Consider the following 57,671-nt stretch of genomic DNA (forward strand, 5'->3'; position numbering starts at 1 on the left):
ATGGGCGAGTGCGAGACGTGCTGAATCCCAGGCCGTTGGCCTGGGCTGAGGAGTCACGGGCCCTTGGCCCTCAAGACACAAGATGACAGCCATCCCATATTGCTTGGCGGCATTACGCCTAGAACAGGTCCCGAAAAGAATGTCCTTTTGAATCGGCGAGCGGAGCAAAGTGACAGATTTTTTGAGAACTGTCCTAACCAAAATCACGCTCACATCCCCTGACCCATGCCTCCCCGCCCAACGGGGAGGCATGAGCGCTTTGGCAGGAGCCCCCAATTGGCCAGCGCCTCTCTGCGAGACATCTGGCCAAATTCCTTCAGCGAACACTGCTACGACTTCATGTTCTTGCTGAACTTCATCTTCGGCCGCACATGCAGGGAGGGCGTGACATTGATCACGTTCCCGGCAGGAGCGGCGTCAGCTGCAGCCAGCACCGGAACAGCCAGGGCAGCAGGAGCCGGAGCTGTCTTCAGTCCGTCGAGGTAATTGTAAAGCAGCGCGCGCTTGCCAGCGCTGAGATCACGCGTGACCGGCATGAAGCGGAAGGCCTCAAAATAATCCGGCGCCGTGAGCTTCTTCACCATGGGACCATAGCGCGTGACCATGGCGGAGTCATTCAGCAGCAGCCAGTTGTCCATGCACGGCGCCATCGCATACCAGTTGCTGAGGACATACTTGTAGACGTTGTCCCAGGTGGGCTGCTTTGCGGCGATGTCTGCATCCGCCGGATAGACACGCACGGACATGAAGGTGACCGTGGTCGAGTCCAATGAGGCTGGTGGAGCCGCAGGCGGAAACCCGAAACCATACTGGGTCACACCGTTTTGCTGGCCCGTGAACTGGTAGCTCACATACCCATGATCATCCGTGGTCTGCGGCTGGCCCACCGGCACGGCGATGGGATTTTGCTGCGCATCACTGCTGAAGGCGGAGAGCTGCACAGAGGTGCCTTTCCCCACGGGCACACCGCGCTCATAGACGCGCACCGTGCTCGCTGCGGTGGAACCTTCATCCAGATAAAAGTTCGGATCACTGGCGATGGCGCGCTGGCCGATCTCGGTGGCCAGGATGTTTCCTGAACCATCCAGGATCTGAATGTCCGCCGTCTGCGCGATGGCGATGCTGGCCGCCGGTATGCCACTGAGTGTGACAATGCCCGCCGTGGCATCATAGGAGGCTTTGTCATAACCGCCCGTGTAAGGAATGCTGCCGAGTGTGGCCAGCACGGTCTTGTCATCCTTAGGGTTCACGGCCACCACGGTCAGCGTGCCCACATCATGCTTGTTCGCTTCACGATCCGCGTCTGGCACGAAGGTGCCGAGATCCAGCGTGATGCTGGTGGCGCCCAGGCTCGCAAAGGCCGGGCCAAACTGCGTGCCATCTGGAAGCGCGTAGTTTTCATTCGGCAGCACCGCGCGATCACCCGGCTCATGCACGGGATCATCCTCATGCCAGAGTCCGACACTGCCGACGAGCAAGCTGCGCGCCGGGTTCGGCTGCCAGCCACCGGTCTGAAGCTTGTCATAGAGCTCCTTCTTCTTCGCCTGCGTGGCAGGTGGCGTGACCGGATTGCCATTCGGGCCGATGACGGGCTTGCCATCAGGCCCGATGACCATGTCACTCAGCGTGGAATCATCAAAATACACTGTTCGATAGGCCTGCCAGCGCACCATGAGGCCCAGGACCTTCGGATCCTGCAGCGCGGTGGTGAAGGCCTGGATCACCGGCGAATCATGCGCGGCGAGAGTGAGGTTCTCCTTGGGGAAACAGGTCTGCCAGGTGATGCCCGCACGACCGGCGATCATCGCGTTCGCGGTGTTGCGGCTGAAGTTGATGTAGCGGTCCGTGAAGCGGAAGGCCCGCTGCGCGGCGATGCTGCAGCCGCCCTGGATGCCGAAGCTCATCTGGTCAAAGAAGAGCTGCGAGGTGGTGGCGCCGTAGGGCTCCAGATCCACCAGCATGCCAGTGAAGGCCACCGGCACGCCGATCATTGGATCCTGCACGGCGGGCGCTCCGCTGCCGAGCTCCACCCCCGTGATGTAGGTGTCAAAGAAGGTCGACCGGTGCGTGCCGTGCGGGTTCCAGTTTCCTCCGAGCACCTGCTGGATGGCCGTGGTGCGAAACTGCGCGGCAGGATCATTCTCCGGGAGGATGTCACCCGTCGATTCATCATAATTGGTTGGGTAATTGTTCGTGACGATCGGATCCCAGGAGATCTGTCCGCTGAAGGTGATGCGTGGGGTGCTGAGGACGCTCATGTTAGCTCTGCCGTTGATTTTGGGGGATGTAGAGGAAGCTGGGGCCGGCCACGGAGTGCCCGTCTGCCAGCGGTGTGGTGAGGGCCGCCTGCATGGCCTGCCGCAGCGCAAACATGGAGCGCACACCCACACCGAGCTGCGCAGGCTGGCCGTTGAAGGCCAGCTGCAGCGCATCCACCATGTCACTGAAGGCGCTGTTGCACCGCACCTGCGCGGCCTGCGCGGCGGCAGGCTCATGGGAGAAATCATGAATGCACGGGTCCGTGATGGCGGGATACGCGGCGGCGTAGTCGATGCCCAGCGGAAGGCCCCAGACATAACCCACAGCATTGTTGGCCTTGGTGAGGACCTGATTCCGGTAGATCTCCTGGAAGCGGTAGAAGTGCGAGACCTCGCCTTCGAAGTTCAGCGGGCTGTCGGAGGAGCCTTCACCCTCGGAGACGATGTCACTGATGGCCTTCTGCGCATCCGCGAAGCTGTTCACCGCGAAGAGCTGCCCCTGGAAAAACTGGCTGTCATCTATTTGGTTACGCCCGGGCTGCCAGGCGGAGGCAGGCAGCTGCGAGAGCGCATTTTCCAGATGCCGGTAGTAGTCCGCGATGCTGCCAGTCTCAGAGGCAATGGCCATGGCCATCAGCTTTTCCATCTCCGGCGGATCGATGGGCTCATCCGGCTCCTCGATGTTCATGCCCTGCTTCATCGACTCCGGGGAGAAGGGGTAGAGGTGCACACTGAACTGCGTGCCGTCCGGATTCCGGCCCACATCACCCGGCAGCGGCCCGGGAAACTTGGGCACGGTCATCTGGGGTGAGCCGCCGATGGCGTTCATGATGTTTGAGGCCAGGCAGAGATGGATCATCTCCTCATGGATGATCTCACGCAGACAGGCCACGGCAGGCGCATTGGTGCCGGGCAGGATGGAACTCGCCGCGTAGAGATAAGGCGGGAGCGTGGAAAACTCGATCTCGATGGCTGTTTGCACCGCCGCCTGGATGTCGGCGAGCGAGTCCAGCACGGGTAGTTGTAATCGTATCATTTTCTAGGCTTATGGATCTGGTCTGAGTTCACAATCTAGTCATTAACGAGAAGTAATCTCATCACCTGGGTGGTCACGTGAGTTTCTCAACCATCCATTTACCGGTAAATACTGACTTGGTGACAAATTATTGACGATGATGGGAGAGTATGGGGAACAAATTCACTAACCATCCCCATTCTAACCAATTAGGCAGTCACGGCTGCGATGCTGCTGATTGCAACACGGGGGATCCACCTTCAGCTTGGCCACCTCATGAACATCCAAAGAGCAGGCTCCCAAGCATCCCGCCCCGGCCCGGCGGACTGGTTCACCGGCACCGTCCGGCTGGACCCGCTGTTTCAGGCGGCCTCACCCGCTCGCGTGGCCGGAGCCAGCGTGACCTTTGAGCCCGGCGCGCGCACCGCCTGGCACACCCATCCGCTCGGCCAGACCATCATCATCACCTCCGGTCATGGCTGGGCGCAGCATGAAGGCGGCCCCATCGAGGAGCTGCATCCCGGAGATGTCGTCTGGTTTCCACCCGGTGAAAAACACTGGCACGGCGCCACCCCCACCACCGCCATGACCCACCTCGCCATCCAGGAAGCCCTCGACGGCAAAACCGTCGACTGGCTGGAGCACGTGACCGAGGAGCAGTATCAGAAGTGAGGGAGGGGCACTGAAGACGCCGAAGTCGCGCAGCGTCCTGGATTGCGCCGGTCCTCCGGCGCTCTACGACGAAGCGAGTGATCCGCAAACTTCAAGAGAAGCATTCACCTCAAAAGACCTTCGCATCCAGCCTGCGCGCAGCATCTTGTTAGGCCTTCCAAGGCGCCAGAGGCCGGGCGCACTCGAGGACGCTTCGCGATGATCGCATGTCCCTCAGCCTAACCAAAAAGGCACTCAAATCAATGAGTGCCCTTTGAGTTGTCGAGGCTGGTCTGGTTACGCCAGCTTCGCCTCCATCGTGATCTCCGCATTCAGCACCTTGGAAACCGGGCAGCCCGCCTTGGCCTTGCCAGCCAGCTCCTGAAAGATCGCCTCATCAATGCCGGGGATCGTGGCCGTCACATCCAGATGGCTCGCCGTGATGGCAAAGCCGCCGTCCTTCTGCTCCAGCGTGATCGTGGCCGTGGTGGCGATCTTCTCAGGCGTGAATCCAGCGAGGCCGAGGATCATCGAGAAGGCCATGGAGAAACAGCCCGCATGCGCGGCGCCGATGAGCTCCTCAGGATTCGTGCCTTGCTCGCCTTCAAAGCGTGTCTTGAAGGAGTAGGGCTTGTCCACCAGCGCACCAGAGCCGGTGCTGATCGTGCCATTGCCTTCTTTGAGAGAGCCGTTCCATTGAGCAGATGCTTTTTGTTTCATGCGATTTGGAGATGAGGGATAGGGATGAGAGATGCGCGGCACGTGAAAGCGTGCGCGGGATCACTACGTGCAACATCGTCTAAACGATACTGTCGTTGCGTGATGCCTTCTTCATACCCGGGCAGGTTAGGGTAGAAACATGAAGGGTAGAAAGATTTTCTGAAACCATTCTGTCAGAAGCAGGGCAGAGGAAAAATGTTCTGAAATTTTTCTACCCTTCATCTTTCTACCAAATGTCTCAGGGTCCTCACAGCGTGATCGCCGGCTCCAGCCTCGCATCCAGCGTGATCTGCGCATTCATCAGCTTGGACACCGGACAGCTCCCCTTCGCCTTCTCCGCCAGCTTCAAAAACGTCTCCCGGTCGATGTCAGGAATGGTCGCCGTGAGATCAAGATGACTCGCGGTGATGGAGAAGCCTTCCCCTTTCGGCTCCATCGTGATCGTCGCCACCGTGGAGATGCTTTCCGGCGTGTATCCAGCCAGGCCCAGGGCCATGGACAGCGCCATGGAAAAGCACCCCGCATGCGCCGCGCCGATGATCTCTTCCGGAGTCGTCCCCGGCTCCCCCTCAAAGCGTGACCGGAACGAGTAGGGCCTGTCCGCCAGGGCACCGGAGTGGGTGCTCAGCGTGCCTTTGCCCTCTTTCAGAGTGCCTTTCCACTGAGCGGATGCCTTGTGTTTCATGGGGTGGGGGGGTGGTTGGAACCGAGCCAGACTTATGGATACGGATCAGCCCCCTTCCCCGGCGGTGCGAATCGTGACGGAGGCTGCTCAGCGCAGCTTTTCCGTCATCCAGCCCGCGAAGAGATGCGCATCCCACAGCATGGTGCTCCATCCGTGGCGGCCCCCAGACTCCACCGTCAGCGTGACCTCGCGCCCCTGCTCCACCGCCTTTTCCCGGAAGCGCGTGGACTGCTCCAGCGGCACCAGCGTGTCCGCATCTCCATGCGCGATGTAGACCGGCGGCAGCTTGTTCGAGACGTAGAAGATCGGCGAGAGATCATGGCCGATGCCCTGCCACTCCTTGAGGTCCGTGGCCTTCGGTCCAAAAGCCTTGCGGTAACTCTTCGGCGGGCCGCCATCATGCAGATTCTCCGTGGAGGGACCGAGATTGATCAGATCCGTCACCGGATAAAAAACCGTCGCCGCCTGCACCGCGCTGCTCTCACGATCCACCGGATCCGCTGCCTTCGGATCACCTGGCCCACCACGCGTGGCGAGCATCAGACTGAGATGTCCTCCGGAGCTTCCGCCGAACACACCGATGCGGTTCGGATCAATGCCATACTCCTTCGCATGATGGCGCACAAACCGCGCCGCATGCTGCACATCCTCCACGATCTCCTGCACGGAAGCCTGCGGCTGCGAGAGATGCGAAACCGCCACCAGCGTGTGTCCCTGCCTCAGGAAAGAAGCCCCCATCCAAGGATAAAACTTCTTCGCGTCCGACTTCCATCCGCCACTCACCATCACCAGCACGCAGGAACCGCTGGCATGCGCAGGCCTGACCACATCCAATGTTAGGTCACGACCATTCCTCTGCGCGTAAACAATGCCGGCAGTGCGCGTGAACTCCGGATGAAAATACCACCACCCCGCCCCGAAGAGCAGCACAGCCAGCAGGACAATGCCGAGGATGAATTTGAGCAGCAGACGGACGAAACGACGCATGGGAAACATGAAAGCCACCATTCACCGCATCTTGCAAAACCGATCTGCGAAATCATAGCGCCAAGCCCGCACTCTGAGGTTCGTCCAACATCGCACCTCAACAAGGAACTCTTCGGCTCGGCGAACCACGGAGTGGTTCCCCATGAGTAGCCCGGGGTGATTCCGCGAAGCGGATGAACCCCGGGTAGCCCCCCGATCATACCCCACCCAAAACTCTGCCCCGTAGGGGCAGCCCAATCCTCACTGCGTCAACCTTCCACCCGAACCACCTCACACTTCCTCCAGCATCACCTTCGCATCACCAAACGTCTTGGGCCGCACATCCATCTTGTCCATCATGGACATGAAGAGGCGGCAGAGCTGGCGCTCGGGCTTGCCCTGGTAGTCCAGCACGCGACCACCTTTCAGACGGCCTCCCGCACCACCGAGCACAATCACAGGCAGCTCATCATTATTGTGCTTCGCGCCGACCATCATGCTGGAGCAGTGCATGAGCATGGTGTTGTCCAGCAGCGTGCGCGGGCCTTCCTGGATGGAGTCGAGCTTCCGCGCGATGTAAGCCGTCTGCTCCATGAAGAACTGGTTCACCTTCAGCCAGTCCTCGCCATCGCTGTGGGACAGCAGGTGGTGGATCATGTAGTCGATCCCGTGCCCCGCCTGCTGCACACTCGGCAGGTTCGGAAAACGCAGGGCGCTGTGGTCATTGTTCAGCTTCAGGGTACTGATGCGCGTGCTGTCCGTCTGAAAGCCGAGCACCATGATGTCACCCATCAGCCGCATGTGCTCGCCGATGTCCTGCGGAATCCCATCCGCAGGCCGTTGTTTCATACTTGGTTTGGCCAGCGTGGGCCGCCAGCCCTGCAGCTCGCCGCGCTTGCCCGCGCTCTCGATACGCTTCTCCACGTCGCGCACGGAGTCGAGATACTCGTCCAGCTTGCGCTGGTCATCCCGGCTGATGCCACGGCGCAGGTCCTCCGCATCTTCCAGCACCGCATCGAGCACACTCTTGTCTCCCGGAGCTGCGCCATCTTTAAAGAGACGGTCAAAAGCCAGCGCCGGGTAGAGCTCCAGCGGTGTCGGTGTCGTCGGCGAGCTCCACGAGATGTGGGAGCTGTAGAGCATCGAGTAGTTCTTATGCACGGACGGGTTCGACTTCTCACAAGCCAGCACCAAACTCGGCACCTTCGTCGACCGGCCATAAGACTGCGCCAGCAACTGGTCAAAACTCAGCCCCGAACGGATCTCCCCACCCGAAGCGATCGGCGCCCCTGAAAGCAGATTCCCCGTCTGCGAGCTATGGATGTTCCCCTTCCGCGCCTCCTCATGATACAGCCCGCGAACAAAAAGCATCTTCTCACGGAAATCCGCCAGCGGCTGTAGCACCTGCCCAAGCTCCATCGCCTTGCCCTCCCCCTTCGCCCACCACTCCTTGGAGTGAAACCCATTGCCGGAGAACACCACGCACATACGCACCGGAGCCTCGCTCGCCGGCTTGCTCTTCCCAGGCTCATCCCCCCAGACATTGCGAGACTCCAGCCATGGCAACGCCATGGTGACCCCTGCCCCGCGCAGGAAAGCTCGACGTGAGAAACGGTGTGTGTTCATGGTGATGCAGTGTCAGCAGATTGTGGTTCAGCGATTATTTCGGAACCCGGTGTAAATGAGGATCTCCATCTGACTCGCTTTGCCGTCCAGCTTGGTGGAATCCACGCCAAAAGTGTTTTCGTTATCGCTCGAAATCGAGTGGCTGGATTGATCTCCACTGAAGACAACTGCGCCTGCCGAGTCCAGCCAGCGGACTTCAGAGATCTGCTCTCCTGTAACTTTGATGCTCGAGCCACGGATGACCTCAACCGACAGTCCATCTTCCTGATGGATCACGCCATTGCATCCGGATACCCATGGAACTTTCACTGAACGATAGAGCTGTTCGGCAGCGATCTGGAAATCAATGATGAATGCCACCAACTCATTATCCGCATCAACGACCCAGTAAGAAGGATATCCACCATCTCCATAGCCGCTCCCGCTGACCACGGCTGTATTGCTCTCCGAGGCGCCCAGTTTCAGAAAGGTGATATCCGGTAAGCTCTGCGTGCGAGCGGTGGTGATCTTGACCCAATCTTGATACTCGCGCTCATGATTACGCTTCGAGCGCTGCATGAACGACAGAGCGTCACAAATCGCCACATTGCCTGCATCCACGCCAATGACCGAACTGCCGTTGTCCACAGTTATGGCTTGGCGATAGTGAAATGGCTTCTTGTCGGACTTTCCAAATACAACGCGTATCGCGGCGACCCGCCCCTCTAGCATGCACGCATCAACTTCATATTCACCAGGCTTCACTCTAAGCGAGAGAGGAACGGCATCATCTGGCGCATATCCGAAATCCCGCGCGATGATCATTCCGCTTGGAAGGGAGAGCTTCCCGGCTTTGACCACTTTGATAGGTTCAGCCTTTTGCATCAACGTTCCCTTCACGACCTTGCCCTCCTCGAACAGAACCTCGCAGTTGGGCTCATCACCTTCGTCATGAGGCGGAAGTTTTGGGGCAAAGCTTGTCTTCTCCAGCAGTGAGCGAGTCTTCTTCTCATCGAGAACCTCATCCTCCCGATCAAAGAACATAGCATTGGATTCGATCCGCCAGTCACCATTCACCAGCTTTAGACGGTATTCATAAAAGGTCGGGTAAGACTGCTTTTTGATTTCAGTCTCCACGATCGCCGTGTCACCGCCAATCTGGTGCTTGATGATTCTCTCGGCGTCCGGATCGTGATCTGGCGGATATCCAAAGCTTGAACCACTGCTATCGCCATCCGTTGAGCTCCAGTGTTTCTGTGCCAGTGCCCGAATAGATTTCTCCCACTTCTCCATCCGCCCTATGAACGAGGCGCTGAGACTGGCTGCGCTCATGTCACTCGATCCTCCACAATCCTTCCAGGATTGATGCCAGTCGCGAATGTAGCTTTGCACTCTTTCCTGGGGACTTTTCATGATCTCTGATGATGTGCTGCTTTGAGGTGCACTTTGTGGCGTGACATTCTCCTCGGCATGAAGCTGGCAACCTACCAGCGACAAGATAAAGAAAGCGAAAAGGAGTCGATGCATGAGGAATACTATTGCGAGACCACAAAATCCCTCCCCCGCACCTCGCGGAACTGCGGGCTGAGGAGGATGGTTTCGAGGGCGGTGGTGATTTTGAAGTCGTTGGCTTTGAGCTGGGTGATCATGGTTTCGATCAGAGGCTTGTCGGAGAGCTGGACGCTGCGGCCGAGGGCATAACCGAGGAGTTTTCTACAGAACTGGCGGAGGAAGTCATCGCGACGCGTGGTGAGGAGATAGGTGCGCAGGCCGTCGAGACCTTCGAAGGTGGTGCCGTTTGCCAGGACGGCGTGGGTGTCGGCTTTACGGGAGCGGCCGATGGCATCAAAGCCTTCGAGCGCGAAGCCGAAGGGGTCGATGCGCTGGTGGCATTTCGCGCAGGCGGCATCGCTGCTGTGGCGCTCGATGAGCTGGCGCTCCGTGAGGCCTGCGGGGGCTTCTTCGGGGAGGATGGGGACGTCTTTGGGAGGGCGTGGCAGCTTCTCGCCGAGCACGACCTCGCTGAGCCAGTTGCCGCGCAGGATCGGGCTGGTGCGTGAGGCACCGCTTTGCTTGGCGAGCGTGGCCGCGAAGCCGAGGATGCCCCCGCGACCTTGAGCGCGCAGGGCCTCCACCCGCTGCCAGTCACTTCCCTTCACCTTCAAACCATAGTGCTCGGCCAGCGCGCCATTCACATACGTGTGATCAGCTTCCAGGAGCGAGAGCACGGACTCGTCCTGCTGAAACAGCGCGGTGAAGAAGCGCTCGGCCTCCTCCTGCATGGGGCCGCGCAGCGAACCAAAAGTTGGGAAATGGCGCTCGCTCTTTTCATCCAGCGTGGCGACATCACGCACCTGCAGCCACTGGCAGCCGAACTCCGTGGCGAGACGGCTGACCTTGGCGTTCTTTAACATTCGATGAGCCTGTGAGACCAGCACCTCAGGCTCATGCAGACGACCTGCATCCGCCTGGCTCATGAGTTCCGCATCTGGCGTGGAGGACCAGAGGAAGTAGCTGAGGCGTGTGGCCAGTTCGCGATCACTCACAGGCGCAGACTTGCTGCCCTCCGCAGCCTTTTCTCCGCGATACAAGAACGCAGGCGAGGTGAGCACGCGTGCCAGCAGCATCCGTGTGGCCGCAGGATGCGAAAGGCCCTGCTTCAGCAGCTGCGCATGAAGAGTGCGCAGCGCGGATTGCTCACGGTCTGACAAAGATCGGCGCCAGGCTTTGCCTGCAAAGTCGAGCACCGCCTGCACTTGCACGGGTGCGATCTCGACGAGGCGCTTCTTAAAGGCCTCGGCACCGCGCATGATGGGCTCGCGCATGGGCTCAAAAGCATCAGGCTTCGCGTCCTGCGTGGCGAACTGCCAGAGCTGCTCAAACACGTCCACCTGCTTCAGCGGAGCCTCACTGAGAAAGAGCAACTCATCCCACAAACGATCCAGTTCCTTGCTCTCCTCCGCGCTGAGCATGAGGCGCTGCAACTCGCTGTCATCACGATGAAAGAGCGTGAGCGTCACCACCTCATCCACCGGCACAATTTTGGCATAACAAAGAGCGATGGGAAAAAGGGCGCGAAACTCATCAAAGGCGGCCTCAAACTTCTGACGAGCTGGTGAACCATTCGCGACGAGGATCGGCGCGCTGAGTGAGGTGCGGAGGTTGTTGTCACTCCACTGGCCTTTGGCGATGACCGCGCTGGCCATGCCGGATTGCAGACCAGAAAGCATTGTGGGTTTTTCCTTCAGTACCTGGACCTGCACGCTGCCGGACTTGTGACGAGCGGTCACGACCAGTTCGGTATCCTTCACGATGCTGGCAGCAGGCACAGTGATCTCAATGACCTGCGGTGTCTTCACCGCTTGAGAAGCCAGCACCTGCACATCCGGTTTATCCTTCACCACCACTCGCGCATTCTCCCAGATAGCTTCATCATCCGCGCTGCCATCTCCGGCATCAGTGGAGACAAGATAGAGCTTCGCATCACCACCTTCCTTCGGTGCTTCGAGCTTCACGCGAATCTCATGATGCGTGCCGAGCGGAGTCACAGGTTCTTGCCAGGACTTGGGACCGTTCTTCTTGCCGATGTGCCCCACGCTCGCGAAGCGCCAGAGCACGCGCTGCCAGGCATCGACATCCAAAGCATTCAAACTCTTGGCTTTGTACTTCTCACGCAGCAGGTCCAGCACAGGCGATGGCTGAGTGCTCTCCAGCGCCTTCTTCAACGTTTCGAGATAGCGGGCATTCAACACCGACGCATCTCCCCTGCCCTGCAAGGTTTCGAGATACTTTGCCACCTCCAGCCGGCCTCCAGTGTTGGTGTCAAACTGCACCCCTTGCAGGTTCACGGACTCCGCGCCGCCCTGCCAAGTGTAGCGCGCATAGAAAGCACGGATCTTGGCGAGGGCTTCATCCGTCCAGTCTCGGGGTGAAGAGCTTTCCGAGAAGCGCATGCCACCCGGCAGCAGCACGGCGTGACTGGCGATGTCCTTCCCCGCATCGAGATACTTCGTGAGCAAGGCGGGCGACATCACCAGCGCGGCTCCGGCATTGGTAAAACCTTCACCGGCAGCACCATCCACGGGGAACTCCTTCGCGGGATCCAATGAATCAATCCCTGTTAGGTCACGCACAGTGTAAGTATACTCCATGTTGGACAGGCGGCGCAGCACCACGGGGCCTGGATCACCGGCGCTGGCGAGTGCCAGCTCATCCAGCGTGCCGCGTGCCCATTGCGTGAGCAGCTTCTTCTGCTCCGGCGAGAGCTGCGGCTTGCCTTTCGGCGGCATCTCGTTGTTCGCGAGCTGCTCCAGCGTGTGCTCCCACACGGCGGGATCGGCTTTCACCTGCTTCATGGAGGTGAAGCGCTCGAGATCGAGGTCGCCCTTCTGCTTCTGCGTGGAGTGGCAGGTGTTGCAATACTCCTTCAGCAAGGGCTGGACCGACTGCTGAAACTCATCAGCCCATGCGGAGATGGCGCTGCATGTCATGAGCAGGGTCATGACGGTGTTTGAAAAACGTTGTCTCATGCCAGGATCTCCTTCACCACGTTCCCATAAACATCCGTGAGCCTGAAATCGCGGCCGAGATGACGCCATGTCAGTTTCTCATGATCCAATCCAAGCTGGTGCAGGATGGTGGCATGCAGATCATGCAGGTGCACCTTGCCAGACACAGGGCGGAAGCCGAACTCATCCGTCTCGCCAAAGCTGATGCCGGGCTTGATGCCTCCACCCGCCATCCATGAGCAAAAGCTCTCCGGTTGATGCTCGCGACCATGCTTTTCGATAGGCGAGGTGCCGCTGAGATCCTGGCTCCAGGGTGTGCGGCCAAACTCGCCGGACCAGACGACGAGCGTGTCATCCAGCAGACCGCGTGACTTCAGATCCTTGATCAGTCCCGCGCAGGGCTGGTCCGTGCCAGCACAGCTCTTTGGCAGCGCCGTGCGGATATCACCATGATGATCCCAGCCGCCCATGGTCACCTGCACAAAGCGCACCCCGGCCTCGCTGAGACGGCGTGCAAGCAGGCAGGCACGCGCATTTTTATCGCAATCTTTGTTACCCACACCATACAGCTCCTTCGTGGCCTCGGATTCATTCGAGATGTCCACCAGCTCGGGAGTCGCGGTTTGCATGCGGAAGGCGATCTCCATGCTCTCGATCATGCCTTCCATGCGCCCGTCCACCTCCGCCTGCTGGAGCAGACGACGGTTCATGCGCTGCACGAAGTCGATGCGCTGGCGCTGCGCCGCCGGATTCGCGGAGGTATCCTTCAAATAATCGATCGGCGATTGCTTGTCATCCTGCGGCACGATGACTCGTGTGCCCTGATGCGCAGCCGGCAGGAAGCCGGAGCCGTAGAGGCGCACGTCACTGTCTGGATGAATGCTGATGAAGCTCGGCAGGTTTTGGTTCTCCGTGCCGAGACCATAGCTGATCCACGAGCCCATGGAAGGGCGCACATCCGTGGTCGAGCCGGTGTGAAACTGCAGCGCGGCGGGCGCATGCTGGTTGTTGTCCGCATGCATGGCGCGCAGCAGACAAATCTCATCCGCGATGGAAGCGGTGTGCGGCATGAGATCCGAGATCATCGTGCCGCTTTGACCACGCGGGCGCACCTCGCCATGCGTGGCGAGCGCGAGAAACTTGTCCGTGCCCACACGCAGCTCGTTGGTGTTGATCGGCGCGCTGACCTTCTGGCCGTGCATGCGCTTGATGTAGTCCTTCGGATCAAACAAATCCGGCTGCGAAGGACCGCCTGCCATGAAGAGGAAGATCACGCGCTTCGCCTTCGCCGGAAAGCGCGGCGTCTGCACCGCCAGCGGACTCTGCGCCGCGCGCACAAGATCGTGAAAGGCCAGCGCGCCAAAGCCGCAGGCCGTGTTGCGCAGCCAGTCTCGGCGGGAGGAATGGGTGATCATGCTCATGGTCAGAGGCGCAGGAGAAATTCATTCGAGGACAGCAGCGCATGGCTGAGCTCGATCCAGGCGGATTCGGCGGTGAGTGAATGAATGAACTGGTTCGCTTCATCGCGCTCCGTCGAGGTGATGGGGCGGTTCAAGACACGCAGCCAGAGCGCTTCGAGGCGTGCCCCGGCATTCGGCGTGCTTTCACACAGGTCCTTCGCGAGTTCCGTGGCACGGGAGCGCAACATGTCGCTATTGATCAGGAAGAGCGCCTGCGTGGGCACGGCTGTCTCGGCGCGCTTGCCGGTGAAGTTGGCAGGCTGCGCGAAGTCAAAGACATCTCGCAGCTTCGCGGAACCGGGCTGTCCGGCGGAGCGGATGACCGGGAGATACACCGTGCGCTCATAGTCATGCACGGGCCGGTGTTTCTTGAACAAGATCGCTGGAGGGTTCACGGCCTTCGGAGCGAGGTTCACGGCATTCTCCGGGAACTCGAGCGGCAAGGCCGGGCCGCCCTGAGACAGCGTGAGCTTGCCGCTGATGGCGAGCATGGCATCACGGATGGCCTCGGCATCGAGACGCTGGCGGTTCATGCGCCAGAGCAGGCGGTTGTCAGGATCACGCTGCATGGCCAGCGCATCATGCGCGCTGCTCATGCGATACGCGCGGCTCAGCACCAGACTGCGGATGAGCTGCTTCTGCGACCACCCACCACGCACGAAGCGCATGGCCAGATGATCCAGCAACTCCGGATGCGAAGGTGCCTCGCCCCGCACACCAAAATAGTCCACGGTGCGCACGAGACCTTCGCCAAAGAGCTTCTGCCAGATGCGGTTCACGGTGACACGCGCGGTCAAAGGATGACGAGCATCCGCGATCCAGTCCGCCAGTTGCACGCGGCCGCTTTCCCTCTCGGGAATAGGCGGCAGCTCGCCCCAGGAGGCCACGCGCATGACACCGCGCTTCACCATGTCACCCAGCGCATAAGGATTCCCACGGATGGTGATGCGCATGTCCGTCGGTTGCTCACGATCATGCACCGCAAAAGCCTTGGGAACAGCAGGCGCGAAGAACTCGGAATGCTGGATGTCTTTCTGGAGGACCTTGATGCGCGGGGTGAGCTCCTGCAGGCGCTTCACGATGGGTGGTTTGCTGTGCTTGTTCGCCGTCTTGATCTTCACATCCAGCACGGCCTTCTCTTTCTCAGACGCCTCGAGCTCGGCCTTGAGGTCATTGATCTTAGAATCATTTGTCGTTAGGCGCTTCTCGCGCTCCACCTTCTGCTCCACAGTCTCGGGCAGCTCGGTTTTGTTCACGCAGCTCCACACGCCATTGTCCGTCTTGTGCGTGGAGTCGGTGCTGCGGAACATGCCCGCCATGGCGTAGTAGTCGGTCTGCGCGATGGGATCGAACTTATGATCATGGCAGCGCACGCAGCCAAGGGTCATGCCGAGGAAGGCGGTGCCAACCTTGGTCACCTGCTGATCGACGAGGTCCACCTCCATCTTGAGCTTGTCCACGGCCACGATCTCCACATCTCCCAACACGAGGAAACCCGTGGCGATGAGGTTCGCGGCGCGTTCCTGCGGCGTGGCTGCCGGAAGCAGATCTCCAGCGATCTGCTCGCGGATGAAGCGGTCGAAGGGTTTGTCCGTGTTGAAGGCGGTGATGACGTAGTCGCGATAGCGCCAGGCATGCTCGGCAAAGACATCGTTCGAGGTGCCGATCTGATCCGCATACCCGGTGAGATCCAGCCAGTGCCGCGCCCAGCGCTCGCCAAAGGCTTTGGACTGCAACAAGCGGTCCACGACCTTTTCATAGGCGTTCGGCGAGGTGTCGGCGGTGAAGCGCTCGATGTCCTGCGGACTCGGTGGAAGCCCGGTGAGATCCAGGCTCACGCGGCGTAACCAAGTATGCCGATCTGCCTCCGCCGCAGGTTTCAATCCAACACCCTCCAGTTTGGCGAGGATGAAGCGGTCCACGGGATCCAGCGCCCATGAGGCATCCTTCACCGCCGGTGCCTGCGCATCGTGCACGGGCTGGAAGGCCCAGAACTTTTTCCCGGCTTCGATGTCGATGGTGCGCGCTTGCTTGTCCCCCGTCTTCGCCACGCGCGAATCCGGCGCGCCCATAGCGACCCATTTTTCCAGCAGCTCGATCTCGCCTGCGGGCATCTTGGCCTTCGGCGGCATCTCCATCTCGGGGTCCGTGTAGCGCACGGCCTTGATGAGATGACTTTTCGTTAGGTCACCAGGGATGATGGCAGGGCCGTTGTCGCCTCCCGTCTGCCAGCCGGACTTGAGGTCGAGCGCGAGGCCGCCCTTGATCTTCTTCTCGTGCGAATGGCACTCGTAGCAGCGCTGCTGCAGGAGCGGCAGGACCTTGTCTTCAAAGAACGCCAGCCCGTCCTCCGCCCGTGCCGGTGAAAGCAGGAGCGAGGCTGCGACGAGGCTCTGGAAGGTGCGTTTCATGACACGATCGGCAGCCATTCCCGCCAGCCGAGAATATGCTCCCGGAGAAGACGCTCGCAAGCCGCCGGAGTTTGCGTTTTGAAGCCCTCAATGATCCCGCGATGCGCCTCCACCGTCTGCGCCTGGGTCTCGCGAGTCTGCAGCTGATGCTGCCGGTGCAGCCGCCCCAGCCAGAGCTCCAGCTCCCCGCGCAAAGAGCGCCAGAGTTTGAGCAGCCGCGTGTTCCCCGACATGTGCAGGATCAGCTCATGAAACTCCAGGTCCAGCCGCGTAACCTCATGCACGGACTTCGCCCGCTGCGTCGCCGCCACATTCTCCTCCAGGCTGGAGAGATCCTTTTTAAAGTGGGGTGCCGCGAGCCGAGCCGCCAGCGGCTCCAGGTTCAGTCGCAGGACATACAGCTCCTCAAAATCCGAGGTCGTCAGGTCCTTCACAAAAGCCCGCCCCGTGGCGCTGAATTCCACCAGCCCTTCCCTTTCCAAAGTAAACAGCGCCTCCCGCACCGGCACACGACTCACCCCCAGCCTCTGCGCCACCGCCGCCTCCGCCAGCAGATTCCCCGGCGCCGCCTCACCACTCACGATCTCCTGGCGGAGAAGCGAGGCGGTGGAGTCGGATCGGGAGGATGGTGACGGCGCTTTAGGCATGGAGATAAAACGGTATACCGTTTTACGAGACCTGGTCTTTCATGAGATCTCAAAAACAGGCGATGACTTATATGTTGAGGTGAGCACGAGGAGACGTCGTCGTATCCTCAGAATCGTCATAGTCTGCTCGGGTAGGACTTAATGTTATGCCTTGCCAAATTGCAAAGCATCCGCAAGAATACCTTCGCCTTTAGCCTAAAACATTGAGTTACCTTCGAGCTTTTCCCGAACGCGCGCATGAGTCACAACTTCAGTCTCGAAGACGGTAATACATGGGAAGCTGACGTTAAGCGCTGGTTGAGGATACGCTATCCCAACGACTTTCAGGCGATTCCAGCAAGTGATGGAGGAGATGCGGGAATTGAAGGTTTTTGTCACATTGATCACAATGTTTACCAATGCTACGCGGTTCAAGCTGCTTATGACACCAAGACCACCTATGAGCACCAACGCGACAAGCTAACCGAGGACATTGGCAAGTTTGTAGATAATTCGGTCAAGTTACAGCGCCTCCTACCAAGTGGATTTCAAACTCGCCGATATTGCTTTGTTGTGAAGGACTTCAGAAGTCGCGAATTGGTTGCTCATGCTAAAGCAAAAACCGAAGTGGTTCATACGGCGCGACTGCCATACGTCGCCAACGATTTTGCAATCCTAGTTCAGACCCGTGACGATTATCTGGCCGAGCAGAGATTCGAGGAGAACAGATTAATATCAAAGCTGGACGTGGACCTTTCCGATGTAGCTCCAGATGACATCGATGATTGGGAGACTACCAATAATTCAGGAGTGCAGAACCTAAATCGTAAAATCCCTCTGTTCACGATGCTCACGAAAGAGACGGACATCGCGCGATATAGACGCTACTGGATTGAGCGGAAGATTTGCACCGATAATGCACTTGAGAAACTCCGCCAGCGCTCTGCCGAGGCTTGGGAGAAGCTTCGAAAGGTCAAGTTGGGAAGAGAAAGACTGCTAGGCAGGGAATTTGGTTCACCAAACCCCTCCCAAAGTTCGGTTCAAAAAATCAGTGATATGGTAGCTGCCGCGATGACCGAAAGCGTTCCAAATTTGGAGAAGCAGGGAGCAGAGGCTTTGGCAGAAGGGCTAGTGGGTGAATGGTTACAGAACTGCAATTTGGACTTCCCCAGCGCAACAACGTCATGAAATATGGGAATCGCAATCTCCGCAATAGAATCACTGCGGACTTTACATTCACTGTGCGATCCGAGCCACTGCCGGCAGAGTTGAGGCCTGTTTGGCGCATATCTCTTCTGTTGCTTATGCTGCACCGTGTCGGACGTGCTGGATCCATGCCGCTCAAAAAGGCGCATTTGGTATGCTCGGGTGCGAGCAATCACGAATCGCGAGAACGTCTATTGAGACTCTTGGAAGGGAACAGACATCTCGGTGATGTTCCCTTGCGAATAGACCCTTCACTCAACCGAGCAATAGAATATGCGATCGCTGAAAAACTTATTTCGGCTCACGTGAGGTCTGAAACTTGTGTATTGCAACTTGAGCCGGGAGGGCTTGCTCTCGCATCACAAATCATCGCAGATACAGACTGCATGGTTGAGGAACAAGCCTTTGCCGAAGCTCTGCGCGGACAGAGAGTAACTAACGATCGTGTTGAGCAATTATTGAACTGGGAAGCAACCTTATGAGTTTACGACTTCGACACCTTCGCTTGAGAGCCTCCACCATAAATGGGGAGTATGGAGCAGATCTTCCGTTCACGGATGGACTGGTGCTTATTCACCTCCACAACACCCGAGGGAAATCCACGGCGCTCAAGTCCATCATTTACGCACTCGGATTGGAAAGAATGTTCGGTCAAATAAACGTCGCTCCGTTAACACCGGCGATGACCACAAGACTCACTGATGGAGAGAATGAATGGGATGTCGCTGAATCTTGGGTGTATTTGGAAATCGCAAACCAAAGCGGGCGCGTTGTAACGCTGAGGAGAAAAGTAGCCGGAGAAGGAGGTCAGGATCGTCGAGTGATTGATGTATGGGAGGGTAGCGTATTGAGCCAAGATAGCCTTCCCCAGGCATCAAAATCCTACTTTGCACGAGATCCTGGCTCGGCACAAAGGGAGGCGGGGTTTGGCCACTGGTTAGCAGAATTTGTTGGATGGGATCTGCCGCAGGTGATGCAGCATGACGGCAGTTTGTGCCCACTTTATGCCGAATGCCTAATGCCAACATTCTTCATTGAACAAAGCCAAGGCTGGACGGGAATTCAGGCCGCAACACCCAAGGTTTTCGGAATTCGCCAAGTCGAAAAAAAGGCGATCGAGTTCATTCTCGCAATGGATGTATGCAAAACTGATTCAGAAAAGGAGAAATTGGAGCAGGAGACTGACGAATTGACGAAGCAGTGGTCGACGACAAGAACTCAATTGGAGGTTATTGCTAGAGTCGTGAAAGGTGCTTTGAGAGAAATACCTCACTCACCGCAAGCTCAATGGCCACCAGTTCCAGCACCTTTTGTAGAAACGTTTCAGGAAGGCATTGAGACATCATTAGACGAAGCAATCAGAATTGATCAGGCCGCACTCGAGAGGCTAGATTCAGTTGAGATTCCGACTGCCGATGAAGCTTCGAACGAACTAGCTGATCAGCTATCCGAGGCTACGGAAGAGCTGGCTAAAGCAGAATCAATATGGCGGTCCCTTGAAGATGAGTTGGAAGGAGAGAAAGTGAATTTGGGGGCACTAGAGACCCGGCTCGCCACAGTGGAGGAAGATCTTGTGCGCAACAAAGACACCAAAAAGCTTCGTGATTTCGGTGCGGCAAACACGCTATCGATTACCAACCATGAATGCCCTACCTGCCGCCAACAGATTCAAGACGCATTGTTAAGCCAGACCTTTGAGCAAGAGGTGATGGGAATTGATGAGAACATCGCTTATCTTGCCGCACAACGGCAGACACTAGACAAGATCCATGCACAGACGAATCGAGCTATTGCGGCCCTCCAGCGCCGTATCGATGCAGTCGTGAATCACTCAAATGAACTTCGTGCACGGATTCGATATTTGAAACGCACTTTAGTGAGTTCTGGGATTGCCCCCTCAGAAGCCGCCGTTCGTGAACGGGTCGTGACAGATCAGCGGTTGAGTGAACGAATTAATGCCAAGGAGGAGTTCGAGCGAATAATCCACGCATTTCCGCCATTGGCAAAACGTTGGACAGAGCTTCAAGCCAATCTGAAAAAGCTTAAGTCAAAAGAACGGACAAAGGACGATCTGAATAAACTAGCTGAGCTTTTTAGTAGGTTCATAACCGCACTTAGCGAGTTTGGTTTCGACAGCTTCCCGCTGGAGACGGTCAAAATCGATCATGAGAACTACAGACCGAAGAGGGAAGGTTTTGATTTGGGCTATTCGGTCTCCGCCAGCGATCTGGTCAGAATAATTGCAGCCTATGCGACTGCACTACTTGAAGTAGCCAGAACATATCCAACGAACCATCCAGGGCTGCTTTTGCTCGACGAACCGAGACAACAAAACATGCAGTGGAAAGATTTTGCCGAAATTCTCAAGAGGCTATCCAGGGCAGGAGAATTTGGGCAGCAGGTTATCGTTGCAACGAGCGATCGGCCTGAAGCTATTGAAGAACTCATGCGCGATATTCCTCACAGCCGAATGGAGTTGAACTATGATGACAGGCTTTTGAAACCAGTGGGGATTCGCGAAACGTTCACGGTAAACACTGGCCCTGAAGCATAGCCGAAACACCAATTCCCAGCCGGAACGACTCTGACTCCGCAAGCTTAACAAATAATTGATAGATGACTTATGACAGAAGAAGAATTTCATGATTTCTTCATGGAGGTATTTCAAACTCTGCGTCTTGAGCACCAAGAGAATATTCTGTCTAACTGGAGGTGCGATAAGCCTACCCTCGTCATTTCTGATGAGTTGATTGACACAGCCTTCGACGGCAAATTTTCCGATGTGAGGGTTGCTGCAAATTTGGAAGTCAGTAAGAGCGTCTTTTTGTTCCGATCATTTCTGTTGGAACATGCACCGTTGAATGTCCTTCGTGACGTGGTGAGACATGAGCTTCTGCACGCATCACAACCACCTGTGATCCTACCTGCGCAGCCTAGATCAACGGACCCTCTAATTATTGCGATGCATAAAGTGGAGTCACACCTTGCCCACCAACGAAATGAAGAACTCGTTCAATCACTGAATCGCAGCTATGGTTCCAACGAAGCCGAAGCGTGGGCTTGGGTAGATCAGTTTTTGGTCGAAAAACGATAGGTTTCGTTTCTTCTTCCATATGCCACAACCTTGTCCAAACGGTCCGCTTGGGTCCGTTTTCAGCGGAGTTGGAAAGCGGCAGGGTGGGAGACCATGAAATGCCTTTGTCTTGGGAGCCGTTTGCCGTTGTTTGCTGTCGTTGACGGTAGTTTGCGGTTGTTTTCAGAAGGGTGGCCGATCCGAGTCAATCCGACTGGATCCGACCTGGGGTTGTTTGAGGGTGGATGGAGATGGCGAGGGTCGGTGGCTCATCTTGCGGAGCAAGATGGCTACTCTGCTGGCGCATCTCCTTCGCCAAGGCTTCGAAGATCGCAGGCAGCCGCTCCATGGAGGGGTTCAGGCGAATCCGACCTGGTCCAGGTAGATCCAGGTTGTTTTTTGAAGCTGAGGGGTGGTTCGAGAGTCCTCGGCTCACCTTTCGGAGAAAGGTGGCCACGTTGGGCTGATCCGGCTCAATCCGACCTGATCCGACCTGGGGTTGCTCGGAGGCGCGGAGAGGTGGCGAAGGTGGACGCGCGATTCGCGGGTTCAAAGAACGGCAGGCTTACGTATCTCCTTCGCCAAGGCTTCGAAGATCGCAGGCAGCCGATACATGGCGAGGTTTAGGCGAATCCGACCTGATCCGAGTAGATCCAGGTTGGCGGCGTGATCGAGGGAGACAGGTCCGACGGGACGGATGCGCCCCAGAAGTCTCGCTGCGAGGGTTTTAGCTCGTTTTTTGTTAATGCCGCGGCCTTTTTGATGTTAATCATTTGGAATGCCCAGCTTTATGAAGAAAACCCCGCTTTCCCGGCCTTGCCAGCGCTTGATTGACGGCGCTCTCCGCCGCTCACCCTCTGCTCCTCTCTGGAAATCCATCGCCTTCATGCTCATGGCGCTGACCTCGGTGGCGCAGGCGGGGCATTGGGTGGCGGGTCGTGACATGGTGGCCAATGAAGCCGCCGGGCCGGTGAATCCGAACGGCGCGGTGCCAGAGTGGAGCTACGGAGACCGTGCCACGGCGGCCTCCACGGACTTGGAGCTCTTTGGGCCGACCGAGCGTGCTGCGAATGGCACCGTCAAGTCCTGGAACACGTCTGACCACTCGTTGGTCGGGGTCAATACGGGCAGCGTCCCGGCTGGCTACCTCGGGCCGCGGCCCATCTATCCAGGAGAGATGGTGCTGCATCCGCGCTATGACTTGTGGTTTACGGTGGTGCGCTGGACGGCGCCCCGGGCTGGCACCTATGCGATCGCCGCCTACTGGCAGGACCACGATTGGGGCGGCGGAGATGGCGGCACGGCGCATACCGTGATCAATGGTGAGGAAGTCTTTGCTTACACCTTTGACAATGGCAACGGCGCAGCGGATGCGCGGGTGCTGACGCTGGCTGAGGGTGACACCGTGGACTTTCTGCTCGGAACACGTGCTGGCAACGATTATGACGCGACCCGCTTCAATGCCTTCGTCACCACCGTGGATGACCCTGCGGCCTTGTGGGTGGGCGGGCGTGACCTGGCCACCAATGAAAAGCCGGATGGCAATGCCAATGAGCTGCTCAATCCCAATGGCACGGTGCCACAATGGACCTACGGCTACCGCACCACCATCGCGGACACGGCCCTGGGAGTCTTCACCAACGCTTCAGCCCAGCACACCAACGGCGGTGCGTCTGACGATGTGATGGAGGGCTGGAAGGCCGGTGACGCGGCCGTGACTTGCAATACCCACGCGACGACCGGGCACATCTATGACTTTGGCTTCGGCCCCAATCTTCCCATCGGCCCGCGGGAGATGCTGATCAGCCCGACCGCTGGCGGCACGCTGCCCGTCGTGCGCTGGACTGCCCCTGCCACAGGCCGCTACGAAGCGATGCCCTACTGGCAGGACATCGATGGTCATGGTGGCAATGGTTTCTCCGCGCATGTCGTGGTGAATGGCGTCGAGGTCTTCAGCGAGACCATGAACGATGCGGGTGGCTGCAGCACCGTGAAAACACTGGATCTCACCGCTGGAGACCAGGTGGACTTCCTCATGGGAACCCGGGGAGAGTTTTCCTTTGATACCACCAAGTTCGATGTGTTCATCGTGCGCGCTGCGGTGCTGCCTGCGCCGGCATCCCTGGCCATCGAAACCGCCTCCCCGCCGATGACGGAGGATTTCTGGACCTTTGCGACCCACTACGAGGGAGCGACTGAGGGCCTGGCCCTGCGCGTGCAGTATGCTGACGCCACCACGCCCGATCAATGGCATGACCTGGACGCTGGCGGCGGCACCAATGCCATGACGGATGATGGCGAGGGTGAATGGAGCTTGTTCATCCCGTTCCTGGACATTCCTGCGGGTTACTATCGCTTCCGCGTGGTGGCGGCGGCTCCAGGCTATGGCGACAGCCCGGGGCAGGCTTTTGGAGTGCAGGCTCTGGGCGAGAGCGGCACGGACCCCATCGGCATCACCGCTCCCGGAGCACCGCCGCTGCCTCCCACGCCGCAGGCCATGCCGGCCAGTTCCAAGGTGACCTACGTGATCGGCACCAAAGCCTCCGCCACCACGGCCAAGCAAGGCCAGGTGGCCAAGTTCACCATCACCATGGCGGTTCCAAGCGGCACACCGACTCCGGAGATGGTCATGCAGTGGTCTGCCACACCCGCCGACCCACTGAGCTGGCAAAACCTGGATGACCAGACGGCGGTCTACAGCAAGACCGCCAAGAACTGGACCGTCACCGCCCCAGTCCTGCCTGTGGGCACGGCGATCCACTTCCGCACGCTCACCAAAGGCCAGGGTCGTGTGTCCACGCCCGGACCCGTGATCAGCAGCGTGCTGAAAACCATAGGCCCCATCGCGATCACCCCCGGGCCGATCTGGAAGTTTGCCTCGCTGAAGGTTTCCAGCCCTTCAGACACCACCGGGAAGACGGCGGTCACCGGGGAGATCATCACTTACAAGTTGAAGTTCGAGAACGCCGGAACCGGCCCTGCCACAGACGTGCTGGTGAGCCTGCCCGTGCCGGCCGGGACGGAACTGATCGGCGGCACATCGGCGGATCTGGCCACGGTGGTCACCTCTGCCAACCGGCTGACCATCAAGAAACTCACCTGGGCCTTCCCCACGCTGGCCCCTGGAGGCACCATGGAAAAAGAGATCCGCGTGCAGGTCAAGGACACCACCACCGGCAAGGTGACGATGCCCGCCGCCAGCATGGAGCTGAAGTCCGATGAACTGCCGCCGGACAATCTCTTCACCCTCTCGGGCAATCCCAATGTGCTGCCGAAGAAGGATGTGGTGACCAACATCTTCTCCGCCCTGAGCCTGACACTCACATCCAGCGCCTCTCCATATGAGCCGCCGACCTCAGCCGGTGTGCTCAGCGCCGGACAGGCGGTGTTTTACACCCTGAAGGCTAAAAACAGGAGCACTGCCACCATCACCAGTGCTGTGGTCACCCTGCGCATCCCGGACGGCATGTCGCTGGAATATGTGGCCCTGCAGGACCCGGTCACTTTCGACTTCACCGGCAGCCACGTGAGCGACTCCACCACGAATCCCGCCGTCACTCCCGTGGCCTATGGGAAGCAGCGCACGATCACCTGGAATGTCGGCAGCGTGCTCGCCACCCAGGAGCGGACCATCAAGTTCGCGCTGCGTGTGATGTATGACCTCGAGTCCTTCCGCATCGAAAACGGCACTTACGTCACCAACACCATCAGCGTGAATGACTACAACATCACCGGCAAGACCGGCACCAAGGTGCTGAAGGCCTTCTACGATGCGGCCTCCGTGGTGCCCGTGACCTTCTCCCTGAGTGACTACCCCTACCTCGTCCGCGCTCCGAACCTCTCTCTCACCAAGACGGCCTTCGCCGATGGCCAGGCCTTTGGCAGCCTCACCCCCGTGGTGGACCGCCTGCCCAATGGCCAGCCCAATCCGGCGCTGCTCAACACCACGCTGCCAGGAGTGGGCAGCGTGGCGGCACCGCACAAAGGCACCCGCATCACCTACACGCTCAAATGGGCTAACAAACTTTACCCCCAGCCGCAGACCCCGCCGGACACACGTCTGCCAGCCATGGCGAGGAACGTGACCATCCGTGAGGAGATCCCTGCGAACACCACATTCGTGGGCTTCATGCGGCTGAATGACACCCCCCTCGCCTCGGCCGCCGGGTTTACCTTTTTGACCAAAGAAGGTCACGTCATCCCCAGCGGCGGCGAACCTTTCACCGACACCAACGGCAATGGTTTCAAAGACGCCAAGGAGACCGCCTACACCGACACCAACGGCAACAAGCGCTACGATGCCTTTACCGACACCCGCTTCTTTGAATACAAGGTGGCCCTTCTCAGCGCCGGGGCCGGCGGGAAGCTCACGTATGACGTGATCGCCACCGGCACGGAGGGCAGTCCCATCGTCAGTCGTGCGGATGGAGCCATCATTCCCAAGCCCGTCGGCGGTGTCACGTATCAGGGGTATGCCATCTGGTGTGAGAACCGCCGGTTTGGCGGCACCGCCACTCCGGAAAAGCTCACCAGCATCATCTCACGGCCGCTGCAGATCAATCAGCCTGTGATCACGGCCGGCACGAACACGGACCTGCACCCAGGTCTGGGGCAGCGCTTCAAACTGGAGATCGGCTATGACGTCAGAGGCCTGTCCGCTGTGCCGCTGCAGGACTACCTGCTCACCGTCACCGTGCCGAAACCCTTCACGGTGGTGGCAGACGCCGCCGTTCCCGCACCCCGCATCGGCATGGTGAACACCGCCCTGCCGGTGGGCTCCAGCCTGCGTGCCCTGAGAGCGTATCTTCCGGATCAAACCAGCCCCACCTTCCGCCGCGGCGAGTCCGCGCCGATCTACAAAGTCACCGCCACGGAAACCACCATCGTCTTCAAGCTGGGCAACCTCAGGGGCGGCCAGACGGGCGCGGTGGGCCTGGAGCTCCAGATGCCCTCAACCCTGCCGACCACCAGCTATGACAAGGAAGGCTTCCTGAAGATCAAGTCCTATGCCGTCAAGGCAGAGATGAGTCATGCCAAAGTGGGCACCACTGTGATCACACCGGCCTCCGGCCTGGTCGTGATCGAGCCCACCATCGTGGCGCCTCGCGCCCAGGCCATCACCAGCAGCCAGCTCATCCAGAACACCACACGGCTGTTCCTCGGCCGCATCCATCCGCTCAGTGTGCGCCCCAATGAGGCCTTTGACATGATCGTGTTTTTTGGCAACGCCACCGGCACGATGGTGCAGGGCGGGCTCATCACCATGGCCATCCCGCCGGGCATCACGCTCGACTCCCAGACACCCGTGGTCTATTACTACACCGGAGACACTCCTGCGCAGGACAACCTCTATGAGCGCAACGATGTGGCCAAAGTCACGGGCAGCACCTTCACCATCGAGACGCTGGACATGGCACCGCACACCATGGCCGCAGTGTCGCTGCACTTCATTGTGGCGGGCGGCATCCAGGGGAACACGATCGAGGACGGCAGCCTCAGCGTGACCAGCCAGAACTCCGCCGAACGCACGGCCATCCGCATGTGCATGGGCATCCAGCGGCCTAACTTCTTCACGGACATCTTCAACAGCGTCCTGGGACCCATCTTCAACGGCTTGAGCGAGGCCGTGGCCAAACTACTCCGGCCGGCCAACGAGCATCTCATCAAAGGCTCTTCCCGTTACCTGAGCGTGGTCGGTGCAGACATCGTGCAGCTCTCCAACGGCAGCGTCATCATCCCCCTCCAGGGTCGCCGTGTGGCCGCCATCGGTGGCCTGGACTACGTTCACGCGCTGGATGGCAACATCCTCATGTCGGATGACGCCTACCGGGTGACGGTGTCTCACGAGTCGGCATCAAACGTGAGCATCACGGGCATCAACACCAACTACGCCTCGAATCAAACCTGGAACCCGCACTCCGTCTTGAAAGGCCTGGCCTTGAACAATGCCGCCAACCTTGTGGCCGCTGGCGGTGGCAATCTGGTGGCTGCCGGTGGTGGCAACCTCGTGGGCATGGATGGCAGCACTCTTGTGGGCAATGACGGCGCCAGCCTGGGTGTGGTTTCCTTCAAAGGCCCCACGCTGGTGGCCGCGGGTGGTGGCAACCTCGTGGCCGCAGGAGGTGGCAACCTCGTGGCCGCAGGAGGTGGCAACCTCGTGGGCAATGATGGCAGCACTCTTGTGGGCCAGGATGGCGGCTCCTTGCTCGGGTTGGACGGCTCCTTTTTCAAGCTGGCCACTACCAACCTCGTCGCTGCCGGTGGTGGTAATCTCGTCGCTGCGGGCGGTGGTAACCTCGTCGCCGCAGGGGGTGGCAATCTGGTGGCCGCTGGGGGCATGAACCTCACCGCTCCCGCTGTTTCTGGACTGATCAGTAACAGTGCCAGCAGCATCCTGGCCGGACAGATCGCCGGAGCAGGTATCATCCAGAACCTGTCCCGCGCTCAGATCATCAGCACCAGCAGTTCCGCTGGCATCCTCAGTCACAACGGCGGCCAGGTCCTCAGTCACAATGGCGGTGTCCTGCTGGCTCCGTAAGCTCTAGATCCAATGCCGCTCAGCAATAGGGGATGGCTGTTATCTTGTGCCTTGAGGGCCAAGGGCCCGACACTCCTTAGCCCAGGCCAGCGGCCTGGGATTCAGCACGTTTTGCACTCACCAACGAACCAGAGCGCCGAAGGTGCGACACTCGCCTCCTCGGGTCCATTTGCCGCTGCGATGTCCGGCGTCGAGTGTCGGCCATACAGGCCTCAGGGTCGGGTAACCGACGTTGCGTTGGCGCATTTCCCAGGCCGTTAGCCTGGGCTGAGGAGTGCCGCCTCTTCGAGGCTCTAAACTCGGGATTGCTTAGCGGCATTAGGTCCAGGCTGGAGAAACGCCCGCTTCACGAAGGTGCTGCGGGCGAATCCAGGCTCATCAAAGCAGATCCAGGCTCGAGGGATCCGTTTGCCGTTGTTGGCGATTGTTGACGGTTGGTTGCGGTGCCCCTTCAGAAGGATCGATCCGACTGTCTCCGACCTGTGTCGTTCGGGGCAGATGGCGTTCGCGGAGGTCTGAGCTTTACCCATAAGTTCTGACTTTTTCGGCATCACGACTTTCTGTCTTGAACCACTCCGTGGTTCTCCAATCCATGGCACTCGTCTCGAACTGCCATTTTGTGGGTAAAGGTCAGGGCGGAGGTGGCGAGGTCCAATGGGGTGCAATCGTGACGCCCGCACCACACTCCCAAACAAAAGCGCGCCAGCTTCATCAGCGGGCGCGCTCTGGGTTTGGGTGGTCTTCAGTCCTTGCGGACCTGGACTGAAAGCGAAGTTGGTTAGTCGTTGAAGAAGTGGCGGCCGATCTCGCTGGCTTCGGTCTTGTTATCGGTCTCCCAGTAGACGTCTTCAAAGATGGACTCGGGCTCGGGATAGGGGCTGGCTTTGGCGAACTCGGCAGAGGCGTCGGCCTCGGCCTGGGCTTCGCGGTCGATCTTCTTGAGGTCGGCCTCGGTGGCGACGCCTTCGGCGATGAGGACGGCTTTCCACACCTGGATGGGGTCGTGATCGCGCTGGAAGCGCTCCACCTCGTCCTTGGTGCGGTATTTCATCTTGTTCGCATCGGCGACGGAGTGGCCTTCCCAGCGGTAGGTGGAGATCTCCATGAGCGTGGGCTTGCTCTCGTTGTGGGCGCGGTCGAGGGCGGCACCCACGCGGGCGCGGACCTCATAGAGGTTCTCACCCAGGCAGTGGTCCCAGGCCATGCCGTAGCCTTCAGCGCGCTCGGCGAGGCATTTGCCATAGGCGGAGGAGCGCTCCTGGCTGGTGCCCATGGAGTAGCCGTTGTTTTCGATGATGTAGATGACCGGGAGGTCCCAGAGGGCGGCGAGGTTCAGGGACTCGTGGAAGGCGCCCTGGTTCACAGCGCCATCACCCAGGAAGCACATGGCGGCGCCTTTGAGGCCGCGAAACTTCAGGCCATAGGCGAGGCCGAGGCCCAGAGGAGTCTGGCCGGCGACGATGCCGTGGCCGCCCCAGTAGTTCTTGTCCGGGGCGAAGTAGTGCATGGAGCCGCCTTTGCCCTTGGAGCAGCCGGTGGCCTTGCCGAAAAGCTCCGCCATGCACTCGTTCATGCTCATGCCGACGCCGAGGGCGTGGGCGTGGTCACGATAAGCGGTGATCATGTGGTCGTTCGCGCCCATGAGGGAAGCGCAGCCGATGGCCACGGACTCCTGGCCGATGTAAAGGTGGAGGAAGCCGCCCATGCGACCGGCCTGGTAATGCTGGAGGGAAACCTGCTCAAAACGGCGGACGCGGACCATCTTGCGGTAGAGCTCGATCTTGTCGTCAGCGGTGAGCTTCTGATTGATCGGGGAGGCGGCGGGATTCGGCGTGGGGTCTTTTGCGAGGGCCATAAAGTGGGCGGCGAGAGTAACGATGGATGCGCCCGGCGCAAGCGGGGAGGGCGGGGAGGCTAAAAAGCCCTGTCTCGCTAAGCAGGAAGCAGGCCTCCCCTTCAGACCATCTGTGCCCTCTGCGCTATCTGCGGTTAAAAATCAGTGCTTCTCAGGAAGCGGGCCGGGGAAACCAGGCCTGAGGGTCAAGACAGTCAAGCAGGCCTCCCCTTCAGTCCATCTGAGCCCTCTGCGTTATCTGCGGTTAAAAAAATCACCGCTTTTTCACCCCCGCGAAGCCACCTGCAAAAGGATCTGGTCCAGCTCACACAGGGAATGCGCCCAGTGGATGGGCGCTCCGGCGAGCAGTTGCTCATAACCGGAGGCTGCCTTGCCGCCCACGATCATGGCGGTGGATTCCGGCAGGAGTCGGCGGAGGCGGAGGAGCTTTTCCTCAATGACGGGGCATTTTTCCAGGTAGACCACGCTCAGGGCCACGGCGCGGGCGCGGCGGGCCTGGGCGCAGGCGGCGATCTCCTCCACCGGCAGATTCGGCCCCAGGTAGGTGATTCGCCAGCCCAGGTCGCGGGCGGAGGCGGCGGCCATCATGGCACCGATCTCCTGCAGCTCTCCGCAGGGCGTGGCCACCATCAGCTCCGGCGCGTTCGGGGCCGTCTGGCTGCCGGGCACAGGGAGCATGAGCATCTCCCGGATCACGGACGTGGCGATGCATTCATGCGCCGGGCGCAGGCCCCCGGCCTCTGCGGCCTGTTTCATATGCTCCAGCAGCGGGCAGATCACCTGGTGCAGCATGCCCCGCTGGCCCAGCTGCTGGCGGGCGCGCAGCAGCAGGCGGCGCAGGCGGTCCGTGTCATACGCGCCGCAGGCTTCCAGCGCGCATTGGATGAAGTCCTGCGGCTTTTCCAGGCAGGGCACAGCCTCGACAAAACTGATCGCGTGAGTGGCCGTAAAACCCGCCACAGGGGCGGCTGTGCGGGTCAGCTGCTGGTCCACCAGGCGGCGGAGATCTTCGGTGCCCAGACGGGCCACATTGCCGATGCGATGCCCCGCCTCGGTCAGCTCGCGCAACAGCTTCAGCCGCTCGATCGCCTCCTCACAATACATGCGCCGGTTCGTGCAGGTGCGGCTCGGATTCAGGGCATTGTAGCGCCGCTCCCAAATGCGGATGACATGGGGATTGAGACCACTGAGCTGGCTGGCCATCTGGATCGGAATGGGCATTGGCAAGGATCGAGGGACTGGCGGGGGAGGGAGACCGGACGGGAGATGGATTTAAATGGAAAGCGGGGTTGCCCGAGCTCCCATTTGCAAGCAAGCACTTTTGTCTACGTCGTGACGAGCGCATAAGATACACTGACACACTGCCTTTTGCCATGCTGAACTACATCTGGGCCACACTACTGTTTGTTGGGTTGATCGTCGCCGGCCTGATCGGCAGGGTGTCCGGCGAGGCCAGCGTGATCGATGCCGCCATGAAAGGCGCGGAGAAAGCCGTCATGGGCATCGCGCTGCCGCTGGCAGGCATGATGATGTTCTGGCTCGGCGTGCTGCGCCTTTTGGAAAAAGCCGGCGTGCTGGAGGCCGTGGTGCGTCTGCTCTCTCCCCTGCTCCGCCGCTTGTTTCCGGACGTGCCCACCGGTCACCCCGCCATGAGCGCCATGGTGATGAACCTCTCCGCGAACATGCTGGGCCTCTCGAACAACGCCACCCCGCTCGGCCTGAAAGCCATGGGCCATCTGCAGGAGCTGAATCCGCACAAGCAAAGCGCCAGCAATGCCATGGTGACCTTCCTCGCCCTGAACACCGGCGCCTTCACGCTGATCCCCATGTCCGCGATGAACTTCCTCAACGCAGCCGGCATTCGCAATAGCTACCAAGTCATCGTCCCCACCATCCTCGCCACCGCCTGTGCCTCCATTGGTGCCGTGATGGCCGCGAAGAGTTTTCAAAGGCTCCCGCAGTTCACCCCGCAGCCCGATGAAGTGGAAACACCTCCCGATGCCGCCGCCACCGCCAGCGCTGCAGCCACCGCCACCACCACCGCTCCGGTGAGTGTGGAGATGCCCAAGACCTCCTTCCGCTTCTCCAGCAAGGCGCGGGTATGGCTCATGGTTTTGACCGTGCTTTTCATCGGCGTCTCCGCATTGGAACTCGGACCTCCCGTATGGCGCAAAACCGTGCTGGAAAAATCCGGACTCGCCTCCGTCATCGCGAAATCTGAGCAGCGCAAAAAGGACGCTGAAGCCACCCTGCTGCAAAAGAAAGAAGAAGCCAAAGCCGCGGCTGCCACCGCCGTGACCAAGCCCGAACCTCCCGCGTGGCGACGTGTCATGGATGGTGCCTCCGGTCTCGCCATTCCCGCCATCCTCATCCTCGCCGTCGGTGTGGCCTGGGCACGCGGCGTGCGGGTGTATGAGGAGTTTGTCGATGGCGCCAAGGAAGGCTTCGCCGTGGCCGTGCGCATCATGCCCTACCTCGTGGCCATGCTCGCCGTGCTGGCCATCCTGCGAGAGTCCGGCGCGTTTCAGTTACTCGAGTATGCGCTCGCACCCATGCTGAACTTCCTCGGCTTCCCGGTCGAGCTCCTCTCCCTCGCCCTCATGCGACCCCTGAGCGGCTCCGGTGCCCAAGGCATCCTGAATGAGATCCTCACGCGCCCGGACCTCAGCGAGATGGTGAAGTTCACCGCCGCCATCCTGTATGGCTCCACCGAGACCACCTTCTACGTGCTCACCGTCTACTTCGGCAGCGTCGGCATCCGCCGCTTCCGCCACGCCCTCATGGCCGGCCTCACCGCCGACTTCATCGGCATGGTCGCCGCCGTGGCGTTTGGGAGATTGCTCTTTGGTTGAGAATTTCTTAACCGCTAATTTAACGCTAACGGGACGCTAATAAAAGACAGGTCAGAATCAATTCTGGGATATTAGCGTCTAATGAGCGTCCTATCAGCGGTTAAAAACTTGCCACAAGAACCGGCTCACCTAACCAAATGAGTGTGAAGCTATGCAGCGCCACTGGAGCGCGGATCTCCGAATCCGCAGCAAGGTAGAACGAGCATCATAGCCAGCGCTCCCCCCCAAATCGCCGCTCGAAGGCTTGTTCGCGGGCAGCTGCAAGCCGCGCGCATCCCTCGTCTCGTTCAAGCTCCTCGAGGAGCCTGCGCTCTGCGTGCCTGCAACCCGGCTGCGGATTCGGAGATCCGCGCTCCATGAGACCTTTGGCCGGATGCTCTTTGGTTAAGAATTTCTTAACCGCTAATTTAACGCTAATGGGACGCTAATATCCCAGAACAGTTATTTCTTCTTTATTAGCGTCTAATCAGCGTCCTATCAGCGGTTAAAAACTGCCTTGGAGAGCCAATCCACCTAACCAACTTCAATTCAAATACCTGAACTCCGCGCTCGCAAACAAGCTCTGGCAAAACGCCGAGATCGCCGCCTTCTGCGCGTAGTCCTTCGCTTCCTTCGTCTGCTTGCCTTCCACGGCCTGATCCGGAAACCGGCTCCAAAAATTCTTGATCGCCGTCAGCTCATCCACCGTCGGCGCACGGCCAAACGCCAGCTGATACGCATACGTCAGCTTCTCCTGGGACGTCCCCGGATGCTCGCCAATGCGCTTCGCAAAGGCATCCGCCGCGCTGATGGACTGCGCATTGTTCATCAGGAAGAGGCTCTGGCTCGGCACATTCGTGTTGTCGCGCTCGCTGGTCACCAGACTCGCATCCGGGAAGTCGAAGACACTCATAAACTCAGGGATCTGGTCACGAACGATCGGCAGATACACGCTGCGGAAATTGTAGGGCTTCGACTGCAGCTCACGCGCCATGTTGAGGATGCCCTCGCGACCCTCACCCGCACGCGCCACCGGCGATCCATCCACCGGATACAGATTCAATCCACCCCCAACAAAAAGCATGGCATCGCGGATCACCTCCGCATCCAGCCGACGCTGGCTCATGCGCCAGTGCCACTTGTTCTCAGGGTCCACCGCGAAGTTCTGCTCGCTATACGTGGAGCCCATCTGATACACACGGCTCAGCATGATGCTGCGGATCAGCTGCTTCACGGACCAGTCATTCTCCATGAAGGAGAGCGCCAGATGATCCAGCAGCTCCGGATGCGTGGGCTTCTGGCCCATGATGCCAAAATTGTCCGGCGTCGTAACGATGCCGCTGCCCATGAGCTTCATCCACACACGGTTCGCCATCACGCGCGCGGTGAGTGGATTGTCCTTGGAGGCAATGAACCACGCCAGATCCAGCCTGCCACTGCCCTGGCTGATGTTCAGCGGCTCACCCTTCGCGCAGAGCACTTCCACAAGCCCGCGCGGCACCACATCAGACGGCTGCTTGATGTCACCACGCACCAAAATCGGGCTGTTCACTGGCCGCTCGCGATCCAGCACACCCATGGCCAGATAGCGCGGCGTGCCATCACTATAAAAGAGGTCCAGATCCGCGCGCACAGACTCCGCACGATCAAACGATGAGCGGATGCGCAGAAAGCTCGCCGCCACCTGCTTGGTGCGGTCTGCCGCCGTCATGCCGCGCACCTGCTCACGGATGTTCTCCGCCGTCGTGGAAGCATCCGCATGCAGCTTCTTCAGCTTCTCATATTCAGCCGGCGAGATGGAGGCCAGCGCTGACACCATGTCCGCTCCGCGGTCCAGCTCGATCAGTGTGCTGGAGTTCTGGTTCTGCAGCTGGCTGTAAGTGCCAAAGAGCGTCTCGCTGCTCAGGAAGATCCCCGCCAGCGCATAGTAGTCCCGCTGCGTCACCGGATCAAACTTGTGATCATGGCAGCGCGCACACGCCAGCGTCAAACCGAGCATCGCCTGCGAGGTCGCATCGATCTGCTCATCCACCAGGTCCATGGCAAACTGGCGTCGGTCGCGGTTGTTATGCCCCTTGGAGCCGATGGCCAGGAAACCCGTGGCCACGATCTTCTCCGCCTGATCATGCTTGTTGTTAAACTTCATCAGGTCCCCGGCCAGCTGCTCCTTCAGAAACTGGTCATAGGGTTTGTCTGAGTTAAACGACTCGATCACGTAATCGCGATACCTCCACGCATGCGGATAGAGCACGTTCACCTCCTTGCCGCTGCTTTCACCATAGCGCGCGATGTCCAGCCAGTGCCTGCCCCAGCGCTCACCAAAGCGGCGTGAGTCCAGATACATGTCCACCACGCGCTTCACCGCATCCGTTGACGTGTCCGCCAGAAACGCCTTCACCTCGTCCGGAGTCGGTGGCAGGCCCGTCAGATCATAGGCGATACGGCGGATCAGCGTGGCGCGGTCCGCATCCTTCACAGGTCGCAGCCCCGCCTTCTCCAGACCCGCGAGCACAAAGGTATCCACATCCGTCCTGGCCCAGCCTTCCGTCTTCACCGCCGGCAGATCATGCTTCACCGGCTTTTGAAAGGACCAGTGCTTGCGGCCCTCGTCCATGTTGATCTGGCGCTTGCCACCCGCCGCCTGACTCACGGCTTGCTCACGCGGATCCGGCGCGCCCATCTCGATCCACTTCTTGAAGTTCGCGATGACATCCGCCGGCAGCTTGTTCTTCGGCGGCATCTGCATGTCATCATTCGTCCAGGTCAGCGCCTCATAGATCGAACTTTCGGTTAGGTTTCCTGGCGTCACACCCGCGTGGCCGGACTCGCCGCCCAGCACCATCGCCGCCTTCGTGTCCAGCGTCAGCCCCCCCTTCACCTTCTCAGACTCAGTGGAGTGGCACTTGTAGCAGTGCTCCACCAGCACCGGGCGGATGTTCTTCTCAAAGAAGTTCAGCTGGTCCGCGGAAATGCCCGCATGGGCATTCGCCACGGCCTCATCAGCCGCCCAGGTTGTGGCGGCAGGCACGATCAGGAGATAAGCAAGAACCTTCATAGTCATGGGGAAGCTGGTTCTCTCTAACCCCCCTCCCCGGAAAGAGTTGCGCCTCCATGCCTTTCCTGGCCGCTCCCTGCGTCATCCCCCTTCGCCGCCCCTCCTCATCATCGCCGGAAAGCTGCAAACCGCATCCGGCCAGCACCTTAGGAATGGGTCGGGTGAAATAATATCACCCGAAAGGGTTACTTCTTTGCGGCATCTCATCGCGCCTTCGCGTATCATGAGCCCCCGCTATTAAAATTTCCCGACCCGCTTCTTTTTCTCAGGCCATCTCCCGACTCCATGCCTTCCACCCACAGATCTGAAAAGCCGCCCGCCTCCACTCTCCATTCGGAGGGCCCCGGCCTGCCTTGGACGGATGATGGCGGACGCCACCTGAGATCTGAGGATGTCCGCGCTCTCATGAGCGAGTCCAAGGAGCGCTTCATTGAGATCCTGCTGGCCGAGACCGGCGTGGAACTGGAAGACATCACCAATGCCTGCGGCCGGTCATCACCACCCCGTTCACCGCGTTTCGACTACCGCATGGCCGTGGTCATCTGCCGGCTGAGCGTGCTCCAGCAAAACCGCTACATCCTCGCCAGCGCACAGGCTTTTGAAAAATTCACCGCCCAGCGGAAACAGGCGGACAAGCTCCTGGAAGTCCACTGGAAGGGTCGTGATCCCAGCAAGCTGGTCTACGATAAATGGCGCGAGCTCGCCTCATGGATGAGCACTGTCGAGGATCTCGAAAAGAGAGTCGCGGAGCATCGCCAGTTCATCACCGGCTCAGTCGGCCGCATCCCCGGCAAGGCCGAGCTCGAAGGCGTGCGTGACAGCATGCTGGAGCTGAGCCAGAACCTGCCGCCGCAGATCCTCTCCATCCAAAAGCGCATGCCCGCCGCCGCCGTGCATGAGGACAAGCTCCTGCCCGAGCTCGCGGACTTCGCCATCCTCCAGCAGTTCTTTTTCAAGGCGGATGACGACATCGTGACCCGCTTTGACACCCTTCACGCGCTGATCTTCAAGCCTGGCAGTTTGGCAGATCACCCCCTCGTCAGATCCACCCGGGAGGTCCTGGCGCAGGCCCTGGCCCTGCTGGAGCTGCACAGCTACCACAGCCGTTCCCTGCAGGAGGCGCAGATCGAGTTTCACAGCGGCAATATCGACAAGGCACGGCACCTCCTCGCCTCCCTCAAAAACATCAGCTTCGCCGACCTGCAGTATGAGCAGCTGCGCAAGAGCGTCTCCCGCGCCGCCCGCCTCATGAACCAGCTGAAGACCGAGAGAAGGTCAGATGCCGTGGTGCATGCGCGCACCCTGCTAAAGCGCTATCCCGGCATCCACATGGACAGCCAGCTCTACCATGAGGCCATGCTCATCATCGAGCGCGGCGGCTGGGGACGCATCATTCGTTATGCCTGCGCCGCCATCATCCTCCTGGCCGGCATCGTCGCCCTGGGCATGCACTTCAAGCACAAGGCAGACGCACGTGACCACGCGCAGAAACTCCGCAGCAGCCACCCCGCCGAGGCCGGCGTGGGCGGTGGCGCACCCGCGCACCCGCTGGAAGTCTCCAGCACCCTCGGCGAGCAGAGCGACCCAAACGATTAGTTCTACCACGGTTTGGCGAGCCGGAGGCTCGATGGCCGGTAGCCGGTGGTGAAGGTCGCGAAGCGACCGAGAACCACCGGACATCCACCGCGCGAATCCCAATCAGAAATGCGTCCCAGAGGGACGCTGGAAGCATCGATCTCACCCACGACCCGACCTTCGGCGGTTTCTCTAGAAATGCGTGATATCAGCCCGCCTAACCAAAACCATTTCCACACCATCTTCATCCCCCGACCTTCCTCACCACAACCCTAAGAAAATCTGCTTCCCAAAAGCCCCGGCCTTGTTCAAGCTGCCGGCGCATGAGCTCTCCCGACCCCTACCCCTCCCCTGACACCACCCAGCCTGACGCCCCCCAGGGCCAGCCCGTGGATCCCCAAGTCGCCGCCGCCTGGGTGCAGCGCATGCAGAGCCAGCAGAGCTTCCCCGGCGCTCTCATCGGCGGCATTCTCGGAGCCGTGGGTGGCGCCGCTGCCTGGGCCGCCATCACCATCGCCACCAAGTTTCAGATCGGCTTCATGGCCATCGGCGTCGGCATCCTCGTCGGCCTGCTCGTCCGCAAAATGGGTCGCGGCATGGCCCCCGTCTATGGCATCATCGGCGCCGTCTTTGCCCTCCTCGGCTGCGTCGCGGGAAATCTCCTCACCTCCTGCTGGTTCATCGCCGAAAACAATCATGAGGCCTTCACCAGCGTCCTCGCCAGCCTCACGCCTGACATCATCACCGGCATCCTCAGCGCCACCTTTGACGGCATGGACCTCCTCTTCTACGGCATCGCCGTCTACGAAGGTTACAAGCTCTCCTTCCGCCAGTTCACCCAGGAAGATCTGGCCGGGATGCAGTGAGATAAAAGGCCTGACCGTGTCATGGATTGGCGAACCACGGAGTGGTTCGCCATGAGTAGCCAGGGGTGAAGCAATCCCGCGAAGCGGGAGCGCGAAACCCCTGGTAAACAGCGATAAAACCTCATCCAATATCAACTCCGGAGGAGTTGCCCAATGCACACGCCACATCCCGCCGACCACGATGATGAGCAGGAAGTGCGGCCTCGATGATCTCCCACCCTGACTCCAAATCCGGCTGCCAAATGGAATCACCATCGCCCATGATTGCTGGATAGTTGGTTATGCACCCCTCCCGCCCCATCCCCCGAGACCTCCAATCCCGGATCGATCTCGAACTCGAACCGGGCGAGCGCATCCAGTGGATGGACATGCCCATCCCGCGCTACTTCACCCCCAACTCCACCAAGGCCTTCATCTTCGCCATTCCGTGGACCGCCTTCGCCCTCTTCTGGACCTACGCCGCCGCAGGCTTCGAGATGCCGGATCTCAGCTCCTTCGAAGACCTCTTCTGCCTTTTCGGCGTGCCCTTCATCCTGATCGGCATCCTCATGTTCGGCACGCCCCTCTGGACCTATCACCAGGCCCTCAAAACCGTCTACGTCATCACTGACCGCCGCGCCATCATCCTTGTAGCCGCCAAGCTCTCCAGCTACCCGCCCGAGGCCTTGGCAGACCTCACCCTCCACGAGCACCAAGACGGCACCGGAGACATCATCATCGCCCGAGAAGAGTCCTTTGACTCCGACGGCGACTCCTACCTCAAAGAGTTCGGCTTCTTCCAAATCCCCTCCCCTCATGAGATCAAAGCACGCCTGGATGAACTGGCGCAAACGCTCACCCAGCACGAGCAGCATCAACTAGCCGATATTAACTGGGCACTGGAGCAGCAAGATGAACCAAGTGAGCATCTTCAAGCCTAAACGTTGGTCTCTTCGACATTGCAGCCACCCAGGTCAGCCCTCGCGAGCCGGAGGCTCGCAAGCTGGTAGCCGGGGGTGAAGCGAGGAACGAGCGGAACCCCCGGAACACCCACCCACATCCCCACTCATCACCCCCGCCCCCTGGAAGGGGGCGAGAAGTCAGCGGCAACCACGCATCCTCACCTAACGAATGATGCTCTCGGCCCGGAAATCTGCACCCCAGGACACGCTCCTCCTCGCGCCTGCCCATGAGCCAGGCTAGCCTCAAAGTGATCCGATGTGCGCAATGAGCCATTTCCCCTTCACCAGAACCATCTGGGCCTTGAGAGGCTCCCAGCCTTCCTCACGCGCGGCATAGGTGATCTGGGCCTTTTCACCCTCCACCTTCACCGTCGTCACCTTGAAACCCTTGTCGGGATAGTCCTGTGCATTGAGGACAGGATCCGCATCCACCACGTCCTCGGCGTAAACCTTCGCGTGAGCCTTCTTGAGCCCCTCCGTGACGTGGGGCGACTTCTGGATCAACTTCTTCGGGTCCGAGTCACCTCCACGGTTCGCGTCCTGGATGTAACTGTCGATGAAAGCCTGCGCCACCTCGACAGCCTTGCCCGGCTCATCGGCAGCGAACGTGAATAACGCAAAAAAGACACCGATGACTGAAATCAGGAATCGCTTCATACCTGCCCGAATAAACGCCCCCTCTGCTTTTGTCCATCTCGATTCCCAAGACTCCCAGCCTCCGCCATCCCTGTGGCTGAGCCTCAAAACTCTCACAAGTTCCTCCACATCACCACCGCCCCAGTCGCCCCTCAGTCGCCATCGCGAGCCGGAGGCTCGCAAGCTGGTAGCCGGGGGTGCAGCGAGGAACGAGCGAAACCCCCGGAACACCGAACCACGTCCCCCCTCCTCACCCCCGCGACCTGAAAGGTCGCGAGAAGTCAGCGCAAACCACTTGCCCACACCTAACGATCTTTCACCATGCGCAGAAACCCGTCCCTATGACCAACTATCACGATGTAGAGCGCGAGCGGGATGAGCGCAGAATTCGAGCGCAGGCACTGTTGTCCTCACTGAGCGAGAAGACTCGAGCCACATTTTGTGATAAAGCACTCCTCAACTTGGTCGATGCAGGCTGGCATGATGAACGTGTTTGGAATGCCAAGGACTTAAATGATTATGAGAGCCGTTTCGAAGTTGCGCCACCTGATGGTGTTCACGAGGTGTTTTGCTCCTTCGGTGGCCTGACCATCGGAATGGAAGGTCGGCACATACGTGTGGGCCCAGTCGCTGAATATGACTGCCCCGTCCCCGTCGTGCTCGGCCATGTCGTTGGGACTCGACTCTATTTGGTGGGCGAAACAGACTTTCTCTGCGATGAGTTTCTGGGCATCCTCATGGATGAATGCGGTCGTGTTTATCTGGACGGCTCAACCTCGGACATTCCTCCTGAAGACAGATGTGTGGGATTGGTCGCTCCCGACTTCAGCAGCTTTTTAAATGCGATGTTTTCGGATGATCTGGCCGTTCTTGAAAACACTCCGTGGATACCCTACAGCGCAGGGTAGTGGAAGACGTGAGTCTTCTTCCAAGCCTCGTCTTCACCACACGTTCTGCTCAGAAGCATATGACCGACTACCCCGACCGCGGCGTTCCTTACCCTTTCTTCTTCAACGGTGAAGAACTGCCAAGATGGTCTGCTCAATGGCACCTCTGTTCCCTCGGTGATCTGCTCAACAACTTTGTCGATGATCCGATCACAGGCTGGGACGAGTTCGTCGGCTACCAGCACATCTGGCATCTCCAGTGCCGCATTGACCACGTCGGTTCAATCGACAGCGAGGACCCCGGAGTCTTTCATGTCTGTGCCCAGGAGGTGTTGCGAGTGATGCTTCTCCATCGTGACCATGTCATTCGATCCATCGAGGCGAAGGGCATCAACAACATCGCCACAGATGAAATATACGTTCAGATTGTCGCGGGCACAGCCAGAATGATTGAGCTTTGCGCTCGTGATGGATCCGCATTCTGGACCAGTGGCTCCGAGGAAGACAGGACTCGTGTTTTGAATTGGATGCAATGGAGTGCATTGCCCCCTGGGGATCCAGACTATCGCGAATCGCCCCATCTGGCTCAGCGACGCGCCGAGCAGATTCTCCGGACCAGGTCTCAGCTTTCAGATTTGAGGACGCTAGCTCAAACAGAATCGCTGGAGAAGCCCTTGAGACAAATCATCAGCCAGCTTCCAGAACCGGCCGATCATCCCATCACACAATGAATCCGGCCTCAGACATCATCACCGCACATAAAGCATCGAGCTGGCATCGCATACAGTGCCTCGAAACTCCCACGGGCCCACCACACCAACACAGCCATCGTCGGCTATCGCGAGCCGGAGGCTCGCAAGCTGGTAGCCGGGGGTGCAGCGAGGAACGAGCGGAACCCCCGGAACACCAACAACACGCGCTCCTGATCTCACCGCCCCCTGGAAGGGGGCGAGAAGTCAGCGTCAGCCGACACATTCCACCTAACGAATGATGCTTCTCTGGCGAGACCTTCTTCCCGCACTCAACATCGTCAGACCCAAAAACAGCAAAGCGGAAGACGTCAGTCTTCCGCCAAGCCTCGGAACTCTCACGAGTTCCGCTACACTCAAAAACCTCTTGCGCCTTACGACACCAGCGGCAGCAGTTTCCCGAGCAGATCACTGATCTTCACGCGCTCCTGCTCATTGCTGTCACGATGACGCAGAGTCACCGTGTCCAGCAGCTCAGGGCCTTTTTCGCCGAGCGTGTCGAAGTCGATGGTCACACCGTAAGGCGTGCCGACCTCATCCTGACGCGCATAACGACGACCGATGGAGGCAGTCTCATCGTAGAAGCAGTTCATGTGCTTCTTCAAAAGAGCATAAACCTCGCGCGCCTTCGCCACCAGCTCAGGCTTGTTCTTCAGCAGCGGGAACACACCGACCTTGATCGGCGCCACACGCGGATGCAGACGCAGCACGGTGATGGTCTCCTTCTTGCCTTTCTCATCGACCTTCTCGGTCTCGTTGAAAGCCTTCGCAATCACCGCCAGCGCCATGCGATCAAGACCTGCGGAAGGCTCGATCACGTGCGGCACATAGTTGCCCTTGAAGAGACGCTCGAACCACGCACGCACCGCCGCCTCAGGCATCGGCGCGCCTTTGACCTTCGCAGCCTCAGCAGCGAGACGCTTCTGGATCAGCGCTTCCTTCTGCTCGTCCGTGAGCTTCACGGCAGCATTCTTCAGCTCTTCGTCAAAGATCTCCTGGGACTTCGTGCTGGCGGTCTGATGCGCGGAGAGATCGAAATCACCACGCGCGGCGATGCCTTCCAGCTCCTCGGTGCCGAAGGGGAATTCGCAAAGGATGTCCACACAGGCGCGCGCATAGTGCGCCAGGTCTTCCGGCGTCTGCCAGTAGTATTCCAGCACATCACCGAGGCCGATACCTTCATAGAACTTCGTGCGCTGGTCCACCCAGTAGCGGTGCCAGAGTTCCCATCCCCAGTTAGGCTGAGGCTCGCTCAGGTCAGCGCCTTCGCTCCACTTCGCCACCTCGCCGCTGATGATCTCCACGGCTTCATCAGGCTTGATGAAGAACTCGAGCTCCATCTGTTCGAACTCGCGGCTGCGGAACGTGAAATTCTTCGGCGTCACTTCATTGCGGAAAGCCTTGCCGATCTGGCCGATGCCGAACGGTACCTTCACACGGCTGGAATCAAAGACGTTCTTGAATTGCGCAAAGATGGCCTGCGCGGTTTCCGGACGCAGATACGTCACATCCGCCTCGGTCGCGGTCGGCCCGAGGTAAGTCTTCAGCATCAGATTGAACGGACGTGCCTCGCCCAGCGCACCACCGGTCTCCGGATGGAAGTCCACGGTCTTCTCCAGCGTCTCGCCCTTGGTCTCGTTGAGCAGCTCGATCTCCTCAGGCTTGCCAGCAGACTCACCCGCGTTCTGCGCGATCAGCGTGCGGATGCGCTTGCGGAAAGACTCGATGTGCTCGCCATTCTTCAAAAGAGCGCTGATGGCGCGATCCCAGCGCCAGCCATTCGGAGCCTGCGCGCCGGTGTAAGTCAGCACTGTGCCAGCCTGCGCTTCCACATGGTCAGCACGCACACGCTTGTTCGTGAGCGAGCACTCGCGCATCAGATCCGCGAAAGTGTCCACGTGACCGCTGGCCTTCCAGATGGCCGGATTCATAAGGATGCAGGCATCGAGACCGAGCACGTCCTCACGCTCACGAGTCATCGTGTTCCACCAGGCCGTGCGCAGATTGCGCTTCAGCTCGGCACCCAGCGGGCCGTAGTCCCAGATACCACCGCAGCCGCCGTAGATCTCGCTGCTTTGAAAGATGAAGCCGCGGCGCTTGCAGAGGGAGACGATTTTCTCCATGAGGGCGGTCTGGGTCTTGGCGTCGGTGGACATGAGGATGGTAACGTATGGGTTGGGTTGCGCCAAAGGGCTGGAATGCCCCCGGCAAAAGGGGTGCGAAGGGAGCGCTTGAGGGCCCCTTCCGCAAGGGAAAGCTCATTCTCCCCTTCCCTCGTCCTACGACGCTCAAACCACGAATGGACACCCATAGACACAAATGCCCCATCCCTCAGGGAAACACTGAACAAATCCAAAAGCCCTCGATGGGCCAGGTCTTCTGCCTGGGCCATCTGTGCCCTCCGCGCTATCTGCGGTTAATCATTCAGTGCTTCCTCAGAGGCTTGGAAAATTCGTGTTCATTCGTGTTCATTCGTGTTCATTCGTGTTCATTCGTGTTCATTCGTGTTCATTCGTGTTCATTCGTGTTCATTCGTGTCCATTCGTGGTTCAAACTCCCCCACATCCCCCTCATGCGCGCCCTCATCCAACGTTCCAAACAAGCCTCCGTCACCATCGCCGGAGAGGTCACCGGCAGCATCCCGCACGGCCTCGTCGTCCTGCTCGGAGTGGAAGATGTGGACACCACCGAAGACGCCGACTGGCTCGCCGGAAAGATCTCCCAAATGCGCATCTTCAGTGATGCCGATGGCAAGATGAACCTCAGCGTCAAAGACGTGAACGGCAGCGTGCTCGTCGTCAGCCAGTTCACCCTCCATGCCAGCACGAAAAAAGGCAACCGCCCCGGCTTCACCCGCGCCGCGCGCCCGGACCATGCCATCCAGCTCTATGAGCACTTCATGGCCGCCCTGGAAAAAGAACTCGGCGCCCCCGTCCCCCGCGGCACCTTCGGCGCCGACATGCAAGTCGCCCTCATCAACGACGGCCCCGTCACCATCTGGATGGACTCGCGTAACAAAGAGTAACGCAATGCGAAAGGGGCACTCGAAAGTCGCGGCAGCGCGCACGCATCACCACCTAACAATTACAGCATAGTCTCTGCCTCGAACCACGGAGTGGTTCACCATGAATAGCCAGGGGTGCAGCAAGCGTAAGCGCGCGGAACCCCTGGTCAATCGCGTTGAAGACACTTCTGAAAATCAACTCCGTAGGAGTTGCCCCATCCTCACCGCGTCTCCATTTTCTCCTCACCATGCCGACCTACACGGACATCACCTACCACATCGTCTTTGGCACCAAGAACCGCATTCCAGCCCTGGACAAGCCTCGCCGTGATGATCTCTACCGACTCATCTGGGGTATCGCCGAGGAACGCGACTGTCACGTTTACCGCATCGGCGGTGTCGAGGACCACCTCCACCTTCTGACATCTCTGCACCCCACCATCGCGCTGGCCAATCTGGTCAAGGAGATCAAGACCGCGTCATCATCTTGGATCAAAGGTCAGCATGTGTTTCCCGCTTTCGATTACTGGCAGGAAGGTTATGGAGCCTTCGCTCTATCAGCCGATGCGAGACCCGCCTTGATTGAATACATCAAGGGACAGGAGCAGCATCATGCCAGGGAGAGTTATGTGCAAGAGTTGCAGAGGATGGTGCGCACGGTGGGATTGGAATGGCAGCCCGATTATCTGCCGTGAAGCAGGATCATTCGCGCATTGGGCAATCCCTACGGGATTGATATTGGGTGATGTGTTGATTGCGTTCTACCAGGGGTTCCCTCCAGTCACCCCTGGCTATTCAATGGGAACCACTCCGTGGTTCTCCAAGCGAAAGGCATCGTCTCGAGATGCCATCTTGTGGTTAGGGCTTAGGCCTTCCCCTTCCCCAGCGCCTCCTGCGCCTCACTCAACCGGAACTCCAGCTCCGCGATCTTATACCCGTCCTCGCGCGACTTCTTCCGCGCATCCGCCTCGATCTGCGTGATCTTCGCCTCCAGCTCGGCAATCCGTTTACCATCCCCACCCGCCGCAGAAGCACTGCTACCACTGCGCATCGAAGGCGCAGGCTTGTCCGGCAGCACACCCACCGCGCTCATGAACTCCTTCTGCACCAGCGCTGACTTCGCCTCCGCCGCCGCGAGCTGGCGCTGCAGATTCGCGATGCGTGTCTCCGCCTGCTGCTTGTAGGAACTCAGCGTCTCGTTCGCCTGACTGATCTGGCTTTCCGCCGTGCTCACGAGCGATTCATTCTCACGCACCGTCTGCTCCAGCTTCGCCAGGCTCGCTTGCAGCTCGCGCTCGCGCACTTCAGAGCTTTGCCGCACCTCCGTCAGGCTGCGATGCGTCTGCTCCAGACGCGTTTCAAAATCACACCCGCGTTTTGTGGACACCTCCAGCGCGGTCTCCAAAGCCCCCACACGTCCGCGCTCGGACATCAAGGCGGCCTCCAGGTCTTTGACACGCATTTGGGTAGGCTGAAGCTGCGCCGCGACCTGCCGCATGGCATTCAGCTCCACCGTCAGCGCCGCCATGCGCTGCGCATCCTCCTGCTCCCGCTGCTTAGCCGTGGCGATGACCTCCTGAAACTGCGCCGCGAGGTGATGATACGCCGCAGCCGCCTCATCATACTTCTGCCTTGCCACAGCGGCCGCTTCATCGGACCTCTGCTGCGCCGCAGCTGCCTGAGCCGCCGCCAGATCCCTCTGCGCTTGAAGTTCCGCCGCATGAGCCTGCGCATCCGCAGCACTCTGATCCACATGCCGCTGCATCAGCGCCTTGATCTTCTGATCCTGAAAATACCAAACCCCACCTGCCACGGCGATCACCAGAAACGCCAGCACACCCCAGTGCTCAGGGGCAAAGGGCGCAAAGCCCAACCAAAAGGTAAACGTGGCGATGACGGCGGACATGGACGCTCCATGATTCGCACATCCGGCGCTGTGTCGAGCGCAGAGAGCAATGAATGTTGGGTTGAAGTATTAAGGGTAGAAAGATTGTGAAAACTTTCAGTCCTTCACGGTTTCCACATCGCTCGCCGGGGCTTCGGCAGGTGCTTCCACCGGAGCATTCTTATACTTTCCCTGACGCGGCCCGGTCATCCATTTCCAGGCATGCTCCAGATGCGCACGCGGGTCTTTGTATTGCGCTTCCCAGCCCAGCACCGCGCGCGCCTTCGCAGGATCACAAATGAGCTCCGGCGGATCACCGGCACGGCGCGGACCATAGGTGACAGGAAGGGTCTTCCCCGTCACCGCCTCCGCCGTCTGCAGGATCTCCTTCACGCTGAATCCACGGCCCGTGCCGAGGTTCACCGGCGTGGTCTCGCCACCACCGCGCAGGTAGTCCAGCGCCTTCGCGTGCGCGCTCGCCAGATCACAGACATGGATGTAGTCACGGATGCACGTGCCGTCCGGCGTCGGGTAGTCCGTGCCAAAAACATTGATCTCCGGGATCTCGCCCGTGGCCGCCATGAGGATGCGCGGGATGAGGTGCGTTTCCGGATCATGATCTTCGCCAATCTCGCCCAGCGGATCACTGCCGCTCGCATTGAAGTAGCGCAGAAAAACAGACCTCAAACCCCAGGCATGATCACAGTCACGCAGCACACGCTCCAGCATCCATTTCGAGGCTCCGTAAGGATTCACCGGCGCCTGCGGATGCGCCTCGTTCATCGGCACGAAGACCGGATTCCCATACGTGGCGCAGGTGGAGGAAAAGATGAACTGCTTGCAGCCATGGCGCTGCATCGCCTCCAGCACCGAGATGGAGGCAGAGAGATTGTTCCGGTAATACTTCAGCGGATCCGTCACCGACTCGCCCACATACGCAAACGCCGCGAAGTGCAGCACCGCCTCCGGCTTGTGCTCGGTGAAGAGCTTATCCAGCAGCGCGGCGTCAGACATGTCCCCTTCCACCAGCGTCACGCGATCCAGCGGCAGCGCCTCACGATGCCCAAACACCAGGCTGTCCAGCACCACCACCTTCTCCCCCTGCTCCAGCAAATGCCGGACCGTGTGGGAGCCGATGTAACCTGCGCCGCCTGTGACGAGAAGAGTGCCTTTGGATGCCAATGCCATCCCCACCGATAGCGCGGGAAGATGGGTTTTGGCAAACTGCGGATCAGAAGCTTTCGTGCGTCAAAAAAAAACAGCCCGCCAGATCCGGCGGGCTGCTGAAGAGATGAAGCAAAGGTTTCTAAACCGAATCAGCGCGGGGCCGCCGTGGGACGGCTCAGAGAGCGACCACCGGCCGCACGGCCAAAGTTGTGACCGATCACGACAAAGCCCTCCACAGCCGGAGACTCATGGTTGCAGCCGAAGAGGCACACCAGGTTGATCCAGGAGTTCCGGTTCGGATTGATCTGGACGGACGGCCCGATCTGAAACTTGCGCACACCATTCTGGCGCTCGCCCTGCTCGTTTTCATACTTGTATTGCATTTCCAGACCGGCGGAGAGGACCTGGTCGATGATCGTGTAGCTGATGCCCTGGGTGAGAGCGAACTCGTTGGCACGGCCGCGCGAGACCTCGCGCTCATACACCGCGTTAAAGGCCCAGTGCAGGCGTGGAGTGATGTCGTCACCCAGCAGGATCTTCGCCTCCCACACATCGCTGCCGTAGTTTCCATCGGTGGCTTTGTATTCGATGTAGAGCGTCGGGTTCAGCGGGATCACATCCCAGTCAGCCAGCGCCCAGCGGAGCTCGACCGCCACGTCCTTGTTCACCGTGCGGCTGCTCTCATGCGCCCAGTCATAGTAGATGTCGAGCTGCATGCGGTGAGGGAGACCGATGGCCAGCTCCTCCATGAAGAGATGCTTGGGATGACCGTCATTGTAGGTGCGGACACGCCACCACTGCTCCACCGCCACTTCCCAGGGCTCATACTGCACATACACACGCGTCGTGCCAAAGCGGCGGCGCGTGGTCCACTCCGGGCGCTTATACTCGCCCACCAGGTTTTCCTCCTCCAGCCAGCCCGGCCGGCCGATCACCACGATGGGATCCAGCGTGTAGGTGGCGGCATCAGGAAGCTCGGAGGACTGCTGGGCGAAAGCCGAGCCGGCAAGGACGAAAGCCAAGCCAGCCATTCGGGAGAGATAACGGTGTAATGTCATGGGTGGGTCGCGCAAAACACTACAAACCACCCGCCAGGGGAACCCAAAAGGTTCAATCCAACCTCGCCAAACCAGGATCGTGGTCACTTTTTGACCATCCTCCAAAGTCCACACCCCACCTCCGGACACAAATTATCCCCACCACACCACCACTCCCAGCCAAATCACCGAATGAAGTAGCTCAGATTCTCCAGCTCCACCGCCAGGTCCACGCTGTTCACCACCACATGCTCGGGCACATCCAGAACCGTCGGTGAGAAATTCAGGATCGCCTGGATGCCAGACTCCACCATCTGGTTCGTCACGGCCTGCGCACCGCTGGCAGGCACCGTGAGGATGGCCATCTTCACCTGGTTTTCCCGGATGAAACGGGTCATCTCCGTGAGATTTAAGATAGGGATCTTCAGCGCTGCCTGACCACGCGGCGCGATGTCAAAGGCCGCGACCACATCGAAACCCTCCTTGCGGAAGCCACCGTAGCGCAGAAGCGCGGAACCAAGGTTACCCACGCCGACCAGAATGACCGGCTGCAGGTGATTCTGCCCCAGCACCTCGGCGATCGTGTTGCTCAGCACATCCACGCTGTAGCCCAGCCCGCGCGTGCCGAACTGCCCGAAGTAAGCCAGATCCTTGCGCAACTGCGTGGACTTCACCCCGGCGGCCTTCGCGAGAGCCTCGGATGAAACAGTATCGACATCATTCTCTCGAAGCTTGCCCAGACAGCGCTGGTAGATCGAGAGGCGGTAGATCGATTTGCGGGGGATGTCTATTCGTGCCACTTGTGAAAATTCACCTACTTTTGACGATTGTCAATAAGTCGACGCACGCCCGAAGGTGTTCATTAGAGCTCTAGACTCTCCCGCCTGCGAGCCTGTTCAAAAAGGCCGCCTCAAGCATGCCCGTTCTCACCCAATCCCACGGAGTTCTAACCATGATTAACACCGTGGAGGTGGGGTTCTTTCAAAACTAGACAATGTGCCAGGGGGAATCGCGAGCCGGAGGCTCGCAAGCTATTAGCCGGTGGTGAAGCGAAACCGCGGAGCGGTCCAGCGAGAACCACCGGATCACATCCATCCATCACCCCAAGGCCATCCCCGCGCCCCGGAGGCGGCGCGAGAAGCCAACGAATGCATGGCCATGGGTGAAATCGCCCGCTTCTCGCGCACCTGCCGGTGCGCGGGGGCTAGCGGGACGATGTCGCGCTCCTATCCGGTGGTTCCCATTCGCTAACGCTCATTTCACCACCGGCTAATCTCTCTCGAGCCTCCGGCTCGCCCAGCCAACTTTGCTCTCCCTATCAAACCAAGAACCGCGAACCGAGAACCGTCCCCCCCCTACAACTCCACCACCTCACACCGATGCGTGAACAGCAACCGGCAATGAATGGCGGAGGTCGGCAAACACGTCATGCGAGAAAGCACCTCGCGATACGTCATCAACTGCGGGCGATAACCTTCGACGCGGGCGCGGAAGGCTTCCTCAGACTCCACCTTGTCGGTCTTAAAGTCCAGGATCGTGGCGCGATCAGGCTCCACCATCACGCGGTCAAAGGTGCCGGAGAGCCACTCGCCTTTCAGCAGGATCTCAAAGCGCTTCTCACGCCAGCACAGCGCCTCGGCGGAAGGGCGGCTGAGCGCAGCGCGTGCCGCTGGATCGGCGAGGCATCGCCGCACCTCCTCCAGGGCCTTTTCGCGCACCCCTTCATCCAGGCAGGGCACGGCTAACCAAAGTTGCTGAAGCTGCTCCTCGGTCATCTCGTCCAGCCACTCGATCTGCTCAAAGAAGGCATGCACCAGCGTGCCATACGAGCGCGCAAAGCGACCCGTGCGGGAGAAGAGCTGCTGCGCGGTCACCGTGCTGGTCTCAGACCCGCTCGGTGTCCGGCGACTCGGACGCAGACGTGGCTCCGCAGAAACGGACACCACCTCTTTCGCGATCACCTCCGGCACGATCTTCGTGCCCACCGCTTCAAACCACTGCCGATCCGTGGTCGGCTGCTCGCTCTGGAAAACGATCTTCGCGGGCACACCGCCGAAGCGGTCATCCAGCGGCTCCGTGTCCGGATCGGCGAGAGTGATCTCGAGCAGCTTCGGAAAGTTCATCGTCGTGGACTTCTTCGGGCGTGGCGCGCCGATGAGGTAGTTCGCATGCTTCGCACGGGTGAGCGCCACGTAGTATTTGCACAGCTCCTCATAGGCGGCCTCGGCCTCGCGCTCGGCGTTGTATTCCGCCAGCACGGGATCCACCTTCACAATGTCCTTCGTCGGCAGGTCAAAGACCCACTGGACGATGCGCTTCTCCCCCTGCTTCACACCGATGCCACGACGCACATTCGTCATGGAGCCACCATCCAGATCCGGCAGGATCACACAATCAAAGGTTAGGCCTTTGGACTTGTGCACCGTCATCACCTGCACGGCATGGCGCGTGTCCGGCTCGCGCATGGTGTAGCTCTCGGCATAGATGAGGAATTCATCGATGTCACGACTTGCCCCTTGATCAAAGAGGCGCGCGGCGAGCATGAAGTCCTCCACGCGGCGCTGGCTGAAGGCATCCAGCACCACCTCGGACCTCTGCAGCTCATGCAGCCAGTGGCGCAGCGTGGTCTCAAACCCTTGCTCAAAGACCTCGCGCAGCACCATCGAGACCAGTTTGGCCTGCACGATCTCCAGGCGCTCAAACACGGCCTTGAAAGGAGTCATGCACAGATGCTGCCAGGCCATGCTGTCCGCCGGATGCGCGGAGCATTTTAGCAGGCTCAGCAGGGAGAGCGTCACGGGATTGTCCGTGGCCACGGAGATCTCGGACTCGCACATGACCGGGATGCGTGATTCCGAATGAGCGCGCAGGTAGTCCACCAGCTCGCGAGCTGTTTTGTTAGACTGAACCAGGATGGCGCAGCTCAGGCCGCGCTGCACTGGCTGGATCTCCTCCAGCACACCAGCCACGAGTTGGAAGCGATCCTCATCCGTGACCTTGTCCTTCTCACCGGAAGGCTCGGGATGCAGCAGCGCGGCATAACCAGGCATGCTTTCATGAATGCCCGCCACCTGATGATCCTGCCAGGGCCAGCGTTTCAGCGTCACCTCGGGCAGCCCCAGTTCCGTCAAAGCCTGCGTGTCACCAAAGAGACGGTTCACCATGTCGATCACATCATGCCCGGAGCGCCAGGAGACGTTCAGCGGACGCTGCTTCAGGCGTGTGTCCGCGCCGGAGTTGTAGCGCGTGGCGATGTCCTCAAACAAGCGCGTGTCACCCCCGCGCCAGGCATAGATCGCCTGCTTCACATCCCCCACTTGGAAGAGCGTGCGCTCATCAGATGTGTCCTGGATGGCTTCATCGATGAGGTTCTCAATCACCGACCACTGCGTGTAGTTCGTGTCCTGAAACTCATCCAGCAGCCAGTGGTCATAGCGCGCATCCAGACGGTAGTCGATGCGCAGCCGCTCATCCATTCCCGGCATCTGCGTGAGGATGGGGCGCGGCATGTTCTTGGCAAACTCATGCCCGGCCAGGATCAGCTCCATGTCCTGAAAAGTCAGCCTGCCACGCCGCCGCACCTGCTGGGACCAGCTCTGCTCGAAGAGATTCAGCACACTCCACGTGCCCTGCGTGCGCTCCAGGCGCATCAGGATCTCCGCGCCCACGATGTGCTGGATGATCGACTTGAAGACATCACAGGTCCGGCCTTCCAGATTCTGCTTCTGCCGGTTCACCGTCAGCGTGCAGCGCTTCAGCTCGATCGCCGGCCAGACCTCCAGCGCCTTGCCGAGGAAAAACTTCACGCGCGAGGGCAGCGCACCGCCCGGGACATAACCAAGAGCTTGTTCACGAAACTCCTCCCAGAACACCATGGAGTCCTCATGCACCTTCTCCGCTTCAAAGTAGGCAAAGAGCTGCGCAAACTCCTTTTCGAGTTCGATCTTCTCGCCCATCCACAAACAACCCTCCGGCCAGATCACTTTCGGATCACCCCACAGTTCCTGCCGAGCCGCATGCAGCAGGATGCCATGCTGGTTCTCCACAAACTGGTCCAGCACATAGCGGATGCCAGACTCCTCCTTGCCAAAGGTCGCGCGGCGGAAGGCCTCCAGGAAATCACGCTGCGCATCCAGCCCCTCGCTTTGCGCCTTCAGGCCTGGCAGTGAGCGCTGGAACACACGCCGATACACCTCCTCACGCTGCACCATGCCCTGATGCTCGCTGAGGATTTCAAAGTCACCGGCCAGTCCAAACTCCGCCGGAAAGGTGCGCAGGATGGAGGAGAAAAAGCTGTCCAGCGTGCCGAGAAACAGGCGCGGCATGCGGCTGATAAAGCAGCGCAGCAGCACGCGGAAATCCTCCGGCCTCAGCGCGCTCAGCACCGTCCGCAGCGGATCATTCAGCACTTCTGGATCCACCGTTTCATCACCAGCCAGACCTTTGGCAAACTTCTCGTTAGACGAGGCCTTCGCCAGCTTGACCAGGATCGAGTCAAAGAACTCCCCCGCCGCCTTCCGCGTGAAGGTCACGGCCACGATGCGCTCCGGCGTCACCTCTTTTCCCGAGAGCAACTGCTGCCCCATGAGCGCGATGTAGCGGTTCGTAAGCTGCCACGTCTTCCCCGAGCCTGCGGAGGCCAGGATCATCTCGCTGGGAATGGCGGAGAGAGTGCTAGATCCGGTTTGCATCAGGGTTTCGAGGCCTCCTCCGGACTGGTTTGCTCAGGTGTGAGTTTGCGATGAAGCCACACCGTGAAGAGAGATAGAAGCGCGGCAAGCCAGCCAAGCGCAAGCCCGGGCAACCAATAGAAGATGCGCGGGAAATGCGGATGATGCTCAACCATGTCGACATCAACATACCCGTAGGCAAGCAAAGAGACCAATCCACCGATGAAGGTGTTTCTCCACGCAGGGGCACGATGTCTCCACGTGTCAATCGTGCAGGCGATGCTCACCACGATCAGAGGTAGGACCACAAACCAAAAAATGGCGGAGAGAGTGCTCATACGACTGGGGATGCAGAGGCCTCCTCCCTCGTGGTGCTGCTGATCAAACTCGGATCCACCGCCATCTGCGGATCGCCGAAGAAGAGATGACCGAAGTCATCGCCATAGGTCAGCTTCTCCGTCGGCGGCCAGAAAGCGCGCCCGCGGATGGAGGTAACGATGCCGTCCGCGCAGGTGCGCGCGCTCTCCAGCAGACGTCCTTCCAGGTCTAACCAAGAGTCCAGCGAGACATCGGCCTTGGTCTTGCCGAGGTTCGCATAGGCGGTGTGGATCTTCTCGCCGGCATGATGCCGCTCCATGGCGAGGCGATAGAGCGGAAGCTGCAAATTCGTCCAGCGCACGGTCTCGCCCAGGCTGTTTTGCGTGAGCATCCAGGGCGGAAAATCCTCCTCGCTCTCGGTACGCTTGATTCGCGCCAGATGATACTCCTCCACATGCTTGCGATCGCCTCCCAGAGCCGTGCTTGGCGAGTGCGTCTTGAAGTCGATGAGGCGGATGCCGTGCTCCTCGTGGCGCTCCACGCGGTCCACCACACCACTCACGATCATGTCGGAGATCTTCCACGGATCAGCCTCCGGGCTCAGCGGAGTTTCAGCCGTGACGATGCGCCAGCCTTTGGCGCGTTCCTCGGCCTCCTTCTCCGCCCACCAGGAGAGGCGCATGCGCGCAGCCTCGCTCTGGATCATGACCGGCACGGTCAGCCGCTGCCCAAAGGTGGCGTAGAGACGCGAATCTAACAGTTGGTTAAACTCCGCGCGGATCACATGCGGATCTTCGGAGGTGGCGGCGGGGCTTTCCTTGGCAAATTTCTCCAGCACATGATGCATGAGGCTGCCGAACTCCATGGCATCCATCTCCGTGCTGCCCACATCCACCTCCCGCATCCGCAGTCCATGCTTCAGGTAGAAGCGGAAAGGGCAGGTCAGGTAGTCGCGGAACTGCGTGACGCTGAGCTTCTGGAAGACGCCCGCATCATCCTCCAGCGGCGGTGGCTGCAAACGCCAGGCGAGCTGCCAGGGCATGGGCTCGGAGAGTGTCTCCGGCTTCTGGAAGAACTGCAGCGTGCGCGCCGGCAGCTCCTCGTCCGCACATTGGAAAAGCAGGCGCGAAGGGCGCAGCGGCTCGTCAGCAGCACCCGTGCGGCCAAAGATGAAATCCACCCTTCCACCGGTGCGCTCGCGCAGCTGGATGATGCTGGTCATGAGGCAGGCATCACGGGCAAAGCGTGTGTCATTGTTCCGCAAACCCAGCACGCGCCGCACGCTGTCTGGCAGGAACTGATGCGCCATGATGGACTCAGGGACCTTGCCATCATTCAGGCCGGTGACGATGAGATGCGCGGCATCTTCCCAGAGCAGCTCCAGCCAGCCTTGCAGGTCGATGTCGCGCTCCGTGCGCTCGGGGTAATACATCTGCTCCTCCAGCATGCGCAGCAGCAGTTCCAGCCGGCCCGCCGCCGTGAGTGTTTCCTTCGGCAGCTCAGCCACAGGGCTCTCCAGCACATCCAGCACCTCGGCGATCTGGTTCGCGATCTCCGCAAACACCGCATCTTGCGGGATATCGAGCCTGAAGGGCCGTGCGGCAAACACATCCGCGAGGAACCGCGTGAGCGCCGTGCCGAAGTTGTCTCCCTCCAGCGCCTTCAAAGCTCTCGCGAGCCACTGAAAGCCCACAAGCACGGGGCTCTGCTCCTTGGACTTCAGCACACGTGGCGCGAGCTCGATGGCATCATCCAGCGTGTCCGGCAGCGCTTCCGCCGCGAGGTCATCCAGCTCCCGCAAAAGCGTGGTGAGATGACTGCTGATGCCCTGCTCTTTCGCAATGCTCAGGATCGTGTCCGCCACATCCGGACACCTAACCAATTCCGCCGCAACCGCAAAGGAGCGCGTGCCGCAGAGCCGGCTGAGCAGGCGCAGCAGATGAAACACACCGTGCGTGCTCATCGGGCGGCCCGCAGGGTCATACGCGCCGATGTCTTTCTCATCCAAGGTCTTCACCAAGGGCGCCACGACCTCCGTGTCTGCCACGCCGAGGGATGCGATGGTACCAGGTCGGGGACCATAGGGTGCCAGAAGCTCCGTCGTGAGCACCGCCTGCTCCGCCGGCGTGCCCCCCTGATGAATCGTGCTCTCCGGATTCGGAATGTAGATGGGACGCTGCAGCCAGCTTTCGACGATGGGCCTTCCCCATAAATCAAAGCAGTGCCCATGCGTGTCCTGTGGCGCGAAGACCAGAACCTCCACCGGCAGGCTGCGCGAATGACGCTCCAGCGCCGTGATGGCGAGCGCGGACGGATCCAGCACACCCGCGACGAGGATGCGCTTCACCGTGGCTGGCAGCACACCTTCCGCAGCCGCTTTGCGCCGCGCCACCTGCCAGTCCGTGTAACCTTCATCACCCGCCGCGCGCAGACAGCGCTGCTCCAGCCGACCGAGATCCGCCCAGCGTTCCGGCTCCATCTCGGAACTGGCGAGCATGCGCGCCACATCGCCAAGGCTGAGGCCGTTCTCATTCAAGTTCTCGCGCACCTGCAGCAGGTCGCCCGTCATCTTCAGCGCCCAACCAAAATTGCGTTCAACAGGATCGACCGGGAAAAGATTCCGATACTCCTCCAGGTCCAGTTTGAGCAGCTGGGAAGCCCAAAGGAGAAGCGTTTCGATCTTCCCCGCCACCTGCGTGTTCTCCATGCGATCCGGAGAGGTCAGGAAGTCCGGCGTCACCGTCATCGGCGGCAGCACCGCCGCATCCCCGGTCGCTGCATGCACCGCCAGGGCCTCGCGCAGACGACGCCCCGCATGTCGCGTGGGCACCACGATCAGCCAGTCACTCACATCCAGCGCCCCGCTGCCCTGCCAGTCCGCCGCCAGATGCGCCACCACCGACTGCACCAGCGGCCTCTCCCACCCCAGGAATCGCCGCTTCAGCCCCCCGGCAGGAGCCACCGCGCTCGCAAAGAGGTCCGGGTGGTCATCAAAAGCCTTTCGGGAGGGGCGCGGCATAGGTGCGGATCAGAGGAAACGTGTGCCGCCGAGAGTAGGCCGGGTTTGAAAGGCTGCGCGAGTCTTTTTGCTCTAGTTTGGAGCACGGACTTTAGTCCGTCCGGGGCTGCGGAGCTTGATCAAAACAAAGCAACGCTCTCACTCCGTGATCGGGAACATCGCGAAGCGTCGTGGAGTGCGGTGGGAAGCGCTCAGGCGCGACACCGCTGTCTGCGCAGAAAACATCCTCTCATTTAAATGGCGTCACATGCGCACGAGAGCGGTGTCGACGATGCACGGTGGCCCGTGCATCTCTGCCACCGCACTCCGGGACGCTCCGCGATTTCGCATGCCCCTAGATCCGCTCATCCCACAGAGTGAAATGGCAGCTTCGCCATCCCCCCATCAATCCCCCTCTGGATTTTCTGCATTTTAGATGAGGACATTTCATCCAAATCGGACTGGTCGGATAATCGGCTCATCTGCTAAGCACACGGGTTTCCCTCCCGCCCACCATGACCCGACTCCCGACCCTCAGAGCTCCGAGCCCGCGCCTCCGTTTATCCATCCTGCTCACGCTACTCGCCAGCGCGCTGCCAGCATCTGCTGCGGATGCCAGCACCATCAATGCCGGCGACACCGCCTGGCTGCTCACCTCCACCGCGCTCGTGCTGTTCATGATGATCCCAGGACTGGCGCTGTTTTATGCGGGCCTGGTGCGCTCACGAAATGTGCTCTCCATCTTCATGCAGTGCTTCGCGCTCACCGCCGTGCTCAGCCTCGTGTGGCTCGTCTGCGGCTACTCGCTCTCCTTCAGCGATGGTGGCAGCTTCATCGGCAGCTTCCAAAAGATGTTCCTCAATGGCGTGACCACCACGTCCGTGCGCTCAGACTGCCCCACGATCCCGGAGTTGCTGCACTTCGCCTACCAAATGATGTTTTTCCTCATCACCCCAGGCTTGTTCATCGGTGCTTTTGCGGAGCGCATGAAGTTCAGCGCCATCATGGCTTTCAGCGTCCTCTGGAGCCTGCTCGTGTATGTGCCCTGCTGCTACGGAGTGTGGCACAAGGCCGGCGCGTTCTTCGGTCTCACAGGTGTCATTGACCTCGCGGGCGGCATCGTGGTGCACATCACCGCCGGTGTCGCCGCGCTGGTGCTCTGCATCGTCGTCAAACCTCGTCATGGCTTCCCGAACGCGCAGTTCCTGCCGCACAATCTGCCGCTCACCATGGTGGGCGCGGGCATGCTGTGGGTCGGCTGGTTCGGCTTCAACGCCGGCAGCCAGCTTGCCGCGAATGGCAGCGCCGCCATGACCCTCATCGTCACGCACATCTCCGCCTGCACGGCCTCCGTGGTGTGGATGGCCATCGAGTGGCTGCACATCCGCAAATCCAGCGCGCTCGGCATCGCCACCGGTTCCATCGCCGGACTCGCGGCCATCACCCCTGCGGCTGGCAAGGTCGGCCCCATCGGC

38 protein-coding genes (1 of these 38 running past the window's edge) are annotated in these 57,671 nt (G+C 59.9%); 15 read left to right on the forward strand and 23 right to left on the reverse strand.

Going from position 1 to position 57,671, the window contains the following annotated elements; genetic code table 11:
- Positions 1-329 precede the first annotated feature (329 nt).
- Together BGE01nite_RS21805 and BGE01nite_RS21810 are read right to left on the reverse strand one after the other, a co-directional pair.
- The gene (locus tag BGE01nite_RS21805; RefSeq protein WP_146853665.1) at positions 330-2,258 is read right to left on the reverse strand and encodes a hypothetical protein; all 1,929 of its coding nucleotides are present in this window, start codon (positions 2,256-2,258) and stop codon (positions 330-332) included.
- 1 nt (position 2,259) lies between these two features.
- Positions 2,260-3,294, reverse strand: a complete 1,035-nt coding sequence (locus tag BGE01nite_RS21810; RefSeq protein ID WP_146853667.1) for a ferritin-like domain-containing protein — start codon at positions 3,292-3,294, stop codon at positions 2,260-2,262.
- Positions 3,295-3,549: 255 nt separating this feature from the next.
- On the opposite strand from BGE01nite_RS21810, the gene BGE01nite_RS21815 reads away from it, so the two are divergent.
- Entirely contained in the window at positions 3,550-3,945 is a 396-nt protein-coding gene (locus BGE01nite_RS21815; protein ID WP_146853669.1) for a (R)-mandelonitrile lyase, read from the forward strand.
- 276 nt (positions 3,946-4,221) lie between these two features.
- On the opposite strand, the gene BGE01nite_RS21820 is transcribed toward BGE01nite_RS21815, so the two are convergent.
- The 9 genes from BGE01nite_RS21820 to BGE01nite_RS21860 all read right to left on the reverse strand — a co-directional run bounded on the left by BGE01nite_RS21820 (position 4,222) and on the right by BGE01nite_RS21860 (position 16,926).
- Positions 4,222-4,644, reverse strand: coding sequence for an OsmC family protein (locus BGE01nite_RS21820; protein WP_146853671.1), 423 nt, complete (start codon positions 4,642-4,644; stop codon positions 4,222-4,224).
- Between the two features lie 247 nt (positions 4,645-4,891).
- Entirely contained in the window at positions 4,892-5,329 is a 438-nt protein-coding gene (locus tag BGE01nite_RS21825; protein ID WP_146853673.1) for an OsmC family protein, read from the reverse strand.
- 87 nt (positions 5,330-5,416) lie between these two features.
- Positions 5,417-6,316, reverse strand: a complete 900-nt coding sequence (locus BGE01nite_RS21830) for an alpha/beta hydrolase (protein WP_170266968.1) — start codon at positions 6,314-6,316, stop codon at positions 5,417-5,419.
- A gap of 270 nt (positions 6,317-6,586) precedes the next feature.
- Positions 6,587-7,921 (reverse strand): DUF1552 domain-containing protein, encoded by a 1,335-nt coding sequence (locus tag BGE01nite_RS21835; protein ID WP_146853677.1) that lies wholly within the window; start codon positions 7,919-7,921, stop codon positions 6,587-6,589.
- 27 nt (positions 7,922-7,948) lie between these two features.
- Positions 7,949-9,427, reverse strand: a complete 1,479-nt coding sequence (locus BGE01nite_RS21840; protein ID WP_146853679.1) for a DUF4241 domain-containing protein — start codon at positions 9,425-9,427, stop codon at positions 7,949-7,951.
- An 8-nt stretch (positions 9,428-9,435) separates the two neighbouring features.
- Positions 9,436-12,429, reverse strand: a complete 2,994-nt coding sequence (locus BGE01nite_RS21845) for a DUF1592 domain-containing protein (protein ID WP_218033063.1) — start codon at positions 12,427-12,429, stop codon at positions 9,436-9,438.
- On the reverse strand, positions 12,426-13,823 hold the full coding sequence (locus tag BGE01nite_RS21850; RefSeq protein ID WP_146853751.1) for a DUF1501 domain-containing protein: 1,398 nt from the start codon (positions 13,821-13,823) through the stop codon (positions 12,426-12,428). Before BGE01nite_RS21850 ends, BGE01nite_RS21845 begins: the two co-directional genes overlap by 4 nt.
- A gap of 8 nt (positions 13,824-13,831) precedes the next feature.
- Positions 13,832-16,279 carry a PSD1 and planctomycete cytochrome C domain-containing protein gene (locus BGE01nite_RS21855; protein WP_170266969.1) on the reverse strand — a complete coding sequence of 816 codons (2,448 nt, stop codon included), beginning with the start codon at positions 16,277-16,279 and terminating at the stop codon, positions 13,832-13,834.
- Positions 16,276-16,926: a GntR family transcriptional regulator gene (locus BGE01nite_RS21860; protein WP_146853683.1), complete on the reverse strand. Its 651-nt coding sequence runs from the start codon at positions 16,924-16,926 to the stop codon at positions 16,276-16,278. The genes BGE01nite_RS21855 and BGE01nite_RS21860 overlap by 4 nt, the downstream gene beginning before the upstream one ends.
- A gap of 237 nt (positions 16,927-17,163) precedes the next feature.
- On the opposite strand from BGE01nite_RS21860, the gene BGE01nite_RS21865 reads away from it, so the two are divergent.
- The 5 genes from BGE01nite_RS21865 to BGE01nite_RS21885 all read left to right on the forward strand — a co-directional run bounded on the left by BGE01nite_RS21865 (position 17,164) and on the right by BGE01nite_RS21885 (position 27,722).
- A complete protein-coding gene (locus tag BGE01nite_RS21865) occupies positions 17,164-18,093 on the forward strand; it encodes a hypothetical protein (protein WP_146853685.1) in 930 nt (309 codons plus the stop codon).
- Between the two features lie 146 nt (positions 18,094-18,239).
- Positions 18,240-18,593: a hypothetical protein gene (locus BGE01nite_RS21870; RefSeq protein WP_146853687.1), complete on the forward strand. Its 354-nt coding sequence runs from the start codon at positions 18,240-18,242 to the stop codon at positions 18,591-18,593.
- A gap of 23 nt (positions 18,594-18,616) precedes the next feature.
- Positions 18,617-20,665 carry a coiled-coil domain-containing protein gene (locus tag BGE01nite_RS21875; RefSeq protein WP_146853689.1) on the forward strand — a complete coding sequence of 683 codons (2,049 nt, stop codon included), beginning with the start codon at positions 18,617-18,619 and terminating at the stop codon, positions 20,663-20,665.
- Positions 20,666-20,734: 69 nt separating this feature from the next.
- Positions 20,735-21,205: a hypothetical protein gene (locus BGE01nite_RS21880; protein WP_146853691.1), complete on the forward strand. Its 471-nt coding sequence runs from the start codon at positions 20,735-20,737 to the stop codon at positions 21,203-21,205.
- 769 nt (positions 21,206-21,974) lie between these two features.
- Positions 21,975-27,722, forward strand: coding sequence for a DUF11 domain-containing protein (locus BGE01nite_RS21885; protein WP_170266970.1), 5,748 nt, complete (start codon positions 21,975-21,977; stop codon positions 27,720-27,722).
- Between the two features lie 778 nt (positions 27,723-28,500).
- Here BGE01nite_RS21885 and BGE01nite_RS21890 read toward each other — a convergent pair.
- On the reverse strand, positions 28,501-29,577 hold the full coding sequence (locus tag BGE01nite_RS21890; RefSeq protein ID WP_146853695.1) for a thiamine pyrophosphate-dependent dehydrogenase E1 component subunit alpha: 1,077 nt from the start codon (positions 29,575-29,577) through the stop codon (positions 28,501-28,503).
- A gap of 264 nt (positions 29,578-29,841) precedes the next feature.
- Complete coding sequence (locus BGE01nite_RS21895; protein ID WP_146853697.1) at positions 29,842-30,798, reverse strand: MerR family transcriptional regulator; 957 nt, start codon at positions 30,796-30,798, stop codon at positions 29,842-29,844.
- A 152-nt stretch (positions 30,799-30,950) separates the two neighbouring features.
- Between BGE01nite_RS21895 and BGE01nite_RS21900 the strand changes: the two genes are divergently transcribed.
- Entirely contained in the window at positions 30,951-32,429 is a 1,479-nt protein-coding gene (locus tag BGE01nite_RS21900; RefSeq protein ID WP_146853698.1) for a nucleoside recognition domain-containing protein, read from the forward strand.
- Between the two features lie 523 nt (positions 32,430-32,952).
- Here the strand turns inward: BGE01nite_RS21900 and BGE01nite_RS21905 are convergent.
- Positions 32,953-35,469, reverse strand: a complete 2,517-nt coding sequence (locus tag BGE01nite_RS21905) for a PSD1 and planctomycete cytochrome C domain-containing protein (protein ID WP_146853700.1) — start codon at positions 35,467-35,469, stop codon at positions 32,953-32,955.
- A 279-nt stretch (positions 35,470-35,748) separates the two neighbouring features.
- Between BGE01nite_RS21905 and BGE01nite_RS21910 the strand changes: the two genes are divergently transcribed.
- The 3 genes from BGE01nite_RS21910 (at position 35,749) to BGE01nite_RS21920 (ending at position 38,824) form a co-directional block, all read left to right on the forward strand.
- The gene (locus BGE01nite_RS21910) at positions 35,749-37,059 is read left to right on the forward strand and encodes a hypothetical protein (RefSeq protein WP_146853702.1); all 1,311 of its coding nucleotides are present in this window, start codon (positions 35,749-35,751) and stop codon (positions 37,057-37,059) included.
- A gap of 302 nt (positions 37,060-37,361) precedes the next feature.
- The gene (locus BGE01nite_RS21915) at positions 37,362-37,904 is read left to right on the forward strand and encodes a hypothetical protein (protein ID WP_218033065.1); all 543 of its coding nucleotides are present in this window, start codon (positions 37,362-37,364) and stop codon (positions 37,902-37,904) included.
- Positions 37,905-38,185: 281 nt separating this feature from the next.
- Positions 38,186-38,824 carry a hypothetical protein gene (locus tag BGE01nite_RS21920; protein WP_146853704.1) on the forward strand — a complete coding sequence of 213 codons (639 nt, stop codon included), beginning with the start codon at positions 38,186-38,188 and terminating at the stop codon, positions 38,822-38,824.
- A 264-nt stretch (positions 38,825-39,088) separates the two neighbouring features.
- Here the strand turns inward: BGE01nite_RS21920 and BGE01nite_RS21925 are convergent, their stop codons facing one another.
- Positions 39,089-39,502 (reverse strand): YqhG/Tai3 family protein, encoded by a 414-nt coding sequence (locus BGE01nite_RS21925; RefSeq protein WP_146853706.1) that lies wholly within the window; start codon positions 39,500-39,502, stop codon positions 39,089-39,091.
- A gap of 320 nt (positions 39,503-39,822) precedes the next feature.
- Between BGE01nite_RS21925 and BGE01nite_RS21930 the strand changes: the two genes are divergently transcribed.
- Both BGE01nite_RS21930 and BGE01nite_RS21935 read left to right on the forward strand, forming a co-directional pair.
- Positions 39,823-40,389: a hypothetical protein gene (locus BGE01nite_RS21930; RefSeq protein WP_146853708.1), complete on the forward strand. Its 567-nt coding sequence runs from the start codon at positions 39,823-39,825 to the stop codon at positions 40,387-40,389.
- A 59-nt stretch (positions 40,390-40,448) separates the two neighbouring features.
- Positions 40,449-41,099, forward strand: a complete 651-nt coding sequence (locus tag BGE01nite_RS21935) for a hypothetical protein (RefSeq protein ID WP_146853710.1) — start codon at positions 40,449-40,451, stop codon at positions 41,097-41,099.
- A gap of 392 nt (positions 41,100-41,491) precedes the next feature.
- Here the strand turns inward: BGE01nite_RS21935 and BGE01nite_RS21940 are convergent, their stop codons facing one another.
- Entirely contained in the window at positions 41,492-43,273 is a 1,782-nt protein-coding gene (locus tag BGE01nite_RS21940) for a glycine--tRNA ligase (RefSeq protein ID WP_146853712.1), read from the reverse strand.
- A gap of 416 nt (positions 43,274-43,689) precedes the next feature.
- Between BGE01nite_RS21940 and dtd the strand changes: the two genes are divergently transcribed.
- A complete protein-coding gene (dtd, locus tag BGE01nite_RS21945) occupies positions 43,690-44,142 on the forward strand; it encodes a D-aminoacyl-tRNA deacylase (RefSeq protein ID WP_146853713.1) in 453 nt (150 codons plus the stop codon).
- Between the two features lie 227 nt (positions 44,143-44,369).
- Positions 44,370-44,816 (forward strand): IS200/IS605 family transposase, encoded by a 447-nt coding sequence (gene tnpA, locus BGE01nite_RS21950; RefSeq protein ID WP_146853715.1) that lies wholly within the window; start codon positions 44,370-44,372, stop codon positions 44,814-44,816.
- A 170-nt stretch (positions 44,817-44,986) separates the two neighbouring features.
- Here the strand turns inward: tnpA and BGE01nite_RS21955 are convergent, their stop codons facing one another.
- The 7 genes from BGE01nite_RS21955 to BGE01nite_RS21985 form a co-directional block, all read right to left on the reverse strand.
- Positions 44,987-46,027: a hypothetical protein gene (locus tag BGE01nite_RS21955; protein ID WP_146853717.1), complete on the reverse strand. Its 1,041-nt coding sequence runs from the start codon at positions 46,025-46,027 to the stop codon at positions 44,987-44,989.
- Positions 46,028-46,123: 96 nt separating this feature from the next.
- Positions 46,124-47,194: a UDP-glucose 4-epimerase GalE gene (gene galE, locus BGE01nite_RS21960; protein WP_170266971.1), complete on the reverse strand. Its 1,071-nt coding sequence runs from the start codon at positions 47,192-47,194 to the stop codon at positions 46,124-46,126.
- Between the two features lie 128 nt (positions 47,195-47,322).
- The gene (locus tag BGE01nite_RS21965; RefSeq protein WP_146853719.1) at positions 47,323-48,195 is read right to left on the reverse strand and encodes a hypothetical protein; all 873 of its coding nucleotides are present in this window, start codon (positions 48,193-48,195) and stop codon (positions 47,323-47,325) included.
- A 200-nt stretch (positions 48,196-48,395) separates the two neighbouring features.
- Positions 48,396-49,010, reverse strand: coding sequence for a redox-sensing transcriptional repressor Rex (locus tag BGE01nite_RS21970; protein WP_146853721.1), 615 nt, complete (start codon positions 49,008-49,010; stop codon positions 48,396-48,398).
- Between the two features lie 555 nt (positions 49,011-49,565).
- Positions 49,566-52,901, reverse strand: a complete 3,336-nt coding sequence (locus BGE01nite_RS21975) for a UvrD-helicase domain-containing protein (RefSeq protein WP_146853723.1) — start codon at positions 52,899-52,901, stop codon at positions 49,566-49,568.
- Positions 52,901-53,218, reverse strand: a complete 318-nt coding sequence (locus tag BGE01nite_RS21980; RefSeq protein WP_146853725.1) for a hypothetical protein — start codon at positions 53,216-53,218, stop codon at positions 52,901-52,903. Before BGE01nite_RS21980 ends, BGE01nite_RS21975 begins: the two co-directional genes overlap by 1 nt.
- Positions 53,215-56,217, reverse strand: coding sequence for a PD-(D/E)XK nuclease family protein (locus tag BGE01nite_RS21985; RefSeq protein WP_146853727.1), 3,003 nt, complete (start codon positions 56,215-56,217; stop codon positions 53,215-53,217). Before BGE01nite_RS21985 ends, BGE01nite_RS21980 begins: the two co-directional genes overlap by 4 nt.
- A gap of 494 nt (positions 56,218-56,711) precedes the next feature.
- On the opposite strand from BGE01nite_RS21985, the gene BGE01nite_RS21990 reads away from it, so the two are divergent.
- Positions 56,712-57,671: the 5' portion of an ammonium transporter gene (locus BGE01nite_RS21990; protein ID WP_146853729.1), read on the forward strand. Its footprint extends 366 nt past the window's final position; only the first 960 of its 1,326 coding nucleotides appear in the window; its start codon is at positions 56,712-56,714; the stop codon falls past the right edge of the window.

The sequence above is a fragment of the Prosthecobacter gellanilyticus genome (assembly GCF_007992435.1).
Classification (GTDB): domain Bacteria; phylum Verrucomicrobiota; class Verrucomicrobiia; order Verrucomicrobiales; family Verrucomicrobiaceae; genus Prosthecobacter; species Prosthecobacter gellanilyticus.

Bases quoted from the DNA above. Each gene is read 5' to 3' on its own strand.
- BGE01nite_RS21805 (WP_146853665.1), bottom strand. From the start codon at position 2,258: ATGAGCGTCCTCAGCACCCCACGCATCACCTTCAGCGGACAGATCTCC.
- BGE01nite_RS21810 (WP_146853667.1), bottom strand. From the start codon at position 3,294: ATGATACGATTACAACTACCCGTGCTGGACTCGCTCGCCGACATCCAG.
- BGE01nite_RS21815 (WP_146853669.1), top strand. From the start codon at position 3,550: ATGAACATCCAAAGAGCAGGCTCCCAAGCATCCCGCCCCGGCCCGGCG.
- BGE01nite_RS21820 (WP_146853671.1), bottom strand. From the start codon at position 4,644: ATGAAACAAAAAGCATCTGCTCAATGGAACGGCTCTCTCAAAGAAGGC.
- BGE01nite_RS21825 (WP_146853673.1), bottom strand. From the start codon at position 5,329: ATGAAACACAAGGCATCCGCTCAGTGGAAAGGCACTCTGAAAGAGGGC.
- BGE01nite_RS21830 (WP_170266968.1), bottom strand. From the start codon at position 6,316: ATGCGTCGTTTCGTCCGTCTGCTGCTCAAATTCATCCTCGGCATTGTC.
- BGE01nite_RS21835 (WP_146853677.1), bottom strand. From the start codon at position 7,921: ATGAACACACACCGTTTCTCACGTCGAGCTTTCCTGCGCGGGGCAGGG.
- BGE01nite_RS21840 (WP_146853679.1), bottom strand. From the start codon at position 9,427: ATGCATCGACTCCTTTTCGCTTTCTTTATCTTGTCGCTGGTAGGTTGC.
- BGE01nite_RS21845 (WP_218033063.1), bottom strand. From the start codon at position 12,429: ATGAGACAACGTTTTTCAAACACCGTCATGACCCTGCTCATGACATGC.
- BGE01nite_RS21850 (WP_146853751.1), bottom strand. From the start codon at position 13,823: ATGATCACCCATTCCTCCCGCCGAGACTGGCTGCGCAACACGGCCTGC.
- BGE01nite_RS21855 (WP_170266969.1), bottom strand. From the start codon at position 16,279: ATGAAACGCACCTTCCAGAGCCTCGTCGCAGCCTCGCTCCTGCTTTCA.
- BGE01nite_RS21860 (WP_146853683.1), bottom strand. From the start codon at position 16,926: ATGCCTAAAGCGCCGTCACCATCCTCCCGATCCGACTCCACCGCCTCG.
- BGE01nite_RS21865 (WP_146853685.1), top strand. From the start codon at position 17,164: ATGAGTCACAACTTCAGTCTCGAAGACGGTAATACATGGGAAGCTGAC.
- BGE01nite_RS21870 (WP_146853687.1), top strand. From the start codon at position 18,240: ATGCCGCTCAAAAAGGCGCATTTGGTATGCTCGGGTGCGAGCAATCAC.
- BGE01nite_RS21880 (WP_146853691.1), top strand. From the start codon at position 20,735: ATGACAGAAGAAGAATTTCATGATTTCTTCATGGAGGTATTTCAAACT.
- BGE01nite_RS21885 (WP_170266970.1), top strand. From the start codon at position 21,975: ATGAAGAAAACCCCGCTTTCCCGGCCTTGCCAGCGCTTGATTGACGGC.
- BGE01nite_RS21890 (WP_146853695.1), bottom strand. From the start codon at position 29,577: ATGGCCCTCGCAAAAGACCCCACGCCGAATCCCGCCGCCTCCCCGATC.
- BGE01nite_RS21895 (WP_146853697.1), bottom strand. From the start codon at position 30,798: ATGCCCATTCCGATCCAGATGGCCAGCCAGCTCAGTGGTCTCAATCCC.
- BGE01nite_RS21900 (WP_146853698.1), top strand. From the start codon at position 30,951: ATGCTGAACTACATCTGGGCCACACTACTGTTTGTTGGGTTGATCGTC.
- BGE01nite_RS21905 (WP_146853700.1), bottom strand. From the start codon at position 35,469: ATGACTATGAAGGTTCTTGCTTATCTCCTGATCGTGCCTGCCGCCACA.
- BGE01nite_RS21910 (WP_146853702.1), top strand. From the start codon at position 35,749: ATGCCTTCCACCCACAGATCTGAAAAGCCGCCCGCCTCCACTCTCCAT.
- BGE01nite_RS21915 (WP_218033065.1), top strand. From the start codon at position 37,362: ATGAGCTCTCCCGACCCCTACCCCTCCCCTGACACCACCCAGCCTGAC.
- BGE01nite_RS21920 (WP_146853704.1), top strand. From the start codon at position 38,186: ATGCACCCCTCCCGCCCCATCCCCCGAGACCTCCAATCCCGGATCGAT.
- BGE01nite_RS21925 (WP_146853706.1), bottom strand. From the start codon at position 39,502: ATGAAGCGATTCCTGATTTCAGTCATCGGTGTCTTTTTTGCGTTATTC.
- BGE01nite_RS21930 (WP_146853708.1), top strand. From the start codon at position 39,823: ATGACCAACTATCACGATGTAGAGCGCGAGCGGGATGAGCGCAGAATT.
- BGE01nite_RS21935 (WP_146853710.1), top strand. From the start codon at position 40,449: ATGACCGACTACCCCGACCGCGGCGTTCCTTACCCTTTCTTCTTCAAC.
- BGE01nite_RS21940 (WP_146853712.1), bottom strand. From the start codon at position 43,273: ATGTCCACCGACGCCAAGACCCAGACCGCCCTCATGGAGAAAATCGTC.
- dtd (WP_146853713.1), top strand. From the start codon at position 43,690: ATGCGCGCCCTCATCCAACGTTCCAAACAAGCCTCCGTCACCATCGCC.
- tnpA (WP_146853715.1), top strand. From the start codon at position 44,370: ATGCCGACCTACACGGACATCACCTACCACATCGTCTTTGGCACCAAG.
- BGE01nite_RS21955 (WP_146853717.1), bottom strand. From the start codon at position 46,027: ATGTCCGCCGTCATCGCCACGTTTACCTTTTGGTTGGGCTTTGCGCCC.
- galE (WP_170266971.1), bottom strand. From the start codon at position 47,194: ATGGCATTGGCATCCAAAGGCACTCTTCTCGTCACAGGCGGCGCAGGT.
- BGE01nite_RS21975 (WP_146853723.1), bottom strand. From the start codon at position 52,901: ATGCAAACCGGATCTAGCACTCTCTCCGCCATTCCCAGCGAGATGATC.
- BGE01nite_RS21980 (WP_146853725.1), bottom strand. From the start codon at position 53,218: ATGAGCACTCTCTCCGCCATTTTTTGGTTTGTGGTCCTACCTCTGATC.
- BGE01nite_RS21985 (WP_146853727.1), bottom strand. From the start codon at position 56,217: ATGCCGCGCCCCTCCCGAAAGGCTTTTGATGACCACCCGGACCTCTTT.